This is a genomic window from Sphingomonas sp. QA11, from assembly GCF_028473665.1.
Taxonomy (GTDB): Bacteria; Pseudomonadota; Alphaproteobacteria; order Sphingomonadales; family Sphingomonadaceae; genus Sphingomonas; species Sphingomonas phytovorans.
Map to the genome: position 1 here is coordinate 336584 of NZ_CP098774.1, position 56274 is coordinate 392857.

Sequence of the window (56274 nt, forward strand, 5' to 3'; positions counted from 1 at the left end):
CAAAGGTGAGTGCCAGCGGCGTGCATATGTGCTCGCCCCTGCCCCGCGTCAACGGTTCGCCGCCTGAAAAAAACCACCGGCTGCCGCCCCGTCGCTCCGCCATTGGCCCGAGTGGACCGCGGGCGGGCAGGGAAGTTTACTCCCGAACGCGCTTGCTCTAGCGGTGAGGGCGCAACCGCATATGCAGGGGAACGGCGAAGTGAAACTGGTTCGGGGCGCCTGGAAGATCCTGGTCGGCATCAAGGACGGACTTGTCCTGATCGCCATGCTCATCTTCTTCGGCCTGCTGTTCGGCGCGCTGTCAGCGAAGCCCGGGCCCACGGCGATCCGCGATGGCGCGCTGCTGCTGCGGCTCGATGGCCAGATCGTCGAGCAGCCTGTTGAATCGGATGCGTTCGCGACGCTCGGCGGCGCCGCGCCAGTGCGCCAGTATCGCCTGCGCGACCTGGTCCGCGCGCTGGACAAGGCGAAGGACGACGATCGGGTGAAGGCGGTCGTGCTCGATCTCGACTCGTTCGGTGGCGGCTATCCCGCGGCGGTCGATGAGGTCGCCAATGCCGTGCGCCGGGTGCGCGACGGCGGCAAGCCGGTGCTGGCCTATGCCACCGCCTATACCGATTCCGGCTATCGCCTCGCCGCCAATGCCAGCGAAGTCTGGATGAGCCCGATGGGCGGCACCCTGTTCATGGGGCCGGGCGGATCGCAGCTTTACTACAAGGGGCTGATCGACAAGCTGGGCGTCAACGCCCACGTCTATCGCGTCGGCAAGTATAAATCCTTTGTCGAGCCCTATACCCGGACCGACGCCTCGCCCGAGGCGAAGGAAGAAAATCTCAAGCTGTACGGCGTGCTGTTCGGGCAGTGGCAGGAAGCGATCGCCAAGGCACGGCCCAAGGCGAAGTTCGCTGATTTCCTGAGCAAGCCGGGCGAGGTGATCGCCGCGGTGAAGGGCGATATCGCCAAGGCGAACCTGCAGGCGGGGCTGGTCGACAAGCTCGGCACCCGGTTCGACTTCAACAAGCGCGTGGCGGAGATTGCCGGGTCCGACAGCAGCAAGGCGCCGGGCAATTTCAACACGATCAAATATGCCGCCTATGTCGAGGCCAACCCGCTGCCGACCGGCGGCGACGCGATCGGCGTGCTGACCATCGCCGGCGACATCGTCGACGGCAAGTCGGGCAGCGGCAGCGCCGGCGCGGATACCGTCGCCAAGGCGCTGCTCGATGGGCTGGCGAAGAAAAGCCTGAAGGCGCTGGTGGTTCGGGTCGACTCGCCCGGTGGCTCGGCGCTCGCGTCGGAGGACATGCGCCGCGCGATCATGGAGGCGAAGGCGCAGAAGCTGCCGATCGTCGTCTCGATGGGCAGCCTTGCCGCCTCGGGTGGCTATTGGGTGTCGACCGCGGGCGACGTGATCTTCGCCCAGCCGAGCACCATCACCGGGTCGATCGGCATCTTCGGCATCATCCCCTCGTTCGAGAACACGCTGAAGAAGATCGGCGTCACCACCGACGGGGTGAAGACGACGCCGCTGTCCGGCCAGCCCGACGTGATGGGCGGCTTCACGGCGGAGACCGATGCGATCTTCCAGGCGGGGATCGAGAATGGCTATCGCCAGTTCATCACCCGCGTGTCGGAGGCACGCAAGCTCAGCCCGGCACGGGTCGACGAGATCGGCCAGGGCCGGGTGTGGGACGGCGGCACGGCCCGGCAGATCGGCCTGGTCGATCGGTTCGGCGGGCTGAAGGACGCGATCGACGAAGCCGCGAAACGCGCTGGCCTGAAGCCCGACGCTGTCCATGCCGAATATCTCGAAAAGAAGCCGGCATGGTTCGGCAGGCTGGTCCAGAAGCTGATCGGGCCTGGCGACGATGACGACAGCGCGAGCGGGGAGGGCGCCGACGCCTTCACCAGGATCGCGGCGGAGCGTCGGGCGGTCTTCGCCCGCGCGCTGGGCGACGTGAAGCGAATCGGCACCGGCGCCGCGATCCAGGCGCGCTGCCTTGAGTGCGACGGCCTGGGCGGGCCGGCCGCGTCGGCTTCGGACATCAAGCTCATGGATTTCGTACTCGCAAAGGTGACTCAATGATCGCAATCCGTTCCGCCAGACCTGAGGATGCAGCGGCCATCGCCGCAATCTATGCGCCTTATGTCGAGACGGGCACCGTATCGTTCGAGCTTGAGCCGCCGGACGCGCGCGCGATGCGGACTCGCATGCATGCGTCGGACGGGCTTTATCCCTGGTTGGTCGTCACCAATGGCGACGAGGAGGGCGGGGTGCTCGGCTATGCCTATGCGACCAGGTTTCGCGATCGCCCGGCGTATAAATATATCGTCGAGACATCGGTCTATCTCGCCAGCGGAACCCAGGGCCAGGGCAATGGCCGCCAGCTCTACGAGGCGCTGGTCGCGACCTTGCGCGTGCAGGGCTTCACGCATGCGATCGGCGCGATCGCGCTGCCCAACGATCATTCGATCCGCCTGCACGAATCCGTCGGCTTCCGCCGCACCGGCGTGCTGCGTGAGGTCGGTTACAAGCAGGGCCGCTGGATCGATGTCGGCTTCTGGCAGCGCGAACTGAACGCGGCGACCATCCCGCCGCTGGAGCCCAGGCCGTTCAGCGATGTCGGGCTCGTGCGGAACGGATGAGCTTCTTGCCCCTCTCCCGCCGGGAGAGGGGCGGGCGATCACGCCAGCTTGAAGGTCGGCGGCGGCAGGGTCAGCCGGGTATCGGCCACGGCCTCGCCGCTGAAGAAGCGCACCAGCAGCGGCTGTACCTCGGGATGGGCCTCGAACACATTGTGGCCGGCGTTCTCGACGATCACCCGCGACTTGCGCCGGAACTGGGCCGCCACCTCGTCCTGTTCGGCCAGCGGCGTGCGGCCATCGAGCGAACCGGCGATCAGCAGGGCGGGGTGGTCGATGCGGAACGGCGCCCGGAAGTTTTCTCCCAGGTCGACGCCCGGAATGGCGCCGAGCAGTTGTGGCATCGGGAAGTTCAGCGTCTCGCCCAGCACGGCGGTCCGCCCCTCGCGCCGCACCTGCGCCAGCCGGCGCGGCGAGATTCCGGATGCCAGGTCCATTGCCTCGGGCATGCCCCTCAGGCCCAGCAGGCCGGCCACGTCGCCCATGAACGGGGTCAGCGCGGCGGTCCGGCCGGCGTCCAGCGCGAGGTACAGGGCCGGTAGCATGGCCAGGGTGCGGGGATTGGCGATCAGCCCGCTCGCCAGCATCTGGACGCCGAAGCCGCCCATCCTGATCTCGACCGGCGCGCCGTTCAGCTTGACCGGCGTCAGGGCCGGCTGTGCTTCCAGCTTGGTGTGAACGCGGCGCATCAGGGCCGGCAGGTCGGGGATCGCCGCGCGGACGGCGGGGTCGGCATCAAGCAGGGCGTCCACCTGGCGCAGATAGGCGTCGATCCGCGCCGGCCGCTTCACTGTCTGGTCCTGCCCCTCGAGGCTGGACAGGGCCACGCGGTTCACCCTGCCACCGTGCCGCTTGAGGATGCTGAGCGCCAGGTGAGAGCCGTAGCTGGTGCCCCAGAGGTCGACCTTTTCCGCGCCCAGATGGCGTCGCAGGTCGTCGATGTCGTCGGCGTTCTGTTCGGTGTTGTAGCCGGCCATGGCCACGCCGGCCCTGGTCCAGTCGGCCCAGGCGCTCTGGAGTTCCGAGCGGAAATAGGACGTCAGCCCTCCTTGCGTGAACTCCGGCAGCGGGCGCGTCGAGACCGGGCGCTCCGGGATGGTGCTGGACAGGCCGGTGCCCCGCTGGTCGAAAGCGATGACGTCGGCCACCGCGCGCAGGGCCATGAAGATCGGAAAGCGCGGTCCGGTCGCCGCGCCCGTGGCCTCGCCGCCCGGCCCTCCGGCCAGATAGATGATCGGCGGCCCCGGCCTGGCTGCCGTCGACCGGAACCTGACATAGCCAAGGCGGATTTTCCGTGAGCGGGGATCGCGACGGTCCTCCGGAACTTCGAAATAGCCGCGCTCCGCGTCGGTCTCCTCGCCGCGCCAGCCCTTGAAGCGGAAGGGGCCAGCGTCCGACGAAGGTGCCGGCTGGGGCGCCGCCTGGGCGGAGGCCCGGGCGAGCGCCAGGGCGGGGAGGGCGAGGGCGGCGGCAGCGAGCACGGCGCGGCGATTGAGCGATATGTTGGTCATGCCCCTGGCTGAGCCGTTCGCGCCGCCGTCCGCCAGCCTGCTTCGGTCAATGGCGGCGGTCATCGGCGAATGGCGGTGCATCTCGGCGAGCGGCGGCCTAGAGGGGCGCGCATGTGGCGAATCCTGTTCCTCTCCGTTTTCCTGATGATCCCCGTGACCGCGGCCCGAGCCCAGGACCTGTCATGGCAAGCCTGTCATGGCGCGGTCGGTCCGGCCGGCCCGGTGCTGAGCGACTGCCGCCCGATCCGAGATGTCGTTGACCCTCAAGGCCGCGAGCTCTGGATTCGGTCTGTCGTCGGCACCCCGGCCGACACCCTGCCGCGTATCCTCTATGTGGCCGGCGTCGCCTCGTCCGAGGCGTGGTTCAATGGCCGGCGCCTGGGTGTCAATGGCCGTCCCGGCGCCACCGCGCAGGCCGAGGTTCCGGGACGCTACCAGGCGATCTTTCCGATCCCCGAGGCAGCCTGGCGGCCCAACGGAAACACGCTGGTGCTTCACCTGTCGTCCTTCCATGGAGGCCTGCGTTTCGCTCGCCCGATGAGCGCCATCGCCGTCGGCCCCTATCCCTTTCCGCCACGCATCGTGCCGCTGGCCGTCACCTTCGTGGCGGCCGGCGCCCTGCTGGCTGCTGCGTTCGGCTTCGCTGTCATCCACGCCATGCGCCGCACCGGGTCCAGCCTGATCCTCGCCGCCATGGCCGGGGTCGCGGCCCTGCAGGCCGTCGTCGAAAGCTTGCGGGCGCTGTTGGACTATTCCTATCCCCTGCACGCCTGGCGGATGAGCATCATCTGGGTGCTGGCGGCGGCCTTCGCGATCCTGCTGGTAAGCTATGTCGCCAGCCGGTTCCTGCCCGGGAAGCGCCGCCTGATGATCGGCCTGGCCCTGGGGGCGGTCGGCGCCACGGCGCTGCTTCCGGGCTTCGACATGAAGACGGTCGGGGCGCTGATCCTGGGGGTGGCGCTTGCCGCCTTACCGGCGGCGACGGGCGTGCATCGGCGCGTCCCCGGCGCGCGGCCGACCCTTGGCTATCTGGTGTTGTTCCTCGTGCTTGCCCTCGGGTTCCCCGAATGGCTGGCCGACCTTTCCTATTTCCTGCTCGCCGCCGGCCTCGTGCTGCCGCTGCTGATGGTCGAGGTCGTGCGGCTCGGCCGCGAGGACCGCGGGCGGGAGGCTGCCCTGACCCGCGCCGCCAGCCGCCCCGACCGCCTCACCGTCGCCTCGGCGCGGGGCGTGGAGCTGGTGCCGGTCGCCGAGATCCTCGCGGTGGTCGGGGCTGACGATTATGTCGAGCTGCGGCTGGTCGGCGGCCGCAGCCTGCTGCACGCGGCACGCCTCGACGGCCTGGCGACTGAGTTGCCCGCGAGCTTCCTGCGCGTCCACCGGTCGGTGATCGCCAACCTGGCACGGGCGCAGCGGCTGGAACGCGACGGGGACCGTTGGCGGCTGCACCTGAGCGAGGGGGCGCCGCTGCCCGTCAGCCGCTCCCGCCAGCCCGCCCTGCGCGAGGCTCTTGATGTAGCTCCTCCCGTGGCGGTGCCGGCGTAGCGGCGGGGGTTGCCTCGACCTCCGCCGCCGGGCTGAGGCGATGAGCATCGCGCGGGCCCGATTCACACAAGACCTCCCGTCCGTTAGGGCCATTCGGCATCAAGCTGAGGTTCAAGTACAGCGTGAAGAAAATCCGACACCCCTCGCGAAATTATTACTTGCCCTGCGCAATGACGCTCTCGCGGGTGCGCGTCTGTGGTGAGATGATCGTTCGATGGTTGAAGTCTGGAGAGTCGGATGGGCACGAAAAGATTCTGCAAGGCGCAAATGAAGGCCGATTTCGGCCTCTCTCGCTGATGGGTCGCGAAATTCGACCGGAACTTGGAATGCTGTGCTCCGCCTTCTTGCGGAAACCTGCACCACACCTCCGCGATACTTTAGATCCAACGCCGTATCATGGTGCCGACTCGATGCGGTGCGGGTCTTTCAACCCATGACCCTCTCGTCTAAAGCCCGCTGACTCATGACCGACGCATCCGACACGCAGCGCGACTGGCGCGACACCGTCTTCCTCCCGAAGACCGATTTCCCCATGAAGGCAGGCCTCGCCCAGAAGGAGCCCGCCATTCTGGAGCGCTGGGCGAAGCTCGGCCTGTATGATCGCCTGCGCGAGCAGCGCAAGGGACGCGAGCGCTTCATCCTGCATGATGGGCCGCCCTACGCCAATGGCGACATCCATATGGGCCATGCGATGAACAAGGTGCTGAAGGACATCATCGTCCGCGGCCAGTCGCTGCTCGGCAAGGATGCGCCCTATGTGCCCGGCTGGGATTGCCACGGCCTGCCGATCGAGTGGAAGGTCGAGGAAGCCTATCGCGCGAAGAAGCTCGACAAGGATCAGGTCCCGGTCGCCCAGTTCCGCGCCGAATGCCGCGCCTATGCCGATAAATGGGTCGCGGTGCAGCGAGTCCAGTTCGAGCGGCTCGGCGTGATGGGGGACTGGGAAGACCCGTACCTCACCATGAAGTTCGACGCCGAGGCGGCGATCGTCAACGAACTGCTCAAGTTCGCCGAGAGCGGCCAGCTCTATCGCGGCGCGAAGCCGGTGATGTGGTCGCCCGTCGAGAAGACCGCGCTGGCCGAGGCCGAGGTGGAATATGAGGATGTGGTGTCGACCCAGATCGACGTCGCGTTCGAGATCACCGAAGCGCCGCACGCGCCGGAACTGGTCGGCGCTCATGCGGTGATCTGGACGACCACGCCATGGACGATCCCGGTGAATCAGGCGCTGAGCTATGGGCCGGAGATCGAATACTGGCTCGTCGTTGCGGACGTCTATAACGAGGGCGATGCCAGCGCCGACTTCGCCATCCCCCTTTGGGCTGGACGGCGCTTCCTGATCGCTCGCGAGTTGCTGCCTCAATTCCAGCGTCGCCTGCAGGCCGACGTCAGCCGTATGCCAAACGCTGCCGGCCGTCGCGCGGCTGTCGAACTTGCTGCCATGAACCCGGCGGATTCGGTGCATGGTATTGAGGTCGCCGACGCCAAGACGGTTCGCGGTGATTTCTTGCCGCGCGAATTTGGAAGCGATCGAAAGACGACCGTCTTCCAGGGCACGCAGCTCGCTGAAGCCACGGCCCGCCACCCGATGCACCATCTTGGCGGTTTCTTCGCGAAGCCCCGGCCATTCCTGCCCGGCGACTTCGTCACCACTGACGCCGGTACCGGTCTCGTCCATATGGCGCCGGATCATGGCGAGGACGATTTCCTCCTCTGCAAGGCGCACGGCATCGATCCGGTCTTCGCGGTCGATGGCGCGGGCATGTACCGCCCCGACTGGCTGTGGCTGGGCGGGCAGGGCAGCGTCATCAACAAGAAGTTCGTCGCGTCGGACGGGCCGATCTGCACGGACCTGCGCGAGGCGGGCGCGTTGCTCGCCGCGTCGGACGATTTCGCGCACAGCTATCCGCATAGCTGGCGGTCGAAGGCCAAGGTGATCTTCCGCGCGACGCCGCAATGGTTCATCCCGATGGACGAGATCAGGCAGGATCTCGCCGTCGCAGAGCCGGTCGACCTTGGCGCCGATGTCGGTTTCGCGCCGATGCTCGGGCATGGCGTCGGCAATGCGCCGACCCTGCGCGAGATCGCGCTCGATGCGATCGAGCGGACCCGCTGGGTGCCCGCGCGCAGCCAGAACCGCATCCGCTCGATGGTCGAGCAGCGCCCCGACTGGGTGATCAGCCGCCAGCGCGCCTGGGGCGTGCCGATCGCGCTCTATGTCAGCCGCGCGACCGGCGACTATCTCAACGATCCGGCGGTCAATGCGCGCATCGTGGAGGCGTTCAAGGCGGGTGGCGCCGATGCGTGGTTCTCGGCCGACCATCAGGCCCTGCTTGGCGAGAAATACCGCGCCGGGGATTATGAGGTCATCACCGACATCCTCGACGTGTGGTTCGATTCCGGCTCGACCCATGCGTTCGTGATCGAGCAGCGCTATGGCGAGGGCGTTCGCGCCAATCTCTATCTCGAAGGGTCCGACCAGCATCGCGGCTGGTTCCAGTCGTCGCTGCTCGAAAGCGCCGGCACGCGCGGCCGTACGCCCTATGATGCCGTGCTCACTCACGGCTTCGCCCTGGACGGGCAGGGCAAGAAGATGTCGAAGAGCCTCAAGAATGTCGTCGATCCGCTCAAGATCATTGATGAATCGGGGGCCGACATCCTGCGCATGTGGGTGGCGCAGACCGATTATTTCGAGGACGTGCGCATCGGCAAGGAAGTGCTGTCGACGACGTCGGACGCGTATCGCAAGCTGCGCAACTCCTTCCGCTACCTGCTCGGCGCGCTCGACGGGTTCAGCGATGCCGAGAAGGTCGATACGCGGCACATGCCGGAGCTTGAGCTTTATGTGCTCCACCTGCTCGGCCGCCTCGATGTCGAGTTGAAGGCGGCGGCGGAGAATTACGAGTTCAACCGTTATCTCCGCCTGCTCACGGACTTCGCGCAGGAAGACCTGTCGGCCTTCTTCTTCGATATCCGCAAGGACTGCCTCTATTGCGACGCGGCTGACGATCCCAAGCGCCGCGCCTATCGCACCGTGCTCGACATCCTGTTCCACGCGCTGGTGCGCTATGCCGCGCCGATCCTCTGCTTCACCGCGGAAGAGGTGTGGCAGGCGCGCTTCCCCGACGACACGGGCTCGGTCCATTTCCTCGAATGGCCCGTGCTGCCCGCGCTGCCGGGTGACGATGCCGTCGCGACCGTCTGGGCCGATGTGCGGACGCTGCGCGAGCAGGTGACCGAGGCGATCGAGCCGCTGCGGCGCGAGAAGATCGTGCGCTCCAGCCTCGAGGCGGAGGTGACCGTGCCGAAATCGCCCCTGTCGAACGAGGCGCTGGCCGAACTGTTCATCGTGGCGAAGGTGACGACCGGCGATAGCGTGTCGGTCACCCGTACCGCGTTCCACAAATGCGGCCGTTGCTGGCGCCATCTGCCCGATGTCGCGGAAGATGGCGCGCTGGACGATCGTTGCGCAAAGGTCGTCTCGGAATGAAGAAGCTTCCCGTCCTCGGCCTCGCCACCGGCGCTGCCCTGTTCGTCGTCGACCAGGCGACCAAATATGGCATTACCGACGTGCTTGGCCTGAACGAATCCAGCCTGGGGCGGGAGATCACGTCGTTCTTCACCCTGCGCTTCGTCGCCAATCGCGGCGTGTCGCTCGGCCTGCTTCATGCCGATACCGAGGCGATGCGCTGGGGCCTGGTCGCGCTGACCGCGGCGATCGCCGTCGGCGTGCTGGTGTGGATGCTGCGCGAGCCGAACCGGCAGGACCAAGTCGCGCTCGGCTTCGTGCTGGGCGGGGCGATCGGCAATATCCTGGATCGGGTGCGCTACGGCTATGTCGTGGACTTCGCCGATTTCCACATCGGGGCGTGGCGGCCCTTTTTGGTCTTCAATGTCGCCGACGCGGCGATTACGATAGGGGTGCTCATCCTGCTTGTGCGGGCGCTCCTGGTGCGCGACAAGCCACGGGCAGGGCGAGATCCAGTGGAGAATATGAATGCGTAAGTTGGTGTCGATCGCAACCGGGCTCGGCCTGGCCGTCCTGCTCGCCGGTTGCGGCCATAGCGGCATGGACCGTGCCCGCCCCGACGAGTTCGCCGTCGCGCGTCAGGCGCCGCTGGTGATCCCGCCCGATTTCTCGCTGCGCCCGCCCCAGCCCGGTGCCGCGCGCGCCAATGACGTGAGCCCGAATGCCCAGGCGCTCGACGCGCTGTTCGGCGGCAAGTCGGCACGCAGCGCCTCGGAGAGCGCGACGATCGACGCCGCGGGTTCCGAGAGCGCCGATCCGGGCATCCGCTCGGCCGTGGGCGACCCCGGCACCGCCGTGGTCGACAAGGGCTCTACCACGCGTGACATCGTCGCCGCCCCCGAAGGCGACGGCCAGGACGCCCGCACCGCCACGCCCAATCCCTGACCTGCCACTCTCCCCTCCCGGAAGCGGGAGGGGGCGAGAGGCTTGTTGGACACGCCTGAAGCAGACCGGCGCTTCTGGCCCGCGAACTGCGCGCAACGCGACGGATGCCGTGCGCTCATCTGTGACGTCGTATCCCGATCGGCAAAGCTGATCGTCGAAGTCGATAGCGGCCAGCATGATTCAAATGCTTTGGCCGATGAGGCAGGAATCAGGCACTTCGAAGCGCAGGGCTTCCAAGGTATCGCTTCTGGAACAATTGGGTTCCGGGGCAGGCCGAGGGTGTAATGGGAAAAACCGGGCGGGCTCTTTCGGACAGGTCCTATCCTTGCCCTCCCGACGCTCTTCGCCGTCATCCCGTTGTCATCTGTGCTGATGCGGGCTGCACGAGGGCACCCCGTTCGACACCAAATTTACGGCGTTACGATTGCCTGAAGCATCAGCGCAGAACCAGAGCCATCACCGTTCGTCCCGAGTGCCGTCGAGCCTGTCGAGATGGCGTATCGAGGGACAGGCATCTCGCACGTCACCTGTGCGTCGATACGTGCCCTCGATACGGCTGCCCGGTCGCTACTCGACACGAACGGCTATGGTCAGAAGCTGACGCCGATCGAGCCGACCACGCCGGCCTTGCTGGCGTTCTTGCCGGTCGGGGTGATGAAGTCGCCGTCAGTGTCGACATATTGCACGCCGAAGGTCAGCGCTTTGTAGGTCACCGTCGCGCCGAGGCCCCAGTCGGTATATTCCTTGCCGATCGACAGCCAGCTCGGGCCGAAGGTGTGGCCGAGATGGCCGGTCAGGCCGATCGGCGTGCCGGGGATCGCGGCCGACAGGTCGCCGGCGAGATAGAGATTGTCCTGCTTAGGGCCGATCTGGTCGAGCGACAGGGCCTTTTGCTTCGGCGCATAGTTCGCCGTCGCCTTGGCCGTGACCGGGCCGAAAGTGTGTGCGACCGAGACATAGGGCTCGATGAAGTCGGACGAGACGACGCTGCCGGGCAGTTTCGTCTTCGGATAGACGTAATAGAGCGCGCCGATATCGAAGGTCGTGCCGTTCCAGGTCTTCTTGAACCCGGCGATCAGATCGAGTTCCTGCGCGCTGTTGCCCGCCGCGGTCACATAGCCGCTGACCGAGGAACCCCATGCCGAAACATAGAAGCCCGATTCGTGGCTGACCGTGATGCCGCCCTGAACGGCGATGTTCTTGTCCGTCTGCGAGATGCCGCGGAAGCGGTAGTCGGTCACGACGGTGGCGCTGCCGTTGATGGTGATCGGCGGCGGCGGCGCGGTTTCGTCCGCAAAAGCCGGCGTGGCGGAGACGAGCGTCAGCACGCTGAGGCTGATCATGGAAAAGCGCATGGGTGTCCCTTTCAATATGTAAACCGGGCCCCAGCCTGCGTGCCGATGGACAAGGCATCTGTGATGGGCCGTGCAACGACCCCGTGCCAATGTTTCCGTTCGGTAAGGAAAGATTGCCGAAACGCGCTGCAGCGCACAACACAATTCTCTGACACGCCCGCTGGTTTGCGGAGCATGTTGCACCTGCGCAACAGTGGCTGGTTTCAGGGCAACGGAGGTGCGGGGGGCTCGTCGCGGCTGATATGGATCTGGCGCTGAGGATAGGGGATCTGGATCCCATGCTCCTTGAACAGCCACCAGAGCCGGTTGAGCACGTCCGACCGGACATTGCCGACTCCGCTTTCCGGGTCGCTGATCCAGGCGAGGATTTCATGCTCGACGCCGCTGCCGCCGAAGGCGGTCAGCCATACGTTCGATCTGGGGCTGTTGAGCACGCGCGGGCTTTCGGTCGCCGCGCGCAGCATCAGTTCCTGGGCGAGCTTCAGGTCACAGCCATAGCCAATCGTCACCGGAATCCGCACCCGCACGTTGCGATCGGTATAGGACCAGTTCTCGACCTCGTTGGTCATGAGGTTCTCGTTGGGGATCAGATGCTCCTTGCCGTCGCGGGTCAGCACGGAGACGGCGCGGATGCCGATCCGGTTCACCCAGCCGAAGCTTTCCCCGACGACGATCACGTCGCCCGGCTTGATCGACCGGTCCATCAGCAGGATGATCCCGGCGATCAGGTTGCCGATCGTCTTCTGCAAGCCGAAGCCGACCGCAAGGCCGAACGCGCCGGAGAAGACGGCGAAGGCGGTGAGATCGATATCGAGCAGGTCGATCCCGACGAAGAAGGCGAGGGTGACGACCGCGATGGCGGAAAGCTTCTGCGCCAGCAGCTTCTGGGTGGCGTCCATCCCGCGCGCGCCGGTAATCCAGTGGCCCGTGGCACGATTGACCAGCCGTACCGCCGCGAACAGCGCGGTCGCCGTGACGAGGATGATGATCAGCGCGAGCAGCGAGAAACGACGCTTGCCGATGTCGAAGCCGATGCGGTCGAGCGTGTCGGTGATCGGCTCAAGCCCGCCCACTGCGTGGCTGAAGATCGCGACGAACAGGATTGCGGCGACCGTCCACGCCATCCAGCGTGGAATGCCCAGCCCGCGGAGGATCGAGACGCTGGTGAGGCTGACCGCCGCCCCGAGCGCCAGGCCGATCGGTATCCCGGCCAGCGGCGGCCAGGGCACGGCATTGAGGAGGATGGCGAGCAGCAGGACGGCGGTACCATGGCGGATGATACGATGCAGCCTGCCCCCGACACCCTCGGCATGGGCGCCGAGGCGTTGTTTCCATTCGCGTTCGGCAGTGGGGCCGAGGAACCGGCCCGCGACTACGCCGCATGCGAGTGCTAGAAGTACCAAGCCGCCGGCGATGGCCGCCTCGACCAGCATGGTTTGCGAAATGGTCGCCAGCCCCTGTGCTTGCAGCCAGGCGGCGACCGGCTTCACGCGAGCGTTGCCCTGAAGCGTTCAAGCCCGGCCGCGAGATCGCGGATCAAATCGTCCGGGTCCTCGATGCCGATCTGCAATCGCACCAGCAGCCCGTCGTCGTGCCGTTTCGTGGCGGTGCGATAGCGTGCGGGATCGACCGGCAGCGCCAGGCTCTCGAAGCCGCCCCAGCTATAGCCGATGCCGAAATGCTCGAGTCCGTCGATCAGCGCAGCGCGCGCCTCTTCGGTCGCGTCCTTCAGGGTGAAAGAGAACAGGCCGGACGATCCCTTGAAATCACGCAGGAAAGTCTCGTGGCCGGGGCAGTCCGGCAAGGCGGGGTGGAACACGGCCGAAACCTCGGGCTGGTCCTTCAGCCACCTGGCGATCGTCAGCGCGCTCGACTGGTGCTGGGCGAGTCGGATCGCCAGCGTTCGCAGGCCGCGCGATCCAAGCCAGCAATCGTCCGGGCTTGCGAACTGGCCGAGCTGGAAGCTCGTGTCGCGCAGCCGGGCGAAATGACCCGGCGCGGCGGTGACCGATCCGAGCATCACGTCCGAATGGCCGACGATATATTTGGTGCAGGCAAGGATGGTCAGGTCGACGCCGCGCTCGATCGCGGGGAAGAACAGGGGCGTCGCCCAGGTATTGTCGAGCAGCGTGATGACTCCGCGCGCCTTGGCGGCTGCGACGATTGCCGGGACATCCTGCACCTCGAAGGTCAGGCTGCCCGGACTTTCCATGAAGATGGCGCGCGTGGTGTCGCCGATCAGGTCGGCGATGCCTGCCCCGATCAGCGGATCGTAAAAGCGCGTAGCGATGCCCATCCGCTTGAGCAGCCCGGTCCCCATCGACCGGGTGGGATCATAGGCGGTGTCGGGCAGCAGCAGTTCGTCGCCCGGCGACAGCACCGACAGCAGAGCCGCCGCGATCGCCGCGACGCCGGAAGGGTAGAGGAATGTAGCTTCGGCCCCCGGCTCAAGCTCGGTCAGCGCGTCGGCCAGCGACCATTGAGTCGGCGTGCCGCGCCGGCCGTAGAACAGCCGGTGATGCGTATCGCGCCCGCCGGCCGCGCGCAGTTCGGCGACCGAATCATAGAGGATCGTCGAGGCCCGCCACACCGGCGGGTTGACGATCCCCTGAGTCCATTCGGCCCGTCGGCCCGCGGAGACGACGCGGGTCGCGTCGCCCTTGGGCTCCTTGTCGTTCACGCGGCCCCCGTCGCCTTTGGCGTCGAGCGGTCGGCGCCCCATTCGGACCAGCTTCCGTCATACAAAGCCGCTTCGTTGCCGAGGAGATGCGCCCCGAACGACAATACCGCTGCAGTGATGCCCGATCCGCAAGTGGTGACGAGCGGCTTGGCGAGATCGACGCCCGCTGCCTCGAACTCGGCCTTCAGCGCGTCGCCCTGTTTCCAGGTGCCGTCGGCGTTGAACAGTCTGCCCTGGGGCAGGTTCTTCGACCCGGGGATGTGGCCGGCATGGGTCGCGGGACGGGGATCGGGCTCTTCACCGGTGAAGCGCGCGGCGGAACGGGCGTCGAGCACCTGCTCCGCGCCACTGTCGACATTGGCCTTCATCTGGTCGAGCGTGCGCACGCCCTTGTCGTCGGCCCACACGGTGAAGTGGCGGTGGCGCAGCGATTCCTTGCCGCTCTTCGTCTCGCGACCTTCGGCCTGCCATTTGGCGAAGCCCCCGTCGAGGATGGCGACGTCATGCGCGCCGAAGGTGCGCAGCATCCACCAGGCGCGCGCCGCGGTATGATAGGGCGAGTTGTCGTAGAGCACGATGCGGCTGCCGTCGCCAAGACCAAGCGATTGCATGCGGCTCGCGAATTTCTCGGGCGAGGGCAGCATCGACGGCAGCGTGGTATTGGTGTCGGCCAGTTCGGCCAGATCCATGAACACCGCGCCCGGGATGTGCGCCGTCTCATATTCGGCGGCCGGATCGCGCTTGTCGCCAGCCAGCACATAGGTCGCATCGACGATGCGCAGATCGTTCGCGCCAAGCTCCCCTGCGAGCCATTCGGTCGTTACCAGCGAATCCATGTGCATGCTCCTTGTTTGTCGCTCTTTTCCCTAGCCACCGGCGATGGCGGCGTCGAGACGATCGCGGAACGATTGATGCGCGACATGGTGCCGCGTTTCAATTTGCCGCATCGCATCCTAAATACGCGCGATGACGATCAAACATCTCGGCCAGGCCAGCGCATTGCCCTCTTCTCCCGAAGAGGCGGTGCTTGACTATGTGCCCAATCCGCGCCCCGGCAGACCCTATCTGGTGCGTTTCACCGCGCCCGAATTCACCTCGCTCTGTCCCGTGACGGCGCAGCCCGATTTCGCGCATCTGGTGATCGACTATGCACCGGGCGGGACGATCGTGGAATCCAAGTCGCTGAAACTGTTCCTCGGCAGCTTCCGGAACCACCAGGCATTCCACGAGGATTGCACGGTCGGGATCGGCGAACGGCTGACCGCCGAGATGAACCCGGTGTGGCTTCGAATCGGCGGCTATTGGTATCCGCGGGGCGGCATCCCGATCGATGTCTTCTGGCAGTCCGGCCCGCCGCCAGAGGGTCTCTGGCTGCCCTCGCAGGACGTTCCAGGCTATCGTGGCAGGGGGTGAGCCGTTCATTTCGGCTTAATCTTGACCTAGATCAGCGCGAATCTCTTGTTGCGCCGCAGCATTACTGCAACCATATTGAAACTTGGCCGTTCGTGGGAGGCAATTTCGGGGCTCCCAGCCTCGTTTCACAAGAGGTTTCAATCGATGGTTCTTTCGGAAAAGGCAGTGACCCCGATCGATCACCTGGCATTGATCGGCAATTTCCTGCCCCGGAAATGCGGCCTTGCAACATATACTACCGACACGTTCACCGCGTTGAAGGGCCGATTCCCTGATCTGAAGATCGACGTCTATGCGATGGACGATCATCCTGGCCGTTACGAATACCCGCCCGAAGTGACCGCGAGCATCCCGGAACAGGACCGCCTCGCCTATATCGATGCCGCCCGCGCGATAGAACGCAGCGGGGCGCAAGCGCTCTGGCTCCAGCACGAATATGGCATTTACGGCGGGCCGGCGGGTGAACATATCCTCGCCCTGCTCGACCGGGTGTCGATTCCGGTCATCGTCACGCTCCACACCATCCTCGAAAAGCCGAGCGCTGACGAGCGCCGGGTGATGGAAGGCTTGCTTCGTCGCGCGGCCAAGGTGGTGGTCATGGCGGAGCGCGGCCTGGAAATTCTCGACCGGGTCTATGGCGCGAGCCCGAAGTCGATCGTGATGATCCCGCACGGCGTGCCGGATCGGGCGCTTGTCGATCCTGAAACGCTGAAGGCGCAGTTCGGCTGGCAGGGCCGCAAGACACTGCTGACCTTCGGCCTGCTCGCACCCAACAAGGGCATCGAGACGATGATCGATGCGCTGCCGGCGATCGCGGCAGAGCACCCCGATGTGCTGTACGCCGTACTCGGAGCGACTCACCCGAACCTCGTCGCGCACGAGGGCGAAGCGTATCGCGACCGGCTGAAGGCATTGGCGGAGCATCACGGTGTCGCGGCGCATGTCGAGTTTATCGACGCGTTCCTCGAGCATAACGAGTTGATCGACTATCTGCAGGCGGCGGACATCTATGTGACGCCGTACAACAACCCGGCGCAGATCACCTCCGGCACGCTGTCCTATGCGGTCGGCGTCGGCAAGGCGGTCGTTTCCACGCCCTATGTCCATGCGACCGAAATACTGGCGGACGGGCACGGCGTCCTGGTCGATTTCGGCGACAGCGCCGCCTTTGCGCGCGAGATCAACGCCCTGTTGGGCAGCGATCGCAACCGGATCAAATTGTCCGAGCGCGCTTATGCGCGTGGCCGGACGATGATCTGGCCACGCCTTGCCGAGCTGGCGATGCGGGAGATCGTCGAAATGGTGGCGACCAAGCCGCGCCGGATCGCGACGAAGGTGCGCCTGACGCCGCTTCAGCCGGATATCGCCGCGGTCGAGCGGATGAGCGATTCGACCGGCATGCTCCAGCATTCGATCTATTCGGTGCCGGATCGCCGCCATGGCTATTGCATCGACGACAATGTGCGCGCGCTGATGCTGATGACCGCGATCGACACGCTCGACGAGGGCGTGCGCGACAAGTGGATGACGGTCTATGCGTCGTTCATCCAATATGCGTGGAACCCGGACAAGCGCCGTTTCCGCAACTTCATGAACTTCGATCGCACCTGGTGCGAGGAATATGGTTCGGAGGATTCGAACGGCCGCACCATCTGGGCGCTTGGCGTCACGGCGCGCCGCTCTACCCTCGCCAAGCATCGCGACTGGGCGGTGCGCCTGTTCGACGAGACGGCGTCGCTTGCCTTCGACCTGGGCAGCCCGCGCGCGCAGGCGTTCGCCATGCTAGGCGCGGCGGCGATGCTCGGTGCGCATCCGGGGCACGAACTGGCGCGCAACATCCTCGAACGCTTCTCCAACGACCTGCTCGCGCTGGTCGAGGAGGCGAGGCGGCCCGAATGGGAATGGTTCGAGATCGTCCTCGCCTATGACAATGCGCGGTTGCCCGAGGCGCTGATCCGCGCAGGCATGATGCTGGGTCGTGACGACCTGCTGAAATGCGGCCTGTCGACGCTCGGCTGGATCGTGGCGCAGCAGACCTCGCCGGAAGGCCGGTTTCGCGCGATCGGTACGGAGAGCTTCGGCCGCGCTTATGAGGAGCCGTTGCCGTTCGACCAGCAGCCGCTCGAGGCACAGGCGACGATCGACGCCTGCTCCGCCGCGTTCAGGGCGACCGGCGATGCGCGCTGGGTCGAGGAAGCGCAGCGGGCCTATCGCTGGTATCTCGGCCAAAACGATCTCGATCTGCCGCTTGCCACCGCGCAGGATGGCGGCTGTTTCGACGGGCTGATGCCGACCGGTTTGAACCGCAATCAGGGCGCCGAGTCGATTCTGGCGCTGCAATTGGCGTCTTGCGCCATTTCGGGGCTTTCAAAGCGGGCCGAAAGCATGGCAGGACCGGATCGCGCCGTCGCGTAGCCTCGCTCGGGACGTCGCCATGACGTCATTGGTGCGAGGCCCTCACGTGATCGAACTGTTCCACCACGCGCTTCGGCTGCATGCCGATCCCTCTCGTGTGGTTGTGCGCCCCTTCCATCTGGCATGGGCCGGCAATGGCGGCAGCCGTACCGAGCGGCTGGTGAAGGAAGTGATGGAGCTCGATACCGCGGCGACACGGGCCGAGCTCGAACTGGTGCTCAAGGATTTCGAGGCGCGCCACTGGCAGACGCGGCGCGTATTCATGACCCGCTATGACGAGATCGAGGAGATGCTCGGGCTCGACGGTAGCGAGATCGGCGACGAGAAGCGCCAGCTGATCGGCGCCTATTTCTGCCACGAATACAGCTATGCCGCCGCCGCGCTGATGAACCCAAGCGCGGTGCCGCATTTCGACCAGACCGGCATGCCCGAAGGATCGCTGCGTATCCTGATGTCGCTGCGGGCGGTGGGCGAGGGGCATATCTCCTCGGTCGCGTTCCGCGAGGGGATCATCACCAGCCGGAACGAGCTGAAACTGGCGCCTGAGCCTCCCTTCGCCACCGCGACCGATGCGGTCGGGCAGGACGAGGAGGAACTGCCCGAGGGCGAGATCACCGTCTATCGCCATCGGGATTCGACTCTGTCGGGCACCGTGATCTTCCCGATCACCGCGGCGCAGTCAAAGGGGCTCGAGGACCTTCGCCTCGTCAAGTTCACTCATGACGACGGCTCGGCTGAATGGCTCGGCACCTATACCGCCTATAATGGCTCGGCGATCCAGTCAGAACTGCTGCGCACCCGTGATTTCCGCGCGTTCGATCTGGTGCCGATGACGGGCCCCGCCTCGCGCAACAAGGGCATGGCCCTGTTCCCGCGCAAGATTGGCGGCCAGTATATGATGATGGGGCGGCAGGACGGCGAGAACCTGTTCCTGCTCAAGTCCGACACCCTCACCCATTGGGAAGAGGGCGAGAAGCTGCTGACGCCGCATTATCCGTGGGAGCTGGTGCAGATCGGCAATTGCGGTCCGCCGATCGAACTGGACGAAGGGTGGCTGATGTTGACTCACGGCGTCGGCGCGATGCGGAAATATTCGATCGGCGCTGTCCTGCTCGACAAGGACGATCCGTCGAAGGTGCTTGGCCGAACGCGGGAACCAATCCTGGCGGCGGCGCATGAGGATCGCGAGGGCTATGTGCCCAATGTGGTCTATAGCTGCGGCGCGATCCGGCACGGCGACAAGCTGTTCGTGCCCTATGGCGTGGCGGACAGTTCGGTGGCGTTCGCCTTTATCGAGATCAAGGCGCTGCTCGCGGCGATGTAAAAGCCCCTTGTGGGGGGAGGGGCGTGCGAAGCGGTCCGTCAATCGACTGGACGCTCGATTTGCCTATGCAACTCAGACACGGACCGAAGCCTGCGCAGTCTGTATCTTCGAGCCTTCAGGCCTTCTAGAAGCATCATCACCGCACACAGCGCAAATGAGGCGACGACTGCTAGATTTACTGCAGAATAGGGCAGGCCGAAGCCGAACGGTACCAACGCGATCATTGCGCCGAAACCCACAAAGCCGAGCATCTCCTTCGTCCGATCCGGCACGTAAAACGGATTGGAGGATTCAGGAGACATTGGGTCATGCTCGTCCATGAAGCGAGGATGCGACAAAGACGCGCCGCCTGCAATAGATGCGAAGCGGGTGGCCCGAACCCTTGCGACACGATGCAGAACATCGCCGGGGGATTATAAAATCACCGCGCCATCGACCTGGTCCGGCTGTAGAGCAGCCAGATCAGCCCGGCGAATGCCACGGGTGCCGCGACGGTAGCGATCGTTTCGAAGCCGGTACCGACCAGCGCCAGCGGGGCATCCTTGCCCGACGCGCCGACGATCCCCGCGAACGCCACGCCGAACAGGCTCTCGCCGACGATCAGGCCGGTCGCCGCCAGCACGCCCATGCGCTCGGCAAAGGCCGGGTTGGCGCTGCGCCTTGCCCATTTGTCGTAGAAATGGCCGATGACCGCGCCGACCGGGATCAGCAGGGTCAGCGCCATCGGCAGGTAGATGCCCATGCCGACGCCCAGTGGCGGAAGGCGCATCTTGCCGGCGCGGCCGAGCGCCTCGTCGAGGGCGATCACCAGCACGCCGATCCCAGCGCCGACGCCGATCAGCCGCCAGTCGAGGTCGCCGCCCAGCACGCCCTTGGCAAGCGAGGAGATCAGCGCGGCCTGGGGCGCCGCAAGGGCGGTGTCCTTGGCATTGGGCGCCCCCTGGAAGGTGAAGGCGGTGTTGAGCAGGTCGAGCACCGACGGAATGACCAGCGAGCCGAAGATCACGCCCAGCACCAGTGCGAACTGTTGCTTCCATGGCGTCGCACCGACGAGCTGGCCGGTCTTCAGGTCCTGGAGATTGTCGTTGGAGATGGTCGCGACGGAGAAGACGATCGCGGTGGTGAACAGCGCATAGGCGATCAGCGCATTGGTGCGCGCGAGATCAGTGCTGTGGCCATAGATTGCGACGAGCAGCAACGAGGCGCCTAGCACCGCAAGAATGCCGACGCCCGAGACTGGGCTGTTCGACGCGCCGATCAGCCCGGCCATATAGCCGCACACCGCGGCGATCACGATGCCGATGACCAAGATATAGAGGATCGTGCCGGCGATCACCGCAAAGGCATGTTCGTGGACCGGTCCGCCCGCGGAGAAGCTCCACAGCAGCCAGGCCATGGGCGGCAGAGTCGCGAGGATCGACAGGCCGACGATGCCGATCGGCAGGTCACGCTCGGTCAGTTCCAGGATCGAACCGTCCTGGCGCGCGCGCGACGCGGCCATGGCCGAGCGGATGCCCCCGATGATCGGGCCGAGGATCTTGAGCAGAGTCCAGATCGCGGCGACGCCGATCGTGCCGGCGCCGATGAAGCGCGCCTTGAGGCGGAACGCGGTGCCTACGACGGCATCGACCTCTCCCGTCACACCGTGGGTAAGGTATGGCATCAGCCCGGCCCAGGAGATGAGCATCCCGAAAAGCATCGCCGCACCGACCGACAGGCCGACGAGATGGCCGACGCCGATCAACGCCATCGAAAAGCTGGTCGAGACTCCAGTGGCGCTACTGCCGATCCGGAAATTCTTCGCTGCTTCGCCCGCGACGAGCTTCATCGCGGCGAGCAGGGCGAAGCCGGCCGACACCACTGAACTGAGGATGATGACTCGGAGGCCCTTGGCGTTCTCTTCGTCGCCATCGGCGGCTGCGCCGACCTTGAGCACCTCGGCGGCGGCGACGCCCTCCGGATAGGGCAGGTCAGATCCCGTCACGAGCGCGCGGCGCAACGGCACCGAGAACATCACGCCCAATATGCCGCCGACCGCGCAGACCGCCACCGTCGTCCAATAGGGGAAGCCGGTCCACCAGCCGACCAGGATCAGGCCGGGCAGGACGAAGATGATCGCCGCCAGCGTGCCCGCGGCGCTCGCGATCGTCTGGACGATGTTGTTCTCAAGGATATTCGCATCCTTGAAGAAGCGCAGGATCGCCATGGAGATGACGGCCGCCGGGATCGAGGTGGCGAAGGTCAGCCCGACCTTGAGGCCGAGATAGACATTGGCGGCGGTGAACAGGACGGTAATGAGCCCGCCCAGGATGATGCCGCGAATGGTAAGCTCGGCGAGAGGGCGGGCTGCTTGGGTCGTTGATGCTTGCATCGGGCCATCTGGCATAACAGGGCGGGTCTGGGACAGTGGTTTCTGCCGAGACCAGTCTGGAAGCGGAGTCCTCAGCGCAGCCCGTACCGCTTCTCATACAGCCGGCCGCCTAGCCACACCGCCGGGAACGCGGTTATCGCCAGCGCGATCGGATACCATCGTGGGCCCAGATTCAGGTCCCAGCTCAGCAGCACGCCGGCGATTCCGCCCAGCGTGCCGATCACCGCCAGAATGGCCACATGCCGCATCCGCGCGCGCGGGGCGAGCCAGGCGGTGACGAAGCCGCCGCCAACCGAGAAGAGGCAGCGATAGGCGAGAGCGAGGAGATTGTGCCACGGATTCCACATCGCACCGCGTGGAATGACCCCCGTTGAATGCATGAGCTCGTCAGTGCCGGTATGCAGCATCACGATGAGGGAGAAGCCCACAAGCACAGCCGCGAGGCTGCGGATATAGAGCCACAGGGCAGCGGCTGGTCGATCGGTCATGTGGCAGTCCCCGGGCTAGTCGAGAGACAATGCCACAGCTGATGAAGGGTGGACAGGCCGCCGGGCCGCTCGTTCGCGCCGTTTGCCAGCATTGACCGATTTTCATGATGCATATACATCATCGCCGTGACCCTTCCCGCTCTTTCCGATTCTCCCTGCGCCTGTACTTCGTTGCGCAAGGCCGCGCGGGCGGTGTCGCGGGTCTATGACGAGGCGCTGATCGGCACGGGCATGACGATCGCCCAATTCTCGGTGTTGCGGCACATCGCACGATGCGGGGACGTACCGCTCAGCCGGCTCGCCGAGATGCTCGTGATGGACCGGACCTCGCTCTACAGGGCGCTGACGCCGCTTGAGCGGCAGGGCTGGATCGAGATCGCTCAGGCGGGGCGCGGCCGCGCGCGAATCGCGTTGCTGACCGCTGCCGGACGCGAAGCGATGGAGAAGGCGACTCCTCCGTGGCGCGCGGTGCAAGAACGGTTGATCGGCGGGCTCGGCGCCGACGACTGGGCCAGGCTCGAAACGCTGCTGCGCGACGTCGTCGACGTGGCCGGCCATGACTGACTTGCAAGGAACAATGATGCGTCCAGTCCGCCTGTCCGGCCGATCCTTCCCCTATATCGTCGTCGGCGTGACCTTCTTCGCGCTGCTGATCTCCGCCGGGTTGCGGTCGGCGCCTGGCGTAATGATGGTTCCGCTGGAAATGCATTTCGGGTGGGACAGGGCGACCATCTCCTTCTCGGCTGCGGTCGGCATCTTCCTGTACGGGCTGGTCGGGCCGTTCGCCGCGGCGCTGATGATGTCGTTCGGCATCAAGCGGACGATGCTGGCCGGTTTGGCGATCATGTCGGTATCCACCCTGGCGAGCCTGTGGATGACCGAGCCCTGGCATTATGTCCTCACCTGGGGCGTGCTGTCCGGCGTCGGCAGCGGGGCGGTGGCCTCTGTGCTGGGCGCGGCCGTGGTCAATCGCTGGTTCGCAACGCGGCAGGGGCTGGTGATGGGCATGCTGAGCGCGAGCACCGCGACCGGCGCGCTGATCTTCCTGCCGCTGCTCGCCTGGCTCTCGCGCAGCGGGGCATGGCAGCCGGTAACGATCGCGGTGGCCGTCGCGAGCGCGGCGCTGATCCCGTTCGTCCTGTTCTTCGTGCCCGAGCGGCCGGAGGATGTCGGTACGCGGCGTTTCGGCGAGACCGCGGAGAGCGCGCCGCCGGCGCCGATGAAGCAGGCCGCGACCCCGATGCTGGCGTTCGACGCGCTGTTCCGCGCCGCGCGGACGCCGGTCTTCTGGCTGCTGTTCGGCACCTTCTTCGTGTGCGGGCTGACCACCAACGGGCTGGTCGGCACGCACATGATCGCCTTTTGCGGTGATCACGGTATCGCCCCGGTCGCCGCGGCCGGGCTGTTGTCGATGATAGGCCTGTTCGACCTGTTCGGCACCACCGCATCGGGCTGGCTGACCGACCGTTATGATCCGCGAAAACTGCTTTGCGTTTATTACGGCCTTCGCGGTCTCTCGCTGCTCGCGCTGCCGTTCATCGATTTCGGCGCTGTGAGCCTGACGATCTTCGCGATCTTCTACGGGCTCGACTGGATCGCGACCGTGCCGCCGACGGTGAAGCTGACCAACATGTCGTTCGGAGAGCGCGATGCGCCGATTGTGTTCGGCTGGATCCTGGTCGGGCACCAGATCGGCGCCGCGACCGCCGCCTTCGGTGCCGGCGTGATCCGCGAGCAGACCGGCAGCTATCTGCCAGCCTTCCTCATCTCGGGTGGGTTTGCCGTAGCGGCCTCAGTCCTGATCGTGGCGACCGGATTCGCGGGCCGGCGGGTCGCCACGCCGGCCTGACGTCATCCGCCGGAAGGCCCTTCAGTCAAGACCGTTGTCGAGGAACCGTTCCGCCACGGCGCAATGGATCGCCACGCCGCGCGCCATCACTTCTTCCTCGATCGTCATGCGCGTATTGTGGAGCGGCGGGTTGGTGGCGGGATCGCTGCCCTTCGGCGCGACACCGATAAAGGCCATCGCGCCGGGAATCTCGCGCAGGACATAGGAGAAATCCTCCCCGCCCATGATCGGGGAGGGCATGGTCCGCCACGCCGCCTCGCCGCCCAGATCCTCCGCTACGCCGCGCATCAGGGATAGCGCGCGGGGGTCGTTCATCGTCACCGGATAGCCATCGTCGATCACCACTTCGGCGGTGCAGCCATGGGCGATCGCGATATGTTTGGCGATGCGGGTCAGACCCTCGCGCGCCTTGGCGCGGACCGTGTTGGACAGAGTGCGCAGCGTGCCCTTCAGCTTCACCTCGTCCGGAACGATGTTGTAGGCTGATCCGGCGTTGATCTGCGTGATCGACAGAACCGCCGGATCGGTGACCGGAATCTGGCGCGCGACAAAGGCGCTCAGCGCGGTGACGATCTCGCAGGCGACCGGAATCGGGTCGATCCCGTCATGCGGCATCGCCGCATGGCCGCCGCGCCCGTGCACCGTGATGTTGAGCGCATCGGTCGAGGCGAGCAGGGCGCCGGGCCGGCTCCACATGACGCCAGCCGGGGCATTGGGCATGATGTGCAGCGCGAACGCCGCCTCCGGACGCGGCTCGTCGAGCAGGCCGTCCTCGATCATGAAGCGGGCGCCGTGATGGCCCTCCTCGCCCGGCTGAAACATGAAGACGACCGACCCCGACAGCCGGTCGCGCCGGGCGCAGAGCGCGCGGGCGGCACCGACCAGCATGGCAGTGTGGGCATCATGGCCACAGGCGTGCATCGCGCCCGGTACCCGGGAAGCGAAGGGCAGGCCGGTCTCTTCCTGCATCGGCAGCGCATCCATGTCGCCGCGCAGCAGCACGGTTCGGCCATTGTCGCGGCCGCCGCGCAGGATGGCGACGAAGCCGGTGGTCGAGGTTCCCTCCCGATAGTCGAGCGGCAGCCCTGCCAGCGCGGCCTTGATCTTCTCCGTCGTGCGCGGGCACTGGAGCCCGATCTCGGGGTCGGCATGGATCGCGCGGCGCAGCTCGACCACATCGGCAAGCTCGGCCTCGGCGGCGGCGCCCCAATCCTGGTGAAGATCGAGAGTGGCGTCCATCGTTCGAGTCCTTTGCTGCGTTGCCGAAGGGCGAGCCTACGCCTGCGCTACCGTCGCTTACAAGCCCAGTGCGCGCTTGATCTCCCCCCAGCGGACCAGTTTGAAATTCTGCGCGCGCGGTGCGTTCATGCCGTCCTGCGCTATCATGATGCCATCGGGGAAGGCCGGGCCGAAATCCCCGGTCGCGATCTCGATGCCGTCAGTCTCCTCGGTCGCGCCGAAGGTGCCGGGGGCGATACGGAAACGGCCGACATAGCTGTCGTCGGCTAGTCGATAGACCGCATAGGCATTGTCGCCCTGGCTTGAGACGACGAGATAGCCGGCACTGCCTTCCTTCGCGATGGCGACACCCTCGGCATCGGCGACGATCTGCTGGCCGTCGGCCGCGGCGATCTTCACCGGTTCGACCGGGCCGTCGGGGCGGGCGTCGAAGCGCCACAGGCCGACATCTTCCTCGGCGACATAGAGCCGGCCGGTATCGGGATCGACCGCGCAGCCTTCGGACTGGGTGGCGAGCTTCATCGTGCGGACGATCTTCGCCTGAGGCGTCTTGCCCGCCAGGTCGAGCGCGAGCTGACGGATCGTGCCGTCCTTGGCGACCATGAAGGCGTAGAGGGCGCCGGGGGTGCGATAGAGGCAGAGGCCATATGCCTCGCCGACGCCCGCCGAAACCTTGCCGAGGGCGGTGAGTTTGCCGGCCGTGCCGTCGAGCGCGAACAGCGCGACCTGGGCGTTGGCGCGATCGCTCCGGTCGCTCGCCGCGACGACGATCCGGCCGCCATGTTCGGCGAGGTCGACATTGTTGACCGCGCCCGCATTGTTGAAGTCGCGGACCTTGCCGTCGAGACCATAGACATAAAGCCCGGCCTTCTTGTCGGTGCCGACGATCAGGCTTGCCGCCGGGTTTGCCGCGTTGCGCCAGATCGCGGGGTCGTCGGCCGCATCGGCATTGGCGGTGGCGACCGCTTCGGTCTCTCCGGATGCCTGAACGCTGACCACCGGAAGGGTTGATGGAGCCGGCTGAGGAGCAGTCTGGGCGCAGGCGGTGCCACTAAACAGCAATATTAATGTCATTGAAATGTAACGAGTTTCGTACTTCCAAGTCATGTTTGGCTCCTACCGGCGGTTTCGAGGCGCCGTTCGCACGCGCTGCATAAACGGTCAATCATCACGAAGGGGGTCTATCATGGTTCGCAAGGGGACGTTTCTAGGGGGCTGCGCTGTCGTCGCGCTCCTGATGCCGATCGATGTCGCGACGGCACAGGAGGCGCATGGTGAGGCGCAGGCACAGGAATCGGCCGAGAGCGCGAGCGACATCGTCGTCAGCGGTTCCCGCCCGATCGCGGAATCGGAAGCATCCGCGCTCGCGGTGCAGAAGAACTCCTTGTCGCTCGTCACGGTCGCCGCGGCCGACAGCGTCGGTCGCCTGCCCGACCAGAACATCGCCCAGGCGGCCGGGCGCCTGCCCGGCGTCGCCGTCGAGCGCGACCAGGGCCAGGCGCGCTACATCTCGCTGCGCGGGGCGCCCAATTACTGGACCACGCTGTCGTTCGACGGGATCAACATCGTCAGCCCCGAGGGCCGCGATGCGCGTTTCGATTCAATCCCCTCGGCGATCGCGTCGCAGATCGTCGTTTCGAAGGCGGTGACCCCGGAAATGCCCGGTGAGACGGTGGCGGGCAACGTCAACATCGTGACCCGCTCCGCCTTCGACTATCAGGGCGCGCATTTCGCGGGCAAGGCCGGGTTCGGCATCGCCGAGCTCGGCAATCGCAAGCAATATGAAGGCTCCGCCGTCGTCTCCGACCGCTTCAACCTGGGCGGCGGCGAGCTCGGCGTGCTGCTTTCCGGCAGCTTCTACCAGCGGGCTATGATCACCGACAATTTCGAGACCGATTACGAGCGTGTCGCGCAAGATACGCGGCCCGGCAACGCGACGCGCTTCTGGGCGCATGAGGCCGAGAACAAGCTGTATCGCCTGACCCGCCGCAACTGGTCGGTCTCCGGCCGGGTCGACTACAAGCCCGATTCCAACAACACCATCTCGCTCCGGTCGATCTACACGATCTTCACCGACGACGAGGCGCGCGACAATTATCGCTTCGATCTGGACGATCGCCAGGGCGACCTCGTCCCCAACAGCGCGGCGTGTCCGACGACGCTGAACAGCACCCCGACGACGAGCGGCTATGCTGACATCTGCATCGGCAACACGCCGCAGAAAGGCACGATCTACGGCATCGACATCCGCCAGCGCTCGACCCTGCGTGCCTTCCGCCAGTCGATCTTCACGAACACGCTCGCCGGCGATCATGATTTCGGTGACAGCTGGCACCTGGCCTGGGTGGGCAACTATACCCAGTCGAAGGACGATCGCTCGGTCGTCGGCGAAGTGGCCTGGGACAGCCCGAACACCCGCACGCTGCGGCCTACGGTCAGCTATGATTTCAGCGACCCGAATTTCTCGCGCCTGTCGCTCTTCACCACCACGCAGCTAAGCGGCCCGACCCGCTACCAGGCCGGCACGCCGATGACCGCGATCGACAGCTTCACCAAGCCGCCGTCGTCCTTCACCGTGCTTGACGCCGTCGATACGACCAATGCCTATACCGGCAAGCTGGTCCTCTCGAAGCAGGCGGCGTTCCTTGGTGGCGACGCGACGTTCAAGGCCGGTTTCCAGTTCGATCAGCGCACCAAGGTGGCCAGGGAGAATCAGATCCTGCTCAACACGGCGGCACAATTCGCCACGATCGGCCTGCCCAACGACTACAACCAGTTCTCGCTAAACGATCCCTTCGCCGGCAAGATTCCGCTTGGCTATACCTTCCGCTACTTCGACACCGACAAGATGCGGGCCATTTCCGACGCGGCGCGTGCGAACTTCGCCTTCACGCCGAACACGGCCAATAACTACAGCGTGCGCGAGCAGGTCTATGCCGGTTTCGCGGTGGCGAGCGTCAAATATGACTGGGGGTCGATTCTCGGCGGCGTCCGGGTCGAGCATCTGAAGAACCGCGGCGAAGCCATCGCCACCGTGGGCGCCACCACCGGGCCGTTAGTCGCTGAATCAAGCCAGACACTGGTCTTTCCGAGCCTGCACGTGAATTTCGACGTCGACGACAGCAAGAAGCTGCGGCTGTCGTTCAATTCGGGCGCCGCGCGCGCCGATTATGACCAGCTCCGTCCGAACGTCGTAGTCAACGATACCAACCAGTCGATTTCGGGCGGCAATCCGGCGGTGAAGCCAGAGCGCGCTTACGGTGTCGATGCCTATTTCGAATGGTATGTTCGCCCGCAAGGCTATCTGATGGCCGGCCTATTCTACAAGAAGGTCAAGGACGTGCTGTATCGCCAGACGCGTACCTTCGGCTCGGACGCGCTGAACACCAGCGGGATCGATCGTTCGTCCTACGTCTTTACCGGCATCACCAACGGCGGCGACGGGCGCGTGTTCGGTGCCGAAGTGGCGGCCCAGCTCCAGATCGAGCCCTGGACCAGCGATCTCGGGCTGCCCGGCTGGATGGGGGGCTTCGGCGTCTCTGCCAACCTCACGGTCAACGACAGCGAAGTGACCAAGCCAGCGCTCGGCGCCGTCCCGGCACGCAAGGTGCGGCTGCCCGGCACGTCCGACCTGATCTACAATATCGGCGCTTATTACGAGAAATACGGCCTGTCGCTGCGCGTTCAGTATCAGCGCCGCAGCGCCTGGCTCGATGGGATCGCCGACGATTTGACTGACGCCGGCGATACCTATTGGGCGGCCGACGACGAAATGGATATCTCGGCGCGCTATGCGATCACGAAGAATTTCGAGATCTTCGCCGATGTCTCGAACGTGCTCAACCAGCCGGGGCGGCGCTACTCGGAACCGGGCAATCTGCTCACCGCGACCGGCACGCCCAGCCCCACAAGCACGAACCAGACGATCGAGTGGGAACGGTTCGGTCGCCGCTATTCCGCCGGTATCCGGGTCAACTTCTGACGCGCCTTACCGCAAGGCGGACGTTCGGCCTGCTGTCCTTCGGGATGGCAGGCCGAGCGGCCGCCGAAGCGTGTGCGGCTTATCGCCCCCGGTAGGAATGCATCATCGTCGCGACATGCGACGGCATGAATCCGCTGAACGCGAGAAGCACGTCGCCTTCCGATGCGGGAGACGGCGTGTAGCCGCGAGCGGTTACCGACCTTTGAAGAGCCCGCCGAGAATCCCGCGCACCAGCCCGCCGACGATACCTGAGCCGGCACCGCGCGACGATCCGAACACTGCCTTCGACACTTCGTTCGCGACTGTGCGCCCGACCGCCGAGGAGGCGGAGCGGGTGGCGGAATTGATCGCGCGGTTCCAGGGCGAGTTGGCGGCGGCGCGTTCCGCCTCTTTCTGCTGCTGCGCGGCGAGCCTGGCCTGGCGATCGGCCTCGCGCTGGGCGGTGATGCGCTGGCGCTCTGCCTCCTTTGCGGCACGGGCATCCTCCTTGGCCTGGAGCGCGGCGGCCTTGTCTGCCTCGGTTTTTGCTGCTGCCTCGGCGGCGGCTGCGCTGGCTTCCTGCGATTTGCTGGCGAGGATCTCTTCGGCGGATTCCCGATCGATCAGCGTGTCATATTTGGAACCGATCGGATCGGTCTGGATCATCACGCCGCGTTCGACCGGCGTGACTGGTCCGACGCGCGAGCGCGGGGGCTTGATCAGCGTGCGCTCGACCGGTGCGGGGGAGCCGTCTGGCAGGAGCAGCGAAACGAGCGCTTCGCCGACCTTCAGTTCGGTGATCGCCTTTTCCACATCAACGCCGGGATTGGCGCGAAAGGTCGTCGCGGCGGCCTTCACCGCTGCCTGGTCGCGCGGGGTGAAGGCGCGCAGAGCATGCTGGACTCGGTTGCCGAGTTGGCCCGCGACGGTGTCGGGGATGTCGATCGGGTTCTGGGTGATGAAATAGACGCCGACGCCCTTGGAGCGGATCAGCCGGACGACCTGCTCGATCTTGTCGAGCAATGCCTTGGGCGCGTCCGCGAACAGCAGGTGCGCTTCGTCGAAGAAGAAGGCGAGCACCGGCTTGTCGGGATCGCCGACCTCGGGAAGATGCTCGAACAACTCGCTCATCAGCCAGAGCAGGAAGGTGGCATAGAGCTTCGGGCTGGCCATCAGCTTGTCGGCGGCGAGGATGTTGACGATGCCGCGCCCCTTCTCGTCCACGCCGATGAAGTCGGTCATGGTGAGCGCAGGTTCGCCGAAGAACTTCTCGCCGCCCTGGCTGCGGAGCTGGAGCAGGGAACGCTGGATCGTGCCGACGCTCTGTTTCGAGACGTTGCCATAGGTCAGCGTCAGCTCGTCGGCACGCTCGCCGCAATTGACCAGCATTGCCTGGAGGTCGTCGAGATCGAGGAGGAGCAACCCCTCCTTGTCGGCGACATGGAAGGCGATGGTCAGCACGCCTTCCTGCACCTCGTTGAGGTCCATCAGGCGGGATAGGAGGAGGGGCCCCATCTCGCTGATCGTGGTGCGGATCGGATGGCCCTGTTCACCGTACAGGTCCCAGAATTGCACGGGATTGTCGGCATAGGACCAGTCGTCATAGCCTATCTCCTTCGCCCGGGCGGCGAAGATCTCGTGCATCTTGGACGTCGGGGAGCCTGCCATGGCCAGGCCGGACAGGTCCCCCTTCACATCGGCGACGAAGCATGGGACGCCGACCGCCGACAGGCCTTCGATAATGCCCTGAATGGTCACGGTCTTGCCGGTGCCCGTCGCGCCCGCGATCAGGCCGTGGCGGTTGGCGCGTTTCAGCTCGAGTTGCTGGCGCTGCCCGGTGGCGTTGCTGCCGATGAAGATGCTGGTACCGTCTGCCATTACCGTCTCCCGATGGTCGAACGCGTATCGCGCGAAACGGGAACGGGCGGAAGATGCGTATAGGTAAATTCCTCCCCAGGCGACGTCTGGGGAGGAAGTGGGACGTTACTTGATCTTGACTGCCAGGAAGCGGCCAGGGGTCTTGCCGCGCTGGACGAGCAGCGCGATCTGGGTCCGACCGGCCGCCTTCGCTTCGGTGATCGCGCGGGCGAGATCGGCCGAGGTGCGGGTCTGGATACGGTTCGCGGAGAGGATCACATCGCCACGCTGAAGGCCCTTGGTCGCCGAATCGCTCGATGGGTCGACCTGAACGATCACCAGCCCCTGGACCGTATTGTCGAGGTTGAGGCTGCGTGCGATCGCCGGGGTCAGCGGCTGCACCGACAGGCCGATCGCGCTCGCGCTTGCCTGCTGGCCGCTTTTCGGGTCGTTCTCGGGCAGGCCGTCATCATCGCCACCGCCGTTCAGCCCGGCTGCGAGCGTTTCCTCGGAAGGACGGGTGCCGACCAGTGCGGTGAGCGACTGGCGCTTGCCGTCGCGGATGATCTCGATCGGCACGCGCGTACCGGGCGCCGTGTTGGCGACGAGGTAGCTGAGCGTCTGATCGGGCGTGACATCCTTGCCGCCGACGCGGACGACGACGTCGCCCTGCTTCAGTCCGGCCTTCTCAGCTGCCTCGCCTGGTTCGATCCGGGCGAGGAGCTCGCCCTGGTTGACGGGGAGGCCCAAAGCGGCTGCCATATCTTCCGTGACCGGCTGAATGCTGACGCCGAGATAGCCGCGCTTGACCGCGGTGCCCTTCATCAACGTCTCGATGATCGGCTTGGCTTCCTCCGCCGGGATGGCGAAACCGATGCCGACATTGCCGCCGGTCGGCGACAGGATCTGCGAGTTGATGCCGATGACGTTGCCGCCGAGATCGAACATCGGGCCGCCGGAGTTGCCCTGGTTGATCGACGCATCGGTCTGGATGAAACGGTCATAGGCACCGCCCTGGCCGGTGACCCGGTGAAGCGCCGAGACGATCCCGGCGGTGACGGTTGAGCCGAGACCGAACGGGTTGCCGATCGCGACGACCCAGTCGCCGACGCGCGCGCGTGTCGAATCGCCGAACTTCACGAAGGGCAGGCCCTTGGCCTCGACCTTGAGCAAGGCGAGATCGGAGGCTGGATCGCGACCGATCAGCTTGGCGGTATATTCCTTGCGGTCGGTCAGCGTGACCTTGATCGATTCGACCGTCGCGCCTTTGGTGCCGGCCGCGATCACATGGTTGTTGGTGACGACATAGCCGTCGGGCGAGATGATGAAGCCGGAGCCGAGCGATTGCGCCTCGCGCGTGATCGGCTGGCCATTGCCCTGGTCGCCGCCGTTGAACTGGCCGAACAGGTCGCCGAACGGCGTGCCCGCGAACGGGTTGGTCGGCTGTTGCACGGTCACGCGCTGGGTGGTCGAGATGTTGACCACCGCCGGCTGGAGCGTGGCGACCATGTCGGCGAAGCTCATCGGCGCGCCGGCCTTGGGGGCCGCGGCGGCAATCACGCCGGGTTCGTTCTGCGCGACCTGACCCGCTGGTGGCTCCAGTGTCATTGCGGCGGCGGCGCCGCTCAGGAGCAGGGCACCGGTAATGGCGTAAGCGTAGCGCACTTGGGTCGTTTCCTCTCGTCTGCCGATCGCGACAACTATCGGTGTTGCGGATGGTTGCTGAACGGCGATTGAATATGAACCGCCTGAAAGCTTTACGGAAGAATTTCCGGAAGTCTTCAGGCTTAGCGGTTGCCCTGGAATTCCCTCAGATAAGCATTGTCGGTCGACAGGACCATGGACGTCGTTCCCTTTGACGTCGGATCGCCATCGGCGCCGAACGTATGCCGATAAGACTGCATCGCCCTGTAGAAATCGTAAAAGGCGGGGTCCTTGCTGAAGCTTTCCGCATAGATGCGTGCCGCGTTGGCGTCAGCTTCCGCACGGATGATCTGTGCTGCCTTCTGTCCCTGGGCGATGGTCGAGGCGCGTTCCTGCTGGCGCGCGGTGCGCATCCGCGCCAGCGCGCTTTCGAGCGGGCTGCCGTCGGGCAGGTCGGCGTGCTTGATCCGGACGTCGACGATCTGCACGCCATATTGCCCGGCGAGCCGTTGCAGGCCGGCCTGGATATTATCCATCACCTGGCCACGCTCGGGGCTGAGCAGCGCGGCGAACGGGCGCTTGCCGAGTTCGTTGCGCAGCGCCGAGCCGAACAGGGGCTGGAGCGCGTCGATCACGCGCTGTTCGGTGTTGGACGAACTGCCGGTCGAGACCACCGCCTTCAGCGGATCGACGATGCGGAAGCGGGCAAAGGCATCCACTTCGAGCCGGAGCTGGTCGGTGGAGATGACGGGCGTGCCCTCAAGATCGACGTCGAGCACGCGCTTGTCGACCCAGACGAGCCGGTCGATGAACGGCACGCGCGCGATCAGCCCGGCGCCGGTGCTGCCGAACTTCTCATTGGGGCGCCAGCGGTTGATGGCAGTGCCGACCGGCTGCTCGAAGCGCAGGATGACCGCCTGCTTCGTCTCGGGCACGATCGCGAAGGTGCTCGCGCCGAGAATCACCAGCAGCAGGAGGGTGATGCCGATCGCGATCGGATTGCGGAAGAGGCCGCTCATTGATTGGCTCCCTGCGCCGGGGCGGGCGTTGTCGCGGGCGCATCCGGCAGGCGGCGGGCGGCGCCCGGCAGCGGGAGATAGGGAACGACGCCGGGCGCCTGCACGATCGTCTTGTCGGTCTTGGCCAGAACCTGCTCCATCGTCTCGTAATACATGCGCCGGCGGGTCACCTCGGGCGCGAGCTTATATTGTTCATAGACCTTGTCGAAGGCCGCTGCCTCGCCCTGGGCATGGGCCAGCACCTGCTGCGCATAGCCGCGCGCCTGGTTGGTCATGCCCTGCGCCTCCTGCTGGGCGGCCGAGACAAGCTTGAAATCGTCCATCACCTGCGACGGCGGCGCGGCCTGCTTGATGGCGACGCCCTGGATGCGGACGCCGGCATTATAGCTGTCGAGCACTTCCTGCATCATGTCCTGCACGCGCAGTTCGATGGCGTTGCGGCCCTGGCCGATCGCGTCGTCAAGCGTCGTCGTGGCGATCACCGCGCGCATCGCGCTTTCGGCGGTCGCGCGCACGGTCTCCACTGGCTTGGCGATCTGGAAGGCGTAATCCTGCGGATTGCTGATGTCCCACCGCACCGAATAGTTCAGGTCGACGATATTCTGGTCGCCGGTGAGCATCAAATTCTCGCCGCTGCCGCTGGCGGGGAACGTCTCCGTGTTGATCTTGCGCACGTCGACCTTGGTGACGCTGGCGAAGGGGGCCGGCGGCGTCAGCCGGATGCCCGGCTCGATCGTGCCGGCGAAGCGGCCGAGATAGGTCACGACGCCGCGCTGCTGCGGGCCGATCGCGTGGAAGCTGGTGAAGACCAGCCAGGCACCGACGATCAGGCCGACGCCGATGATCCACAATGTGCGGGGATTGGGCGTGCCGGGAAGGCGCGACCGGCTGCCGCCGCCCGATCCGTTGCCGCCACCGCCGCCGCGTGCGCGGCGCAGGAATTCGTCGAGCGCGCTCGGCCCGGCGCTGCGCGGGCGTCCCGCGGGCGGCACTGACCATGGATTGCGGGGCCCGCCGTCATTGCCGTCGCCGGAGCCGCTGCCCGAACCACCCTTGTCCGGCCCGCCGCCGCCCCAGGGGCCTTTGGGGTTGTCGGAGAGGAGGATGGTGAAGCGCTGCAGCCAGCGGGGAAGGGTCGTCATGCTTCCTTTATAGGACCCCGGTCGCGGAAAAACAGTGGCAAGCACCGTTTACCGCCCTATCTGCGCAACGATGACCGATATCGCCCAATTAACCGTCGCCCTGAACGCCGCCCTTGATCCCGTCGCCGGAAAGCGCGCGACCGCGCGGATCGAGGGCGACAGGGCAAGCATCATCCTCGATGTGACCGGGCTGGACGAGCCGGCGCGCGACGCGATCGAGCGCGACGTGCAAGCGGCGGCGGCGGGTGTCGCCGGCATCGCCACGGTACGGGTCGCGCTGACCAGTCAGCGGACCCGACGCCTGCTGATCGCGGTGGCGAGCGGAAAGGGCGGGGTGGGCAAATCGACCGTATCGGCCAATCTGGCGATCGGACTGCAGGCGCTGGGCCGGCGGGTGGGGCTGGTCGATGCCGATATCTACGGGCCGTCGCAGCCGACCCTAATGGGCGTGCAGGGATCGCGGCCGACGGCGAAGGACAAGGTGCTCGAGCCGGTGTCGACGCCCTATGGCGTTCCGCTCCTGTCGATGGGGCAGCTTGTCGCGCCTGACCAGGCGATCGCCTGGCGCGGGCCGATGGCGGCGGGGGCGCTCGGCCAGCTGGTCGATGCCGACTGGGCGGCGCAGGACACGCTGGTGATCGATCTGCCGCCCGGCACGGGTGACGTCCAGCTCTCGATGATCCAGAAGCACAGGCCGGCGGGCGCGGTCATCGTCTCGACCCCGCAGGACCTCGCCCTGATCGACGCGCGGCGCGCGATCGACCTGTTCACCAAGGCCGGCGTGCCGATCATCGGCCTGGTCGAGAATATGGCTGGCTATATCTGCCCCCATTGCGGCGAGGTGTCCGATCCGTTCGGCCGCGGCGGCGCCGAGGCGGCGGCGGCCGAACTGGGGATCGAGTTCCTCGGGCGAATTCCGCTCGACATGGCGATCCGTTCCGCATCCGATGCCGGCGTTCCGCCGGCGAGCGGGAACGGCGTCGAATCCCTGGCGTTCTCCGGCATCGCGCAACGCGTATTTCACTGGATCGAACAGGGAGGATAGAATGCCACTCACCGGCGACGCGGAGATCAGGGCGCTGCTCGAGGAAACACGGACGATCGCGCTGATCGGCGCGTCGGACCGGCCCGACCGGCCATCCTATCGCGTGATGCAGTCGCTGCAGGCACATGGATATCGGGTGATTCCGGTCAATCCTCAGATTACCGGCGAGCATATCCATGGCGAGTTCGTGTTCCGCGAGCTCGCGCAACTGGGCGACCCGATCGACATGGTCGACATCTTCCGCAATTCCGCGGCGGCGGCCGACGCCGTCGACCAGGCGATCGCCGTCGGGGCGAAATCGGTGTGGATGCAGCTTGGCGTAATCAATGAGGAAGCCGCCGCGCGCGCCGAGGCGGCCGGGCTGAAGGTAGTGATGAACCGTTGCCCCGCGATCGAGATTCCGCGGCTCGGAGTTGCGCCGATCGCTGGCACTTGAATCGCGATTCCCGCGCTTGCGCGGAGGAAAGACGCCCTGCATGATATGGGCGACCGCGGGAGTCGCCGATCATGCTGACGATGCTGATATTCCTTGCGCTCCAGGCCGCGCCTGCCGCGAAGGCGGAACCTGAGCGATGGTCGATTCTTGTGCCCGTCGCGAACGAACCGTGCCGCCCTTCGCGCCGGGATAACAGCTCGGCCGAAAACGCGGCACAGGGAAGGACGAATCAGGACGGAGATGTCGTGGTGTGCGGCGACGCGCTGCCGAGCCAGCGCCTGCCGCTTCCCGGCGAGGCCGTGTCGGACGGGGCGCAGCCGTCCAATCGCGAACTGACCGGCAGGGGTGCTCTGGCTGCCGCCGGGACACCGTGCGCGGCGCGCCAGGGCGGTTGCCAGACGAGCTTCGGGCCACCCATCGTCCCGATGGTCGCGGGGGCGATTGGACTGGTCAAGGATGCCCTCCGCAAGCACCCCGACAAGTCGAACCGGGTCGCGATTCCGCTCGACGACCTGCCGCCCGAGGGCAATGCCGTCCCTGTCGCGAGTCCCGCGAAATGATGCTCGTGGCTTCCCTGATGCTGCTTCAGGTCAGCGCTAGCGATGCCATGACCCGGTACCGCGAGAAGACCGTGGCGGGGCCACGCTGTGCCGTCGCGCGTGATCCGGGCGAGGTGATGGTCTGCGGGCGGCGCGATGCCGATCGCTACCGCGTCCCGCTGGTGGAGAAGGACCCGGCCGATCCGAAGAATGAAGGCGTGCCGATGGAACGCGAGCGGATGCTCGCCCGCACCTCGAATTGCGAGGAGAAATCGCTCTTCCTGGTCGGATGCGGCAAGGTCGGCGTCACTGTCGGCACGCGGGGATTCTATCTTGCCGGCGAGCGCCCGCTGGCACCCTGAGAACGCACGCAACCTATCGGCCTCTGCGCGGTTGTGGTTCCCGGACCGAAACGGGGAATGCGACGATGCTGGTGATCACCATGTTGTTGATGGCGGCACCGCCGGTTGCCGATCGGGTGCAGGTGAAGCGTACAAATGCCGTCGTCCGTGGGGTTCGCGTGAAGCGCAAGGCACGGCGGGTACGCAAACCCATCTCGCTGTCGGTACTGAAGCCCCGAACGCCCGGATGCGCAGGTGATCCGGTCTGCGTCACGGCCAAGGCGCAGTCGCGTTACCGCCTGACCTTGCCCCAGACATTGGAGCCGACCGACAAGGACATGGCCCTGGCCGAGGATGGCACGCGCTGCGCGCTGATCGGCCAGACGATCTGCCCGCGCCGGACCCGCACGATCATCCATGTCGGCGAGGCGGCGCCCGGCGTTCCCGCGACTGCCCTGGTCAGATAGCCCGACGCTCTCAGCCGAGGATGTGCATCCAGATCGGCTGGCCGGCGAGGCTCTGCGATCCCCGCAGCTTCTCAAGCGCCTGGGCGACGGCGCGTTCCGGCCCTTCATGCGTGACGATCGCGACGAGCACGGTGCCGTCGGGCATGGCGCCGCGCTGCATCAGGCTTTCGATCGAGACGCCGGCGTCGCGCATCGCCGCGGCGATCTCCGCCAGAACACCGACCTTGTCGGCAACGGTGAAGCGAACATAGGCGCGGCCGCGACGCTCGCCGGCATCGGCTGGCGTGTGTACCGCAAGCGCTGCGGCCGGCATGGCATAGGCCGGGCCGAACTCGCCGCGCGCGATGTCGATCAGGTCGGCGACCACCGCCGAGGCGGTCGGGCCATCACCCGCGCCAGCGCCCTGGAACAGCAGGCGGCCGACGAAATTGCCCTCCGCTACCACGGCATTGGTCGCGCCGGTGACATGGGCGAGCGGGTGGCTGAGCGGGACGAGATGCGGATGGACCCGCTGGAACAGGCCGTTCGCGCTGTCCTCGGCAATGCCGATCAGGCGGACACGATAGCCAAGCGACGCAGCCTCGGCGATGTCGGCGGCGAGAAGGTGGCGGATACCGCTTGCCGCCACGTCGGAGAAGGCCGGGCGCGTGCCGAAGGCGAGGCTGGCGAGGATCGAGAGCTTATGTGCCGCATCGACGCCGTCGATGTCGAAGCTGGGATCGGCCTCGGCGAAGCCGAGCGCCTGCGCTTCGGCCAGAACCTCGCCGAAGTCGCGGCCTTCGGCTTCCATCTTGGACAGGATGAAATTGCAGGTGCCGTTGAGGATGCCATAGACCCGCGCGATCTCATTCGCGGCGGCGCCTTCGCGCAGGCCCTTGATAACCGGGATGCCGCCAGCGACCGCTGCTTCGAACTTAAGCGCGACCTTGGCTGCCTCCGCGGCTTCGGCGAGCTCGAGCCCGTGATGGGCGAGCATCGCCTTGTTGGCGGTGACGAAGCTCTTGCCGCCGGCCAGCGTCGCACGGGCAAGCGCGAGGGCAGGGCCATCCGATCCGCCGACCAGCTCGACCACGACATCGGCGTCCTCAAAATGGGCGAGCGCCGAGGTATCGTCGACCCATTCGAACCGGCTGATATCGACGCCGCGATCCTTGGCGCGGTCACGCGCGGAAACGGCGACGATCTCGATCGGCCGGCCGGCGCGCCGCGCGATCAGCGCGCCATTCGCGTCGATCAGCCGGATCACGCCGCCGCCAACGGTTCCGAGTCCGGCAAGTGCGACGCGTAGCGGTTTGGTCATAATGCTCCACCTTCGTCACCCCGGACTTGTTCCGGGGTCTACCAATCGACAGGCGCGAGCATGAATGTTTCGCGCCGTCGTCGCGGTTGCGCTAGCGGAGGAGTGGACCCCGGAACAAGTCCGGGGTGACGAAATCTATTTCTTCACCAGCCCGATCTCGACCAGCCGCTCGTGCAGATAGTCATGCGCGGTGATCGGGGTCGGGTAGCGGTTGGGGTTCTCCGCCGTGATGCAGCCGGGCAGCGTCTCGATCAGGAAATCGGGCGCCGGGTGGAGGAAGAAGGGCATGGAATAGCGCGAATGGGCGCGGCGCTCGGGCGGCGGGTTGACGACGCGGTGCGTGGTCGAGGGCAGGACGTGATTGGTCAGGCGCTGGAGCATGTCGCCGACATTGACCACCATCGCTCCCTCGGGCGGCCGGATCGCGAGCCAGCGGCCGTCCCGGTCGAGCAGCTCAAGGCCTGCTTCCTCAGCGCCGAGCAGCAGGGTGATGAGGTTGATATCCTCGTGCGCGCCGGCGCGCACGCCCTCGGCATCGGCCGGGATCGGCGGATAATGGAGCAGCCGCAGGATGCTGTTGCCGTCCTCGACCGCGTGATCGAACCAGTTGGGCGCCAGCCTTAGATGGCGCGCGATGGCCGACAGCAGCCGGTCTCCGGCGCGGTCGAACGCCGTGAACAGTTCGAGGAAGGTCGATGTGAAGCCTTCGGGCCGCGTGGGCCAGATATTGGCGGGCATGTCCGCCGCGAAGCGGTGGTCGGCGGGAAGATCGCGACCGACGTGCCAGAATTCCTTCAGGTCGACATGCTTCGCGTCCTTGGCGATCTCGGTCTTGAACGGGGTATAGCCGCGCTGGCCGCCGCCCGCCGGGGTGAAATAGCTGCGCTTCTCCTCCTCGGGCAGCGCAAACAGTTCGGCGGTCTCTGTCCAGGCGCGGTCGATCAGGTCCTGCGGGATGCCATGATCGGCGATGACCGCGAAGCCGAAGCGCTCGAACGATCCGCCAAGCGCCGCAGCGAAGGCATCGGGATCGGTCGCTTCGTCGTTCAGCGAAAGCGCGGGGACCTGGGCGGAGGGGGTATCTAGCATGACAGCGTATCCGTGATGGGGAATGGACCATGATAGCGTCATCCCCCGGACACGAACAGTATGCGGATCGGGAGGTTCCCGTGCCGATCCGGTCAGTTGTCCCTAATTGATGGTGATGACGCCCTTCGATTTGTCGGTACCGTCAGCGGTCAGTTCGAGCTTGAAGGGTTTCTTCTCGTCGGTCGTGCCGGTCAGGCCGTTGCCGTTCGGCGCGACGCTGAAACCGGCGGCGTTGAGCTTCTGCTGGAACCAGTCGCGCACCGTGCCGGGCTCGGCCGGGCTCTTGAAGGAGACACGGACATTGGCGTTGTCGTCGTTCTTGCCGGCCTTGTCGTCGCTGTGCGCCTCGACGTTCATCCCGGAAATGGTCGAACCCGGATAGAGATGCACGCCGTTCATATCGAAATCATTGGCGTCGAGATGAATCTTGGGGAGGTTCAGCTTGCCGGAGAAGCCGGGCACGTTGATCGCCACCGCGCCGGTGTTGCCGTCCATGCTCGCCACGACGTTGCCATCGGAATCGCTGCTGTTGATCGAGATGGAGGTACCAGTCTTGGTGTTGCCGCAGGCGGAAAGCGTGGCGGCGAGGACGATCGCGGCGGCCAGGGGGCGAAGCATCGGGCAATCTCCAGGGTGGATTAGTTGCATAATACACTAGACGCAACCCCGCCGGGCGTCAAGCTTTTCTGGCACGCCGGGGGGTGACCTTCGGAGGCGCATCTGCGACAGGCCGGCGCATGACTGCTGCTCCGTCCCCCGAATCTTCCGGCACGGCGTCTCGCAATGGCGCGCCGTTCGGCTTTCGCGAATTCGTCGTGATGGTCGCGGCACTGATGGCGCTTGGCGCGATCGGCGTGGACACGATGCTGCCCGCGTTGCCGGCGATCGGCGAGCGGCTGGGCGTCGCGACCGAGAATGAGCGGCAATATGTCATCGCGATCTATTTGATCGGGCTTGGCGCCGGGCAACTAATCCATGGTCCGCTGGCTGACCGTTTCGGACGACGGCCGGTGATGATGTGGGCGTTGTCGCTCTATGGGGTCGGCAATGCCGTGGCGGCGCTGTCGGGCAGCTTTCACCTATTGCTGATCGCGCGCTTGCTCGGCGGTGTCGCGGTGGCGGCGACGCGGGTGGTGACGATCGCGATCGTGCGCGACTGCTATTCCGGCCGGCCGATGGCCCGGGTGATGAGCCTGGCGATCATCGTCTTCATGATCGCGCCGGTGGTGGCGCCAACCCTGGGGCAGGCGATCCTGTTCTTCGGATCGTGGCGCCTGATCTTCAGCGTGATCGCCGTGCTGACCGCGATCGTGCTGGTCTGGTTCGCGCTGCGCATGCCCGAGACGCTGGCCGGCGATCGGGTGCCGTTTTCGGTGACGCGTCTGGTCGAGGGCTATCGCACCACGCTCACCGACCGCTGGTCGCTCGGCTACACGCTCGGGGGCACGATGCTGCAGGGCGCGCTGTTCGCCTACATCACCTCGGTACAGCAGATCGTCACCACGGTGTTCAACGCCGAAAAACATCTGAACCTGGTTTTTGCCGGCACGGCGGGCATGATGGCGGTCGCGAACCTGCTCAACTCGCGCGTGGTGATGCGGCTTGGTTCGCGCTTTCTGTCGCATAGCGCGGTGGTGCTGTTGATCCTGATCTCGGCGGCGAACGTGGCGATCTGGTTCCTGGGTGGAGAAAGCCTGATGCTGTTCGTGATCCTGCAGGCATTGACCATGGGGTGCTTCGGCCTGGCGAACGCGAATTTCAACGCGATGGCGATGCAAGACATGGGCGGGATCGCCGGTACGGCATCAAGCGTGCAGGGCTTCATCAGCGTGACGATGGGCGCGGTGATCGGCATGTCGATCGGACAGTCGTTCGCCGGAACGACGCTGCCGCTGCATTTCGGCACGCTATGCTGTGCGCTGGCCACCCTTGTCATCATCGCCGTGACCGAGCGGGGAAGGTTGTTCCGGCCACATTGAGCGCGCTTCGTCGCAAGGCGGTGGAACCGCTTTGAGATAGTCTCGTTCGCCTCATGATTCCGCAATCGCGCGGCTGGGAGACGGATGATGAGCATTGGTGGTTATCAGGTGCCAGGCGAAGGCACCGGCGACGACGGTTTCGACGAGGAAGGCTATGATGAAAGCCAGCGTGCGGAGATCCTGGAGGTCACGCGCGACGGTCCGACCGACGGCACGATCCTGACCGACATTTCTCCGGATATCGGCGATGACGACGACGATGACGACGACGATCCCGAAATGGACAGCGACGAAGTCGGCGACGAGGACGACGATGCCGACGAGAGCGAGGATGACCAGACCGAGGACGACCTCCAGGAGGATTTCGACGAGGACGATGTCGACGAGGAGGATCTGGGTGACGCCGACGATGCGGCGCTGAGGCCCTGAATCCTGCGCGGCGGGTCCGGTCGACCCGCCCTCGCCACGCTGAACCAGAACGGGCGGGACGGGGCCAGTCGGATGGCGACGGCGATCGGCTTGCCGCGCGCGGCAAGGGGCGGCGGGGGAAATACGGTGGCCGGAATACTGGGGTCGGAAATACGGGGAATGACGACGGCCGAGGTTGGGCGCCCCTCATGAGCCCGCCCGCGAAGAATCTCGCGGTGGCGATTGCGGGGCTGCGGGGCATCATGCAGATACGGGACATATCGATGCGGTTGATCCTGACCGTATCCTGCCTGGTTCTGCTGGAGAGTCGTTCGTGAAGAAGAAACTCGCATTGGCCGCGTCGCTCGTTGCGATGGCCGTCGCCGCCCCTGTCGTCGCGCAAGGAGATCGTTCGTGTGTCGATGATGCCTGCACGATGGAATCGCTGATCGCCGATGCGCCTGCCGCCGGGGATGATTCAGCCGTGCCGACGCGCTACGGCAGTTGGGGTTTCGATCTGGCCGGCATGGACAAGGGCGTGAAACCCGGCGACGACTGGTTCCGTTATGTCAACGGGACTTGGGCGAAGAACACGCAGATTCCCGCCGACCGCTCTTCCTATGGCGCGTTCGCGGTGCTGCGCGACCTGTCCGAGGCGCGGTTGCATACGCTCGTCGGCGGGTATCAGGTTGGCGATACGGCGCATGTCGACCGTGCCAAGGTCGCGACCCTGTACAAGGCCTTCATGGATGAGGCGGCGATCGAGCGCGCCGACGCCACGCCGCTGACGGAGCGCCTCGCGGCGGTCAAGGCGGCGAAGACGAAGGAGGACATCGCGGTCCTGATGGGCAAGTCGATGGGCGGCTTCGGCGCCAGCTTCTTCGGCTCCGGCGTGAGCGACGACGCCAAGCAGCCCGACATCTACTCGCTCTATCTGCGCCAGTCGGGCCTCGGTCTGGGCGATCGCGATCTGTACCTCGATGCAAAGTTCGCGCCGCAGGTTGCCCGCTATCAGCAATATGTCGCGCAGATGCTCGGCATGGCTGGCTGGCCCGAGCCCGAGGCGGCCGCGGCAAAGATCGTCGCGATGGAAACCAGGATCGCGCAGGCGCACTGGACGCGTGCTCAGAGCCGCGACCGTGACAAGACCTATAACCTGATGACGCTTGCCCAGCTTCAGCAGGCGGCGCCGGGTTTCCCCTGGCAGATTTTCTGGAATGCGTCGGGGATTGGCAAGGCGGAGCGGGCGATCGTCGCGCAGAACACAGCCTTTCCCAAGATCGCCGACGTCTTCGCCACGACTGACCTCGACACGCTGAAGGCGTGGGAAGCTTTCCGTACCGCCGACGATATCGCGCCGCTCCTGTCGAAGCGGTTCGTCGACGCTGAATTCGACTTCCGATCCAAGTTCCTCAACGGCCAGCCCGAACAGCGGGTGCGCTGGAAGCGTGGCGTCGCCTTTGTCGAGCGGGCAATGGGGGAGTCGATCGGACGCGACTATGTCGCGCTCTATTTCCCGCCTTCGTCCAAGGCGAAGATGGACCAGCTCGTCGGCAATCTGCGCACCGCGCTCGGCGGGCGGATTCGCAACCTCGCCTGGATGGGCCCGGAGACCAAGCAGGAAGCGCTCGCCAAGCTCGACAACTTCACCGTCAAGATCGGCTATCCGGGGAAGTGGCGCGACTATGACGGGCTCACCGTCACACCCGGCGATGTGGTCGGCAATGCCGAACGTTCCGCCCGGTTCGAATGGGATTATCGCCGCAACCGGATGGGCAATCAGGTCGACAAGGCCGAATGGGGCATGACCCCGCAGACGGTGAATGCCTACTACAACTCGGTGAAGAACGAGATCGTCTTTCCGGCCGCGATCCTGCAGGCACCGTTCTTCGACCCGCAAGCCGACGACGCGGTCAATTATGGCGGGATCGGCGGCGTGATCGGGCATGAGATCAGCCACGGTTTCGACGATCAGGGCCGCAAATCGGACGGCAAGGGCGTGCTGCGCGACTGGTGGACGCCCGTGGATGCGGCCAAGTTCGAGGTGCAGGCAGTGAAGCTTGGCGCGCAATATGAGGCGTACAGCTTCGACGGATTGCCAGGCATCCATATCAATGGCCGTGCATCGATGGGTGAGAATATCGGCGATCTGGGTGGAGTGCTCATCTCGCTCGATGCTTATCACCAGTCGCTCGGCGGAAAGCCCGCACCGACGATCGACGGATTGACCGGCGACCAGCGCTTCTTCCTCGGCTGGGGGCAAGTGTGGCGCACCTTGTTCCGTACCGAGGCGCTGCGTCAGCAGCTCGTCAGCGATCCGCATTCGCCGGGGCAGATCCGCGCGATCAACCCGCTGCGCAATGTCGACGCATGGTATGCGGCGTTCGATGTGAAACCGGGCGACAAGCAATATATCGCGCCGGCCGACCGCGTCCGGATCTGGTAGGGTCCATCCTCTCCCGTCGGCGGATCGCATCCAGGTCTGATCCGCCGACAGGAACGATCGTCAGTGTCGTTTCGAATACCGGGCGTGCCCTTTGCGGGGGCGCCCGGTATTTGACTTAGACGCTTGTTGTGCTCACTTTTCATGATATGGTGTAACGTCACCATATCAAGGGAGGACATGATGAGTGCACGAGCCCTGGCTTTCCGTCGGTCACGGATGCATGAACCCGAACCTCTTTCGGCGCTGAACATCACGCCGTTGATCGACGTCCTGCTTGTCCTGATCGTCACGCTGATCCTCACCATCCCGATGATGACTCACAAGGTGCCAATCGACCTTCCGACCGGTGGCAAGCCGACCACTGAATCCAACGTGATTCACCGGATCGACCTCAATGCCGCCGGCCAGATATCCCTTGACGGTACGCCGGTCGATCTGGCGGGCCTGCGGGCGCGTCTCGATATGATCCGTGCGGACCCCAATGTGCAGCTTCAGTTCAGCACTGACGGCGCGGCGCGGTACGAGCGGTTCGACCAGACGCTGGCGGTGATCAAGCGGGCTGGCATCACGAAACTCGGTTTCGTCGGGAACGAACGCTTCCGCAACTTCGATGCTGTGGAGTGAGAGGCATAGGGTGAGAATCGACAGATAAGGGTTGGCGGGGAACGTTGCCGCGTGGCACGGCGTTGGGCGTTCCCCTTCCACCGACAAGGTTCGATCCCATGCGGTATCTCGTTGCGCTTCCCTTGATCCTCGCCGCCGGCTGCTCGCCGGGCAAGCCAGCTGCCGGGAACAGCGTGGATATCAACACGGCGGCCGTGCAGGCGCAGGGCAGCGTCGATGCCTATGCCAATGGCCAGACCGCGGAGCAGGCCGTGCCCGCCGTCGAAGCCGCGCCGGTCGCGGCCGCGACGCCAGCCCCGTTGACCCCACCGGAACCCGGCACGCCCGGCGGACTGCCTGACGATCGCACGCCGATCTCCGAAGCGCCCTTCACGCCGGAGAGCGCGCAGGGGGCGGCGAACGTCGTCCAGACCTATTACGCGCTGCTCGGCGAGGGCAAATATCGGCAGGCCTGGGCGCTGTGGGATGATGGCGGAAAAGCGTCGGGGATGAGCGCGGACGCCTTTGCCGCGAGCTTCGCCAGATATTCCGAATATCACGCCAATATCGGCGCGCCGGGCGAGGTCGATGCGGGTGCCGGCCAGCGCCATGTCACGGTACCGGTGCAGGTCTACGGGCGGCTGAAACAGGGCGCCGCGCCGGTCTATCTGCTGGGCAGCGCAACACTTCACCGTGTGGGCGACATCGATGGAGCCACGCCCGCGCAGAAAAGCTGGCATATCAGTAGCGTGGACCTCAAGCCGAGCCAGGGCGGCAAGCCGATGTCGGTCACCGCCATTCCGGCAACCGATATCGTGACGGCGCGCTATCGCTGCATCGACGGCAGCCGGATTGATGTCCGCTTCGACAATGGCGCCGATACAGCGACGGTGCGCTCGGCCGGGAAAGTCGTGGCGGTGCTCAAGGGCCAGCGACCCGCCTCGGGCATCTGGTACGCCGCCCGCGGTTATGAGTTGCGCGGCAAGGGGCGGGACGCGACCTTCACCCAGCCCAAAATGCCCCCGCTGGCTTGCCGTTCCAGCTAGTACGGGCATAGCGGGATTTCCGGAGGATCCTGCCCGTGCCTACTATCCTGCTGCTCGTCGCGTCCAACTGTTTCATGACGATTGCCTGGTACTGGCATCTGAAGGGCGGGATGACGAAACCACTGATCTGGGTGATCCTGATCAGCTGGGGCATCGCCCTGTTCGAATATTGCCTTGCGGTGCCCGCCAACAGACTTGGCTACGCTTCGGGCTGGAGCGGCGGGCAACTCAAGGTGGCGCAGGAAGTGATCACGCTGCTGGTGTTCGGTGTCTTCATGGTGGCGGTGCTGGGCGAGCCGCTGAGCTGGCGGCATGCGGGCGCGTTTCTCTGCCTGATCGGCGCCGCCGCGTTCCTGTTTGCTGGGCGCTAGAGCAAGCAGCCCGAATTCGAGGGCGTGCTGCTTGCTTTAGCTATTTGTTGTCGCATCGTTTTTTTGTTGAAAACGATACCTGCCTTTCCAGATCCGACACGCACGATCAGCTTGTCAGGAAAACGCCATCATGAGCCGCCGCAGAAATAGTCCAGATCGTAGCTGCTGGATGCTGCAAGCGGAGCGCCGGGATAGAAGGTGAGGCCGGCCGTCGCCATTGTCTTGGCTACGAGCAAGGGCGTGGGGAAGACTCCGTTCCGCTGGAGGTTGATCACGCAATTTGGGACATGGCCACGCGCCACGCTGAACGTCAGTGTAAAGACGGGCCCGAGGGACAGCGAGCCGCTGCCGGTATTGAGCGTATAAGTGCCTGAAACCTGATCGCAGCTATGCCCCGTTGCGCAAGCCACTGAGGCACCGGACCCGACGGAACTGGATCCGGCAAGTGTAACTGCCGAGTTGCCCAGGCTTCCCGTGAAGGCCAGGGCCGCCACTGGCTGAAGGGCAGTGACCTGCGATGCATTGATCTGAAACTGGCTGGAACCACCGACGACGAAGTTCCAGCCCTGGACGGTGGCCTCGTTGGATATCCAGTCGCCCCCAAGCGCGGTGGGAAAACGAAGATTGGGGTCTGAATTGGCGGTGTTGCCGTAAATTCGCTGACCCCTAGTGAGGGTGAGTACGGCCTGGTCCGTGCCGAACGTCGCGCCTGAGAAATCAAGGCCGAACCGGTATTTACCGGTGGCGCTCCACGCCGTGTCGACGGCGCCGCTACCGCTCTGTTGCAGCCTCACGCCGGCCCACATGGTGCCGAGGTTCCCGGTCGTATTCGTGCGCAACAGGTTGAACACTGCACCGATGCCGGCCACGTCCCTGCCCTGATCGTTGAGATTGATCTCAATGGGGTTGAGATATACCCCATCCTGGCCGGCGAAGGCATCTCCGGCGAACAGGCTGCATGCGGGATTGGCGAGGAAGTTGGTGGCGCCCGCTCGCTGGCCGGTTACGAAGCATGTGCCGCTGAAGTTGATGAGATCGCCTTGCCCAGCCTGATAGCTTTGAATGCGATGACCGACCGCCGCAGTGCGGCCGTCATTGCCGGAGGTCGATTGATTCCAGCCGGATGCATTATACACCGAGAGATAGTGCGGTGACGCTTCAGGCGTGAATTGATAGCCCGTCGAGGGCTGACCCAGCGTGGCCGTACCATAGATGCGGTACTCTTCCCCTCCGCCATGACGCCAGTCGCCATTGAACGCCGTGTCGGGCGACGAGTAAATTCCCAGAGCTGAAGGCGCTTGGTTGATCAGATCGAATTTCGGTGCTCGCCGGTTCCCCATAGAATCGCCGATCTGGCCAATCCCGTTTAAAGGAGCGGGCATCAACGAAGAGCCGATATTTGTCGGGTACTGCCCCAGTGGTACATAGGCGGTCCCTGCGGCATTGACTGTGTTGATCAGGGCGGTTGCGTTGACGGAGGAGGAGGCGGTTGTCGCTGCTCCCGCCATTCGGATATCCGGGACCGTGATCGATCCAAGCCAGCATTTCCCATTCGCGCTCGGTACTTGCGAGACGCCATCGCCGGCGCCGCTGTTCAGGGAGCATGCGCTGGCGCTAGCAACGAAGGTGACAGGTGGAGAATCGCCCGGCATGGAGAATCCGTCACGAACGATCTGTTGTAGCGTGACAGTGGATGTAGCTTGCAGGGCGGTGTTGTTGGAGACGTGCTGGAGGTTTGTCTGCGCGTAGGCCGGCCAGCAAATGCTAGAGACCATAATATACGCCAACCGTGAACGCCTTGCGAAAATAGACATGAATTTGTCTCCAGGGTCATTTCGAGAGCATTTCATGTCGATGGTGCACTTCACGGGTTGTCGGGTAAGCTTCGGGAGTGGATTGGATGGTATGCCCATCGACATGATGGGTGGATAAGCTTTGGTGCCGCTGGGTTGAATCGAGCGCTGGTGTGATGGAATCGCAGCGATGATTTTCCGCGCGACGACCAGGTACCTAGTTCGCGACGACCAGGTACCTAGTTGCTGTTGAGGGCAGCGGCGAGTGCGACGAGGTCGCTGTTCTGAACTACCTCTCCGGTCGCATCAGTCGGTACTGCGCCGGCAGCTTGATTGTCAGGTTGACGGGAGGGGGAGTAGCCGGCGACGTCGACCGCTGTCCACAAGATGCCGCCCGCCCAGATCAACGCGGCCCAGCGGCTGCGGAAGAGTTTGGCGAAGTGCATTCGCCTCCAGTGGCACGAACAGGGTTAAGACGGCCCTCCGGGCTGTGGTAAACGGCAGTCTATTTGGGCGATTTGGTCTGCCTCGACTGCCGCTGCGCTTCGTCGGCCGCGGCGGCGATTGCGCTGGCCGATTTAAACGCCGCATCGGGAGTGAAGGAAACCGCAAGGCCGGCTGGCCCATCAAGCATCACCTCGCCCTCCTCCGCGGTCACCGTCGTTGGAACGTCATGGGCCTTGGTCGGCATGGCAAAATAACCTTTCCCGGATTAACAAAAACGCAGGCACGACCGGGACGGTTCCGATAAGGTATCGAAATGTACACACGAAATTTCCTGAAAACCCATCAGACCCCGAAGCTTAGCGAAGCCGAGGCCGCATCGCTGGAAGCAGCGGTCGGGCGTACCGCTGAATTCAGGGCGAAGCAGATCATCGTGCGCCAGCAGGTGCCGCTGACTCAATGCACCCTGCTGCTCGAAGGCTTTGTCGAGCGCTACAAGGACACGCCGGAGGGCCGTCGGCAGATCCTCGCGATCCATGTGCCGGGTGATTTCGTCGATCTGCACAGCTATCCGCTGAAGCGGCTCGAACATTCGGTCGCCGCCCTGACGGCGGTGAAGGTCGCCTTGTTCCCGCATCCGGCGATCCGCGCCCTGACGGAGCAATCGCCGACATTGACTGAATTGCTGTGGCGATCGACGCTGATCGATGCCGCGATCAACCGCGAATGGATCGTGTCGATCGGCGCGCGCTCCGCGGCGGTGCGGCTCGCGCACCTGTTCTGCGAGGTGTACATGCGGCTCCAGCGCGTCGGCATGACCGACGGCATGCGCTTCGCCTTCCCGCTGACTCAGATCGACCTCGCCGATGCTACGGGGCTGACGCCGGTCCATGCCAATCGCATGCTGCGGCAGTTGCGGGAACAGGGGCTGGTCGAGTTCCGTGCTGGCACCGCCACGATCCTCGACTGGGCTGCCTTGCGCAGCTTTGCCGAATTCGATCCTGGCTATCTGTTCCTGGAGTGATCTTTCAGCGCCTCCCCCGAAGGGGAGGGGCCTGTGCCGCTACCGTGCGCTTTCGCCCAGATAGTGAGACTGTGCCGCATCCGTCGCGTTGACCGCAAGGATTGAGCGCGCGTCGCCGGGCGGGCGGGGGCGGCCCTTGCGGTCGCCGGCGGCATGGATGACTCGATCGAGCAATTCCTGCCCCTCGCTCCACCAGCCAATCCCACTGGCCGCGTTGATATGGCCCTGTTCGCCCGCATCGACAAAATGGCTGCCCCATGTCGCCGCGAGGCTATGGGCGCGCTCGATCGTGATCCACGGGTCGTCACGACTCGCAACGAGGATCGACGGGAAGGGCAGGGGGGCGATCGGCGTGGGCGCGAATGCTTTCAGATCGACCTGCGCATCGGGGAGATCGACGTCGGCGGGCGCGACTAGCAACGCGCCGGCGACCGGCCAGCCATAGGGCTGGCGCGTCAGTTCGGCCCACCAGGCCACGGCGAGGCAGCCAAGGCTGTGCGCTGCGAGGATGACCGGCGCCTGCGCCGATCGGATCGCCTGGTCTAGCTTGGTCACCCAGGCGTTGCGATGCGGGGTATTCCACATGCCGAGCTCGACGCGGACGGTATCCGGCCGGGCGCTTTCCCACAGGCTTTGCCAGTGCGAAGGGCCGGATCCGCCGAGACCGGGGACGGTCAGGATCGTTGGCTGGGCCGGGTCGTGGGGCGAAAAGCTTCCCATCGTGCGTACTCCTTCAACAAGGGGAGAGACGTGGCCGCTCGAAGCTCTAGGGGGACGCCGGGCGACCACGCCTCCCGCCTCGAAACTTATTCCTACTAATTAGATAGGCAATAGCTGCTGCGACCAAATGCGCAGCCATTGCGACAGTCCGAAACGGACCCATGATGGGCCGGGAATGGCTTCAGCCGGCAGGGTTCGCGCTCCGCGTGGCGAGGCTATCCCGGCACGATCCGGCTTGCTAGGGGCGGGACATGGCCAAGCTTCGCGCCGATCAGATCCTTGTCGATCGCGGCCTTGCCGAGAGCCGGACGCGCGCGCAGGCGCTGATCATGGCCGGGCTGGTCTTCGCGGGCGACCGCAAGATCGACAAGCCGGGGCAGCAGGTCGGGGGGGACGTCGTGCTCGATGTGCGCGGGCGCGATCATCCCTGGGTCTCGCGTGGCGGGATCAAGCTGGCGCATGGGCTCGATCATTTCGGCTGGGACGTGACGGGTGCGGTCGCCATCGACGTCGGCTCTTCGACCGGCGGCTTCACCGACGTGCTGCTCACGCGCGGCGCAGCACGGGTCTATGCGGTGGACAGCGGCACCAACCAGCTCGCCTGGAAGCTGCGTCAGGATCAGCGCGTGATCGTCCACGAACAGACAAGCGCGCGTATTCTGACGGCGACGCATATTCCCGAGCCGGTCGACCTGATCGTGTGCGATGCGAGTTTCATCGGCCTTGCCAAGGTGCTCGACGTGCCGATGGGGTTCGCGAAGGAAGAGGCACGATTGCTCGCGCTGGTGAAGCCGCAGTTCGAGGCGGGGCGGGAGGAAGTCGGGAAAGGCGGCGTGGTGCGCGACCCGGCCGTGCATGCGCGTGTCTGCGCTGAGGTTTCGGCCTGGGTGCAATCGCGCGGCTGGCAAGTCGAGGGCATTGCCGAGAGCCCGATCACTGGCCCGGAAGGCAATATCGAGTTCCTGCTGGCGGCGAAACGAGTCGGCGGAAACCCGCCTGAAACGGAGTGAGGCAGATTCCGTTCGCATGTGCGAAATTTATCCGATGAATTGCCTCCGCCTTCTTCTATAGTGGATCGCCAACTGTTCGCGCGAACGGTGCGGGGGACTGGAAGGGTTTGGAAGCTTGAGGGAAATCGCATCGAAACAGCAGCTCCGGCTGGCGTTCATGCGCTGGGCGGTCGTCACTGTCCCGTTCATCCTGCTGCTCGGGTTCACATCGGCCCGGCTGGCGCCGAGCGGTTCGGCCAACAGCTGGTATGCCGCGCTCGTCAAACCCGCCGAGACGCCGCCCGACTGGGCCTTCCCGGCTGCCTGGACCACGATCTATATCCTGATGGGCGTGGCGCTGGCGATGATCATCCATGCGCGCGGATCGCGGCTGCGCGGCCCCGCGATCACCCTGTTCACGGTCCAGATGGCGGTGAACCTGGTCTGGTCGCCCCTGTTCTTCGGCATGCACCAGGTGACCTGGTCACTGGTGACGATCGGCGTGATGTTCGTACTCGCCCTCGCTACGACGATGTTGTTCGGGCGGATTCGATCAAGCGCGGCGTGGCTGCTGGTGCCGTATCTGGCATGGCTGGTCTATGCCGGGCTGCTGATGTACCGGATCGCCGAGCTCAATCCCGGGGCCGAAACCCTTGTGCCGTCGTCCTCGACGTCCCAGATCATCAATATCTGAACGCCATTTTGCGAGATCACCCGATGCAGTCCGACAACAAGATTTTCGACGATTTCGTGAAGTTCATGAACGGCGCCGCCGGCACGCTGGCCGGCATGGGCCGTGAAGCTGAGCAGGGCGCCCGGTCCAGGGCCAAGGAGTGGATCGGCGGTCTCGATTTCGTCAGCCGCGACGAGTTCGAGGCGGTGAAAGCCATGGCCGCGGCGGCCCGCGACGATGCGGATGCGTTGCGCGCGCGGCTCGACGCGCTCGAGGCCAAGGCAGCCCCGGCCGCCCCCAAGAAGACCAAAGCAGGAGCCTGACGATCTTTTCCACAGTTTTTTCTACAGGCCTATCCACCCCCGCCTTGTGCGTTCGACAGTATCGCGGCACCAGATATGGTGTCATGATCGTAGCGGGAGGCATGGCGTGATGCTCGACGAAGCCGATTACGAACGCGACGACGCCGCGCCCATCGACATGCTCGAAAGCTATTTCGCGGCGCATGGCTGGGAGCATGAGCGCCAGGATGACGAGGTCATCGCCAAGGTAAAGGGCAGCTGGACTCAATATGAGCTCCGGGCGCTTTGGCGTGACGAGGACAGTGTCATCCAGTTCCTCACTTTCCCGGATATCCGTGTCACCGACGAGCGCCGAAGCGCGATCTACGAGGCGATCGGGCTGATCAACGAGCAGCTCTGGGTCGGCCATTTCGAGCTTTGGTCGTCCAGCGGCATCCTGCTGTATCGCCATGCCGCGATGATCGAGGGCGAGAACGGCACCATGTCGCTCGGCGCGGCTGAACTGCTGGTGGAATCGGCGATCGACGAGTGCGAACGCTTCTACCCCGTGTTCCAGTTCGTGCTGTGGGGCGGCAAGACGCCCAAGGAAGCCCTTGCCGCGGCGATGACCGAGACCCAGGGCGAGGCGTGAGCCTGGAGAATCTCTGGCTGATCGGCTGCGGCAACATGGGCGGCGCGATGCTGCGCCGCTGGATTGCCTCCGGTGTGGTCACGGCGGATCGGGTCGATGTCGTCAACCGTGCCGATCGCGATCTGCCTAAGGGCGTGCGACAGGCGCGCGAGCTGCCTGAAGGTCCGTTGCCCGACATGGTGATGCTGGGGATGAAACCCCAGCAGCTCGACGAGATTGCGGGCCGCTTCGCCGGCCGGCTCTCGGGCGTGCCGGTACTGGTCTCGATCCTCGCGGGTGTCGAGGGTACCGCGCTGGGCAGGCGATTCGATGCCGGGGCGATCGTGCGCGCCATGCCCAATCTGCCGGTCGGGATCGGCCGGGGAGTGGTCGGGCTCCATTCGGATGATGCCGACGCCAGGGCTCGCGACTCGGTCTCGGCACTGATGGCGCCGCTCGGTCTGGTCGAGTGGATTGCCGACGAGGGCTTGTTCGATGTCGTGACGGCGCTTGCCGGAAGCGGGCCGGGTTTCCTCTACCGTGTCATCGACGCGCTGGCGCAGGGCGGCGTGGCGCTCGGCCTGCCCGCCGATCAGGCGCAGCGCATGGCGATCGCCACGGTCGAGGGATCGGCCATGCTGGCAGCTGAGGCTGATGTTTCGCCTGCGGTGCTGGCGGACCGAGTCGCGAGCCCGGGCGGCTCGACCCGCGAGGGCCTGAATGTCTTGGATCACGACGATGCGCTGAAGATTCTACTGCGTGAAACCCTGGCCGCGTCCACGCGCCGCAATGCTGAAATGGCGGCCGCGGCGCGCTAGCCGGCATCTGGGGCGATGTCAGGCCCGCAAGCCCTCGATACGGGGGCGTTCGTTTTCGGGGATCAGTCCTTCGAGCACTGCCCAGAAGCCGCTGACGGCTGATTGCCCGGCGCTGGCATAGGCCGTGGACAGCCGTTCGCGCAGCGCTTCGAACAGTTCGTTCTCGAGTGCCCTTCCGGCATCAGTCAGGCGCAGCAGGCGTTGCCGCCGGTCGCGTTCGCCGGGTCGCGTCTCCACCAGCCCGCGATCGCCCAGTTCGGTCAGGACGCGGCCGAGCGATTGCTTGGTGATCGCGAGGAGAGCGAGCAGATCGCTGACGGTCATGTCGGGCTGGCGCGCGATGAAATAGAGCGCGCGGTGGTGCGCCCGGCCGAGGCCCTGGGCCGCAAGCCCGCGATCGATCGCACGCGTGAGGTGGCTGTTGCCGAAGTAGAGCAACTCCATGCCGCGGCGGAGCTCGGGCTCTCGCAGGAAAAGCGGCGATGCTGACGTTGATGGGGCTGCCATGTTGACCGGATTTGGTCGCTTCCCTACTAGGCTTCAACCCAGAAATTGTAACAAATTGTAAGAACGGAACCATGCTCGACATAACCATCGACGGACGCGCGGGCGCTGGCCTGACCTTTACGCACGTGCCGCATCAGGCGCCCGTCGATGTGAACGAGCGTGCGCGCCTTCTTGAGAATCCCGGATTCGGGCGAGTCTTCACTGACCACATGGTGACGATCCGCTACAATGAAACCGAGGGATGGCATGACGCGCGCGTCGAGCCACGAGGACCGTTCCAAATGGATGCGTCCTCTGCCGTGCTGCATTACGCGCAGGAGATTTTCGAAGGCATGAAGGCCTATCGCCTCGCCGACGGGGGCACGGCGCTGTTCAGGCCCGAGGCCAACGCCGCGCGCTTCCGCAGCTCGGCCCAGCGGATGGCGATGGCCGAACTGCCCGAGGACCTCTTCCTCGAATCGATCCGGCAGCTCGTGCGGATCGATCATGAGTGGATTCCGACGGCTGGCGGCGGTTCGCTCTATCTGCGGCCGTTCATGATCGCGAGCGAGGTGTTTCTCGGGGTCAAGCCATCGGCCGAATATATCTATGCGGTGATCGCGTCGTCGGTCGGCGCCTATTTCAAGGGCGGCGCGTCGGCGGTAACCTTGTGGGTGTCGCAAGACTATACCCGCGCCGCGCCCGGCGGGACCGGCGCCGCGAAGTGTGGCGGCAACTATGCCACCAGCCTCGTCGCGCAGGCAGAGGCGATTCGCCAGGGCTGCGACCAGGTACTGTTCCTCGACGCGGCCGAACGCCGCTGGATCGAGGAACTCGGTGGCATGAACATCTTTTTCGTGTTCGATGACGGCACGCTCGTCACCCCGCCGCTGACCGGCACGATCCTGCCCGGCATCACCCGGGACTCGATCCTGACGCTGGCGCGCGACATGGGGCTGACCGCACGCGAGGAACCTTATTCGATCGACCAGTGCCGCGCCGATGCGGAGAGCGGCCGGCTGCGCGAGGCGTTTGCCTGCGGTACCGCCGCGGTGGTCGCGCCGATCGGCCAGATGAAGATGCGTGGCGGCGATTTCACCATCGGCACCGGCGGTCCGGGCCAGACGACGTTGCGCATGCTCAACGCGCTGACCGATATCCAGCGCGCCAACGCGCCTGATCCGCACGGATGGCTGGATCGGCTCGACTGAGTCGATAGAGCCGTTGCGGGAATCGAGCGCGGTCCCTAAAGGGCTGCGCTCCGGGACTTCCGTCAAAGCGCTGTTTTGACGGAATCCCTGCTGGGGCGTCGCCAAGTGGTAAGGCAGCGGCTTTTGATGCCGCCATTCGCAGGTTCGAACCCTGCCGCCCCAGCCAGTCTCCTAGTCCTGTCCGGCGCCGGCCGGTACGTCACGCCCCCTCTTCGCCCGGATTGTCTTCAGCGACGGGCAGGGTGAAGCGGAATGACGCGCCAT

At 65.4% G+C, this 56274-nt stretch carries 55 protein-coding genes and 1 tRNA gene (1 of these 56 running past the window's edge); 33 read left to right on the forward strand and 23 right to left on the reverse strand.

The features are described from left to right. Positions 1–199: 199 nt before the first annotated feature. Positions 200–2086 (forward strand): signal peptide peptidase SppA, encoded by a 1887-nt coding sequence (sppA, locus tag NDN01_RS01650; RefSeq protein WP_272625401.1) that lies wholly within the window; start codon positions 200–202, stop codon positions 2084–2086. After that, positions 2083–2646, forward strand: coding sequence for a GNAT family N-acetyltransferase (locus tag NDN01_RS01655; RefSeq protein WP_272625402.1), 564 nt, complete (start codon positions 2083–2085; stop codon positions 2644–2646). The genes sppA and NDN01_RS01655 overlap by 4 nt, the downstream gene beginning before the upstream one ends. A 38-nt stretch (positions 2647–2684) precedes the next feature. Here NDN01_RS01655 and NDN01_RS01660 read toward each other — a convergent pair whose 3' ends face one another. After that, entirely contained in the window at positions 2685–4235 is a 1551-nt protein-coding gene (locus NDN01_RS01660; RefSeq protein WP_272625403.1) for an alpha/beta hydrolase, read from the reverse strand. Positions 4236–4265: 30 nt separating this feature from the next. Between NDN01_RS01660 and NDN01_RS01665 the strand changes: the two genes are divergently transcribed. From NDN01_RS01665 to NDN01_RS25935, 5 genes are all read left to right on the forward strand, one after another. Beyond that, complete coding sequence (locus NDN01_RS01665) at positions 4266–5699, forward strand: LytR/AlgR family response regulator transcription factor (RefSeq protein ID WP_272625404.1); 1434 nt, start codon at positions 4266–4268, stop codon at positions 5697–5699. Positions 5700–6162: 463 nt separating this feature from the next. After that, positions 6163–9189, forward strand: coding sequence for an isoleucine--tRNA ligase (locus tag NDN01_RS01670; RefSeq protein WP_272625405.1), 3027 nt, complete (start codon positions 6163–6165; stop codon positions 9187–9189). After that, positions 9186–9704 (forward strand): signal peptidase II, encoded by a 519-nt coding sequence (gene lspA / locus NDN01_RS01675; protein ID WP_272625406.1) that lies wholly within the window; start codon positions 9186–9188, stop codon positions 9702–9704. The genes NDN01_RS01670 and lspA overlap by 4 nt, the downstream gene beginning before the upstream one ends. Next, on the forward strand, positions 9697–10113 hold the full coding sequence (locus NDN01_RS01680; RefSeq protein WP_272625407.1) for a DUF3035 domain-containing protein: 417 nt from the start codon (positions 9697–9699) through the stop codon (positions 10111–10113). Before lspA ends, NDN01_RS01680 begins: the two co-directional genes overlap by 8 nt. 45 nt (positions 10114–10158) lie before the next feature. Further along, positions 10159–10398 carry a DUF559 domain-containing protein gene (locus NDN01_RS25935; RefSeq protein ID WP_443025186.1) on the forward strand — a complete coding sequence of 80 codons (240 nt, stop codon included), beginning with the start codon at positions 10159–10161 and terminating at the stop codon, positions 10396–10398. A gap of 305 nt (positions 10399–10703) precedes the next feature. Here the strand turns inward: NDN01_RS25935 and NDN01_RS01685 are convergent, their stop codons facing one another. The 4 genes from NDN01_RS01685 to sseA all read right to left on the reverse strand — a co-directional run bounded on the left by NDN01_RS01685 (position 10704) and on the right by sseA (position 14984). Continuing rightward, complete coding sequence (locus NDN01_RS01685) at positions 10704–11468, reverse strand: TorF family putative porin (protein ID WP_272625408.1); 765 nt, start codon at positions 11466–11468, stop codon at positions 10704–10706. A 203-nt stretch (positions 11469–11671) separates the two neighbouring features. Next, positions 11672–12901, reverse strand: a complete 1230-nt coding sequence (locus tag NDN01_RS01690; protein ID WP_443025275.1) for a mechanosensitive ion channel family protein — start codon at positions 12899–12901, stop codon at positions 11672–11674. 53 nt (positions 12902–12954) lie between these two features. After that, positions 12955–14190, reverse strand: a complete 1236-nt coding sequence (metC, locus tag NDN01_RS01695; protein ID WP_272625410.1) for a cystathionine beta-lyase — start codon at positions 14188–14190, stop codon at positions 12955–12957. Further along, complete coding sequence (gene sseA / locus NDN01_RS01700; protein ID WP_272625411.1) at positions 14145–14984, reverse strand: 3-mercaptopyruvate sulfurtransferase; 840 nt, start codon at positions 14982–14984, stop codon at positions 14145–14147. The genes metC and sseA overlap by 46 nt, the downstream gene beginning before the upstream one ends. Positions 14985–15114: 130 nt before the next feature. Here sseA and queF point away from each other — a divergent pair, with 130 nt between their 5' ends. From queF to NDN01_RS01715, 3 genes are all read left to right on the forward strand, one after another. Next, complete coding sequence (gene queF / locus NDN01_RS01705; protein WP_272625412.1) at positions 15115–15561, forward strand: preQ(1) synthase; 447 nt, start codon at positions 15115–15117, stop codon at positions 15559–15561. 144 nt (positions 15562–15705) lie between these two features. Next, positions 15706–17976 (forward strand): glycosyltransferase family 4 protein, encoded by a 2271-nt coding sequence (locus NDN01_RS01710; RefSeq protein WP_272625413.1) that lies wholly within the window; start codon positions 15706–15708, stop codon positions 17974–17976. A gap of 46 nt (positions 17977–18022) precedes the next feature. Then, positions 18023–19300: a glycoside hydrolase family 130 protein gene (locus NDN01_RS01715; protein ID WP_272625414.1), complete on the forward strand. Its 1278-nt coding sequence runs from the start codon at positions 18023–18025 to the stop codon at positions 19298–19300. A gap of 38 nt (positions 19301–19338) precedes the next feature. Here NDN01_RS01715 and NDN01_RS01720 read toward each other — a convergent pair whose 3' ends face one another. The 3 genes from NDN01_RS01720 to NDN01_RS01730 all read right to left on the reverse strand — a co-directional run bounded on the left by NDN01_RS01720 (position 19339) and on the right by NDN01_RS01730 (position 22159). Continuing rightward, positions 19339–19620 (reverse strand): hypothetical protein, encoded by a 282-nt coding sequence (locus tag NDN01_RS01720; protein ID WP_272625415.1) that lies wholly within the window; start codon positions 19618–19620, stop codon positions 19339–19341. A 101-nt stretch (positions 19621–19721) separates the two neighbouring features. Beyond that, positions 19722–21671 (reverse strand): OPT family oligopeptide transporter, encoded by a 1950-nt coding sequence (locus tag NDN01_RS01725; RefSeq protein WP_272625416.1) that lies wholly within the window; start codon positions 21669–21671, stop codon positions 19722–19724. A 71-nt stretch (positions 21672–21742) separates the two neighbouring features. Further along, positions 21743–22159 carry a hypothetical protein gene (locus NDN01_RS01730; RefSeq protein ID WP_272625417.1) on the reverse strand — a complete coding sequence of 139 codons (417 nt, stop codon included), beginning with the start codon at positions 22157–22159 and terminating at the stop codon, positions 21743–21745. A 126-nt stretch (positions 22160–22285) separates the two neighbouring features. Here NDN01_RS01730 and NDN01_RS01735 point away from each other — a divergent pair, with 126 nt between their 5' ends. Both NDN01_RS01735 and NDN01_RS01740 read left to right on the forward strand, forming a co-directional pair. Further along, complete coding sequence (locus tag NDN01_RS01735) at positions 22286–22723, forward strand: MarR family winged helix-turn-helix transcriptional regulator (RefSeq protein WP_272625418.1); 438 nt, start codon at positions 22286–22288, stop codon at positions 22721–22723. Positions 22724–22736: 13 nt separating this feature from the next. Next, on the forward strand, positions 22737–24008 hold the full coding sequence (locus NDN01_RS01740) for an MFS transporter (RefSeq protein WP_443025187.1): 1272 nt from the start codon (positions 22737–22739) through the stop codon (positions 24006–24008). A 21-nt stretch (positions 24009–24029) separates the two neighbouring features. Here the strand turns inward: NDN01_RS01740 and NDN01_RS01745 are convergent, their stop codons facing one another. After that, entirely contained in the window at positions 24030–25247 is a 1218-nt protein-coding gene (locus tag NDN01_RS01745; protein WP_272625419.1) for a M20 metallopeptidase family protein, read from the reverse strand. 57 nt (positions 25248–25304) lie between these two features. Continuing rightward, positions 25305–26321: a phytase gene (locus tag NDN01_RS01750; protein ID WP_272625420.1), complete on the reverse strand. Its 1017-nt coding sequence runs from the start codon at positions 26319–26321 to the stop codon at positions 25305–25307. 112 nt (positions 26322–26433) lie between these two features. Here NDN01_RS01750 and NDN01_RS01755 point away from each other — a divergent pair, with 112 nt between their 5' ends. Further along, positions 26434–29229, forward strand: a complete 2796-nt coding sequence (locus NDN01_RS01755) for a TonB-dependent receptor (RefSeq protein ID WP_272625421.1) — start codon at positions 26434–26436, stop codon at positions 29227–29229. Positions 29230–29421: 192 nt separating this feature from the next. On the opposite strand, the gene NDN01_RS01760 is transcribed toward NDN01_RS01755, so the two are convergent. From NDN01_RS01760 to hflK, 4 genes are all read right to left on the reverse strand, one after another. After that, positions 29422–31086, reverse strand: coding sequence for a helicase HerA-like domain-containing protein (locus NDN01_RS01760; protein ID WP_272625422.1), 1665 nt, complete (start codon positions 31084–31086; stop codon positions 29422–29424). Between the two features lie 105 nt (positions 31087–31191). Beyond that, entirely contained in the window at positions 31192–32730 is a 1539-nt protein-coding gene (locus NDN01_RS01765; RefSeq protein ID WP_272625423.1) for a Do family serine endopeptidase, read from the reverse strand. Positions 32731–32852: 122 nt separating this feature from the next. Further along, positions 32853–33728, reverse strand: a complete 876-nt coding sequence (hflC, locus tag NDN01_RS01770; protein ID WP_272625424.1) for a protease modulator HflC — start codon at positions 33726–33728, stop codon at positions 32853–32855. Further along, a complete protein-coding gene (hflK, locus tag NDN01_RS01775) occupies positions 33725–34870 on the reverse strand; it encodes a protease modulator HflK (protein ID WP_272625425.1) in 1146 nt (381 codons plus the stop codon). The genes hflC and hflK overlap by 4 nt, the downstream gene beginning before the upstream one ends. A gap of 70 nt (positions 34871–34940) precedes the next feature. On the opposite strand from hflK, the gene NDN01_RS01780 reads away from it, so the two are divergent. The 5 genes from NDN01_RS01780 to NDN01_RS01800 all read left to right on the forward strand — a co-directional run bounded on the left by NDN01_RS01780 (position 34941) and on the right by NDN01_RS01800 (position 37698). After that, complete coding sequence (locus tag NDN01_RS01780) at positions 34941–35915, forward strand: Mrp/NBP35 family ATP-binding protein (RefSeq protein WP_272625426.1); 975 nt, start codon at positions 34941–34943, stop codon at positions 35913–35915. A 1-nt stretch (position 35916) separates the two neighbouring features. Continuing rightward, the gene (locus NDN01_RS01785; RefSeq protein WP_272625427.1) at positions 35917–36351 is read left to right on the forward strand and encodes a CoA-binding protein; all 435 of its coding nucleotides are present in this window, start codon (positions 35917–35919) and stop codon (positions 36349–36351) included. Positions 36352–36422: 71 nt separating this feature from the next. Next, positions 36423–36911 carry a hypothetical protein gene (locus NDN01_RS01790; RefSeq protein ID WP_272625428.1) on the forward strand — a complete coding sequence of 163 codons (489 nt, stop codon included), beginning with the start codon at positions 36423–36425 and terminating at the stop codon, positions 36909–36911. Beyond that, positions 36908–37252, forward strand: coding sequence for a hypothetical protein (locus tag NDN01_RS01795; protein ID WP_272625429.1), 345 nt, complete (start codon positions 36908–36910; stop codon positions 37250–37252). Before NDN01_RS01790 ends, NDN01_RS01795 begins: the two co-directional genes overlap by 4 nt. Positions 37253–37317: 65 nt before the next feature. Next, positions 37318–37698, forward strand: a complete 381-nt coding sequence (locus NDN01_RS01800) for a hypothetical protein (protein WP_272625430.1) — start codon at positions 37318–37320, stop codon at positions 37696–37698. Positions 37699–37708: 10 nt separating this feature from the next. Here NDN01_RS01800 and NDN01_RS01805 read toward each other — a convergent pair whose 3' ends face one another. The 3 genes from NDN01_RS01805 to NDN01_RS01815 form a co-directional block, all read right to left on the reverse strand. Further along, positions 37709–38998, reverse strand: a complete 1290-nt coding sequence (locus NDN01_RS01805; RefSeq protein WP_272625431.1) for a homoserine dehydrogenase — start codon at positions 38996–38998, stop codon at positions 37709–37711. Between the two features lie 135 nt (positions 38999–39133). Beyond that, positions 39134–40087: an isopenicillin N synthase family dioxygenase gene (locus tag NDN01_RS01810; RefSeq protein WP_272625432.1), complete on the reverse strand. Its 954-nt coding sequence runs from the start codon at positions 40085–40087 to the stop codon at positions 39134–39136. Between the two features lie 102 nt (positions 40088–40189). Beyond that, on the reverse strand, positions 40190–40705 hold the full coding sequence (locus NDN01_RS01815) for a hypothetical protein (RefSeq protein ID WP_272625433.1): 516 nt from the start codon (positions 40703–40705) through the stop codon (positions 40190–40192). Positions 40706–40824: 119 nt separating this feature from the next. On the opposite strand from NDN01_RS01815, the gene NDN01_RS01820 reads away from it, so the two are divergent. The 7 genes from NDN01_RS01820 to NDN01_RS01850 all read left to right on the forward strand — a co-directional run bounded on the left by NDN01_RS01820 (position 40825) and on the right by NDN01_RS01850 (position 46940). Then, positions 40825–42066: a multidrug effflux MFS transporter gene (locus tag NDN01_RS01820; RefSeq protein WP_272625434.1), complete on the forward strand. Its 1242-nt coding sequence runs from the start codon at positions 40825–40827 to the stop codon at positions 42064–42066. A gap of 87 nt (positions 42067–42153) precedes the next feature. Next, positions 42154–42495, forward strand: a complete 342-nt coding sequence (locus NDN01_RS01825) for a DNA primase (protein ID WP_272628455.1) — start codon at positions 42154–42156, stop codon at positions 42493–42495. 188 nt (positions 42496–42683) lie between these two features. Beyond that, a complete protein-coding gene (locus NDN01_RS01830; protein WP_272625435.1) occupies positions 42684–42812 on the forward strand; it encodes a hypothetical protein in 129 nt (42 codons plus the stop codon). A gap of 35 nt (positions 42813–42847) precedes the next feature. Further along, positions 42848–44920 (forward strand): M13 family metallopeptidase, encoded by a 2073-nt coding sequence (locus NDN01_RS01835; protein ID WP_443025276.1) that lies wholly within the window; start codon positions 42848–42850, stop codon positions 44918–44920. A gap of 216 nt (positions 44921–45136) precedes the next feature. Next, positions 45137–45544 carry an ExbD/TolR family protein gene (locus NDN01_RS01840; protein ID WP_272625437.1) on the forward strand — a complete coding sequence of 136 codons (408 nt, stop codon included), beginning with the start codon at positions 45137–45139 and terminating at the stop codon, positions 45542–45544. A 98-nt stretch (positions 45545–45642) separates the two neighbouring features. Then, the gene (locus NDN01_RS01845; RefSeq protein ID WP_272625438.1) at positions 45643–46569 is read left to right on the forward strand and encodes an MliC family protein; all 927 of its coding nucleotides are present in this window, start codon (positions 45643–45645) and stop codon (positions 46567–46569) included. Positions 46570–46604: 35 nt separating this feature from the next. Continuing rightward, positions 46605–46940 (forward strand): DMT family protein, encoded by a 336-nt coding sequence (locus NDN01_RS01850; protein ID WP_272625439.1) that lies wholly within the window; start codon positions 46605–46607, stop codon positions 46938–46940. Between the two features lie 128 nt (positions 46941–47068). Here NDN01_RS01850 and NDN01_RS01855 read toward each other — a convergent pair whose 3' ends face one another. The 3 genes from NDN01_RS01855 to NDN01_RS01865 all read right to left on the reverse strand — a co-directional run bounded on the left by NDN01_RS01855 (position 47069) and on the right by NDN01_RS01865 (position 49424). Continuing rightward, positions 47069–48754: a hypothetical protein gene (locus NDN01_RS01855; RefSeq protein WP_272625440.1), complete on the reverse strand. Its 1686-nt coding sequence runs from the start codon at positions 48752–48754 to the stop codon at positions 47069–47071. Positions 48755–48972: 218 nt separating this feature from the next. Beyond that, complete coding sequence (locus NDN01_RS01860) at positions 48973–49179, reverse strand: hypothetical protein (RefSeq protein WP_272625441.1); 207 nt, start codon at positions 49177–49179, stop codon at positions 48973–48975. A gap of 59 nt (positions 49180–49238) precedes the next feature. Further along, positions 49239–49424 carry a hypothetical protein gene (locus tag NDN01_RS01865; RefSeq protein ID WP_272625442.1) on the reverse strand — a complete coding sequence of 62 codons (186 nt, stop codon included), beginning with the start codon at positions 49422–49424 and terminating at the stop codon, positions 49239–49241. Positions 49425–49493: 69 nt separating this feature from the next. On the opposite strand from NDN01_RS01865, the gene NDN01_RS01870 reads away from it, so the two are divergent. After that, positions 49494–50201 (forward strand): Crp/Fnr family transcriptional regulator, encoded by a 708-nt coding sequence (locus NDN01_RS01870; RefSeq protein ID WP_272625443.1) that lies wholly within the window; start codon positions 49494–49496, stop codon positions 50199–50201. A 39-nt stretch (positions 50202–50240) separates the two neighbouring features. On the opposite strand, the gene NDN01_RS01875 is transcribed toward NDN01_RS01870, so the two are convergent. After that, positions 50241–50921 carry an RBBP9/YdeN family alpha/beta hydrolase gene (locus NDN01_RS01875; protein WP_272625444.1) on the reverse strand — a complete coding sequence of 227 codons (681 nt, stop codon included), beginning with the start codon at positions 50919–50921 and terminating at the stop codon, positions 50241–50243. A gap of 251 nt (positions 50922–51172) precedes the next feature. Here NDN01_RS01875 and NDN01_RS01880 point away from each other — a divergent pair, with 251 nt between their 5' ends. The 5 genes from NDN01_RS01880 to NDN01_RS01900 all read left to right on the forward strand — a co-directional run bounded on the left by NDN01_RS01880 (position 51173) and on the right by NDN01_RS01900 (position 54313). Further along, positions 51173–51931, forward strand: a complete 759-nt coding sequence (locus NDN01_RS01880) for a TlyA family RNA methyltransferase (protein WP_272625445.1) — start codon at positions 51173–51175, stop codon at positions 51929–51931. Positions 51932–52046: 115 nt separating this feature from the next. Beyond that, complete coding sequence (locus NDN01_RS01885) at positions 52047–52604, forward strand: TspO/MBR family protein (protein WP_272625446.1); 558 nt, start codon at positions 52047–52049, stop codon at positions 52602–52604. A 23-nt stretch (positions 52605–52627) separates the two neighbouring features. Then, complete coding sequence (locus NDN01_RS01890; RefSeq protein ID WP_272625447.1) at positions 52628–52906, forward strand: accessory factor UbiK family protein; 279 nt, start codon at positions 52628–52630, stop codon at positions 52904–52906. Between the two features lie 109 nt (positions 52907–53015). Beyond that, positions 53016–53516 carry a YbjN domain-containing protein gene (locus NDN01_RS01895; protein ID WP_272628456.1) on the forward strand — a complete coding sequence of 167 codons (501 nt, stop codon included), beginning with the start codon at positions 53016–53018 and terminating at the stop codon, positions 53514–53516. A gap of 35 nt (positions 53517–53551) precedes the next feature. Next, positions 53552–54313, forward strand: a complete 762-nt coding sequence (locus NDN01_RS01900; protein WP_443025277.1) for a pyrroline-5-carboxylate reductase family protein — start codon at positions 53552–53554, stop codon at positions 54311–54313. Between the two features lie 18 nt (positions 54314–54331). Here the strand turns inward: NDN01_RS01900 and NDN01_RS01905 are convergent, their stop codons facing one another. Next, positions 54332–54820, reverse strand: coding sequence for a MarR family winged helix-turn-helix transcriptional regulator (locus NDN01_RS01905; RefSeq protein WP_272625449.1), 489 nt, complete (start codon positions 54818–54820; stop codon positions 54332–54334). A 71-nt stretch (positions 54821–54891) separates the two neighbouring features. Here NDN01_RS01905 and NDN01_RS01910 point away from each other — a divergent pair, with 71 nt between their 5' ends. Then, positions 54892–56010: a branched-chain amino acid aminotransferase gene (locus tag NDN01_RS01910; protein ID WP_272625450.1), complete on the forward strand. Its 1119-nt coding sequence runs from the start codon at positions 54892–54894 to the stop codon at positions 56008–56010. A 91-nt stretch (positions 56011–56101) separates the two neighbouring features. After that, a tRNA-Gln gene (locus NDN01_RS01915) sits at positions 56102–56176 on the forward strand. Positions 56177–56209: 33 nt separating this feature from the next. Here NDN01_RS01915 and NDN01_RS01920 read toward each other — a convergent pair. Then, positions 56210–56274 carry the 3' end of a PAS domain S-box protein gene (locus NDN01_RS01920; RefSeq protein WP_272625451.1) on the reverse strand. It continues 2647 nt past the right edge of the window, so only the last 65 of its 2712 coding nucleotides appear in the window; the start codon falls outside the window, past its right edge; the stop codon is at positions 56210–56212.

Bases quoted from the DNA above. Each gene is read 5' to 3' on its own strand.
- NDN01_RS01655 (WP_272625402.1), top strand. From the start codon at position 2,083: ATGATCGCAATCCGTTCCGCCAGACCTGAGGATGCAGCGGCCATCGCC.
- NDN01_RS01660 (WP_272625403.1), bottom strand. From the start codon at position 4,235: ATGCACCGCCATTCGCCGATGACCGCCGCCATTGACCGAAGCAGGCTG.
- NDN01_RS01665 (WP_272625404.1), top strand. From the start codon at position 4,266: ATGTGGCGAATCCTGTTCCTCTCCGTTTTCCTGATGATCCCCGTGACC.
- NDN01_RS01670 (WP_272625405.1), top strand. From the start codon at position 6,163: ATGACCGACGCATCCGACACGCAGCGCGACTGGCGCGACACCGTCTTC.
- lspA (WP_272625406.1), top strand. From the start codon at position 9,186: ATGAAGAAGCTTCCCGTCCTCGGCCTCGCCACCGGCGCTGCCCTGTTC.
- NDN01_RS01680 (WP_272625407.1), top strand. From the start codon at position 9,697: ATGCGTAAGTTGGTGTCGATCGCAACCGGGCTCGGCCTGGCCGTCCTG.
- NDN01_RS01685 (WP_272625408.1), bottom strand. From the start codon at position 11,468: ATGCGCTTTTCCATGATCAGCCTCAGCGTGCTGACGCTCGTCTCCGCC.
- NDN01_RS01690 (WP_443025275.1), bottom strand. From the start codon at position 12,901: ATGCTGGTCGAGGCGGCCATCGCCGGCGGCTTGGTACTTCTAGCACTC.
- metC (WP_272625410.1), bottom strand. From the start codon at position 14,190: ATGGGGCGCCGACCGCTCGACGCCAAAGGCGACGGGGGCCGCGTGAAC.
- sseA (WP_272625411.1), bottom strand. From the start codon at position 14,984: ATGGATTCGCTGGTAACGACCGAATGGCTCGCAGGGGAGCTTGGCGCG.
- queF (WP_272625412.1), top strand. From the start codon at position 15,115: ATGACGATCAAACATCTCGGCCAGGCCAGCGCATTGCCCTCTTCTCCC.
- NDN01_RS01710 (WP_272625413.1), top strand. From the start codon at position 15,706: ATGGTTCTTTCGGAAAAGGCAGTGACCCCGATCGATCACCTGGCATTG.
- NDN01_RS01720 (WP_272625415.1), bottom strand. From the start codon at position 19,620: ATGGACGAGCATGACCCAATGTCTCCTGAATCCTCCAATCCGTTTTAC.
- NDN01_RS01725 (WP_272625416.1), bottom strand. From the start codon at position 21,671: ATGCAAGCATCAACGACCCAAGCAGCCCGCCCTCTCGCCGAGCTTACC.
- NDN01_RS01730 (WP_272625417.1), bottom strand. From the start codon at position 22,159: ATGACCGATCGACCAGCCGCTGCCCTGTGGCTCTATATCCGCAGCCTC.
- NDN01_RS01740 (WP_443025187.1), top strand. From the start codon at position 22,737: ATGATGCGTCCAGTCCGCCTGTCCGGCCGATCCTTCCCCTATATCGTC.
- NDN01_RS01745 (WP_272625419.1), bottom strand. From the start codon at position 25,247: ATGGACGCCACTCTCGATCTTCACCAGGATTGGGGCGCCGCCGCCGAG.
- NDN01_RS01750 (WP_272625420.1), bottom strand. From the start codon at position 26,321: ATGACATTAATATTGCTGTTTAGTGGCACCGCCTGCGCCCAGACTGCT.
- NDN01_RS01755 (WP_272625421.1), top strand. From the start codon at position 26,434: ATGGTTCGCAAGGGGACGTTTCTAGGGGGCTGCGCTGTCGTCGCGCTC.
- NDN01_RS01760 (WP_272625422.1), bottom strand. From the start codon at position 31,086: ATGGCAGACGGTACCAGCATCTTCATCGGCAGCAACGCCACCGGGCAG.
- hflC (WP_272625424.1), bottom strand. From the start codon at position 33,728: ATGAGCGGCCTCTTCCGCAATCCGATCGCGATCGGCATCACCCTCCTG.
- hflK (WP_272625425.1), bottom strand. From the start codon at position 34,870: ATGACGACCCTTCCCCGCTGGCTGCAGCGCTTCACCATCCTCCTCTCC.
- NDN01_RS01780 (WP_272625426.1), top strand. From the start codon at position 34,941: ATGACCGATATCGCCCAATTAACCGTCGCCCTGAACGCCGCCCTTGAT.
- NDN01_RS01785 (WP_272625427.1), top strand. From the start codon at position 35,917: ATGCCACTCACCGGCGACGCGGAGATCAGGGCGCTGCTCGAGGAAACA.
- NDN01_RS01790 (WP_272625428.1), top strand. From the start codon at position 36,423: ATGCTGACGATGCTGATATTCCTTGCGCTCCAGGCCGCGCCTGCCGCG.
- NDN01_RS01795 (WP_272625429.1), top strand. From the start codon at position 36,908: ATGATGCTCGTGGCTTCCCTGATGCTGCTTCAGGTCAGCGCTAGCGAT.
- NDN01_RS01800 (WP_272625430.1), top strand. From the start codon at position 37,318: ATGCTGGTGATCACCATGTTGTTGATGGCGGCACCGCCGGTTGCCGAT.
- NDN01_RS01805 (WP_272625431.1), bottom strand. From the start codon at position 38,998: ATGACCAAACCGCTACGCGTCGCACTTGCCGGACTCGGAACCGTTGGC.
- NDN01_RS01810 (WP_272625432.1), bottom strand. From the start codon at position 40,087: ATGCTAGATACCCCCTCCGCCCAGGTCCCCGCGCTTTCGCTGAACGAC.
- NDN01_RS01815 (WP_272625433.1), bottom strand. From the start codon at position 40,705: ATGCTTCGCCCCCTGGCCGCCGCGATCGTCCTCGCCGCCACGCTTTCC.
- NDN01_RS01820 (WP_272625434.1), top strand. From the start codon at position 40,825: ATGACTGCTGCTCCGTCCCCCGAATCTTCCGGCACGGCGTCTCGCAAT.
- NDN01_RS01825 (WP_272628455.1), top strand. From the start codon at position 42,154: ATGAGCATTGGTGGTTATCAGGTGCCAGGCGAAGGCACCGGCGACGAC.
- NDN01_RS01830 (WP_272625435.1), top strand. From the start codon at position 42,684: ATGAGCCCGCCCGCGAAGAATCTCGCGGTGGCGATTGCGGGGCTGCGG.
- NDN01_RS01835 (WP_443025276.1), top strand. From the start codon at position 42,848: ATGGCCGTCGCCGCCCCTGTCGTCGCGCAAGGAGATCGTTCGTGTGTC.
- NDN01_RS01840 (WP_272625437.1), top strand. From the start codon at position 45,137: ATGCATGAACCCGAACCTCTTTCGGCGCTGAACATCACGCCGTTGATC.
- NDN01_RS01845 (WP_272625438.1), top strand. From the start codon at position 45,643: ATGCGGTATCTCGTTGCGCTTCCCTTGATCCTCGCCGCCGGCTGCTCG.
- NDN01_RS01855 (WP_272625440.1), bottom strand. From the start codon at position 48,754: ATGTCTATTTTCGCAAGGCGTTCACGGTTGGCGTATATTATGGTCTCT.
- NDN01_RS01860 (WP_272625441.1), bottom strand. From the start codon at position 49,179: ATGCACTTCGCCAAACTCTTCCGCAGCCGCTGGGCCGCGTTGATCTGG.
- NDN01_RS01865 (WP_272625442.1), bottom strand. From the start codon at position 49,424: ATGCCGACCAAGGCCCATGACGTTCCAACGACGGTGACCGCGGAGGAG.
- NDN01_RS01870 (WP_272625443.1), top strand. From the start codon at position 49,494: ATGTACACACGAAATTTCCTGAAAACCCATCAGACCCCGAAGCTTAGC.
- NDN01_RS01875 (WP_272625444.1), bottom strand. From the start codon at position 50,921: ATGGGAAGCTTTTCGCCCCACGACCCGGCCCAGCCAACGATCCTGACC.
- NDN01_RS01880 (WP_272625445.1), top strand. From the start codon at position 51,173: ATGGCCAAGCTTCGCGCCGATCAGATCCTTGTCGATCGCGGCCTTGCC.
- NDN01_RS01890 (WP_272625447.1), top strand. From the start codon at position 52,628: ATGCAGTCCGACAACAAGATTTTCGACGATTTCGTGAAGTTCATGAAC.
- NDN01_RS01895 (WP_272628456.1), top strand. From the start codon at position 53,016: ATGCTCGACGAAGCCGATTACGAACGCGACGACGCCGCGCCCATCGAC.
- NDN01_RS01900 (WP_443025277.1), top strand. From the start codon at position 53,552: ATGGGCGGCGCGATGCTGCGCCGCTGGATTGCCTCCGGTGTGGTCACG.
- NDN01_RS01905 (WP_272625449.1), bottom strand. From the start codon at position 54,820: ATGGCAGCCCCATCAACGTCAGCATCGCCGCTTTTCCTGCGAGAGCCC.
- NDN01_RS01910 (WP_272625450.1), top strand. From the start codon at position 54,892: ATGCTCGACATAACCATCGACGGACGCGCGGGCGCTGGCCTGACCTTT.